This window comes from Photobacterium sp. DNB22_13_2, assembly GCF_052873915.1.
Window position 1 is genome coordinate 230,193 of sequence record NZ_JBNNXU010000007.1, and the last position, 57,671, is coordinate 287,863.

Here is a 57,671-nt window from a genome sequence, read left to right on the forward strand (position 1 = left end):
TGAGTGGGTAGAAACCCGTATGGATGAAGTGGTGCTGGAAGAGCAGGGCACTGAAGCGAGTCAATTTGGCGAGCTGCGTCCTTGTCAGGCCAAGACGTTCCGTGTTCGCTTCTAAATAAAGTGCAACTAGCTGGCAGGGGGTGATGAGCCCTGCTTGCTCCTAAGACGTTAGTTCTTTTTCTACGTGAAATACTTCCAATTTGTCTGCCGGGCTTGCCCGGCAGCTTTTTATCCGGGTAACGATGATATGTATAAGCTAGGTAATGTAATTCAAAATTATGCGTGGGGCAGTAAAACGGCGATGACGGGGCTGTTTGGGATCATCAACCCAGATGACCAACCGCAAGCTGAACTCTGGATGGGTGCTCATCCAAATGGGTGTTCTCGAATTGTTTGCGATGGTGAAAGCCAACTACTTTCAGATGTGATTGAACAATCCCCTGAAACAGTTTTGGGTCGTTATACCCATGATAAATTTGGTGAATTGCCATACTTGGTTAAAGTATTATCCGCGGCCAAGCCGTTGTCGATTCAGGTTCACCCTAAAAAGTCGGCAGCAGAAGCAGGTTTCCACCGTGAAAACCTAGCTGGGATCCCATTAAATGCAGCTGAGCGAAACTACAAAGATCCTAACCACAAGCCAGAGATGGTTTACGCCCTGACCAACTACAAGGCGATGAACGGTTTCCGTATCATTAACGAAACGGTAGAACTGTTCGAGCAAGCTTGTTGTCAAACACTGGCAGAAGATGTGCAGGCGCTTAAAGCGAACCCTACACCACTCCAGCTGGCAGTATTCTTCCGTGAAGTGATTTCACTAACAGGTGAGAAGAAGAAAACAGCTATTGCCGAGCTGATGGAAAATATTGAATCAAAGGGACTTTCAACTGATGCCCAAATGGTGTTCGAACTGATCGCGGCTTTTGCCAAAGAGTACCCAAGCGATGTCGGTTTGTTTGCGCCATTAATGCTAAATGTCATTGAGTTAGAAGCTGGCGAAGCCATGTATCTTGATGCTGAAACGCCGCATGCTTACCTGGAAGGTACAGGTATTGAGGTAATGGCAAGTTCAGATAACGTGCTGCGGGCAGGTTTAACACCAAAGTTCATAGATGTTGAAGAGTTGCTGAAAAATACGCGCTTTGAGCCTATTCCAGCCCAGCATTTAAGGCTGAAGGGGCAGGTTAAAGGCCACAAAATTGGCTACAACGTACCGGTCGATGACTTTAAGGTTGAAGTGATTTCCTTGACCGAAAGCTCGCAGACTGAATTTGTCCGCAGTGCCGAAATCATTATGTGCCTGCAAGGTAAGCTAACGCTAGAAAGCGAAGGGCTGGTGATTAACTTGATTGCCGGTGAGTCAGCATTTATTCCTTACAGCAGCCGTCAATACAGTTACAAAGGGATGGGAAAAGCGGTTAGGACGTTTAATTGATTGACCACATCAGTGGAATAACAATGATAAGGGCCACCAATAAGGGTGGCTTTTATATATCGTTGATTAGCAGCCTTGATAGTGTTTAATCACAACGGGCTGAAATAGTTGGGAGGTAGCAGGGTCTATGGCTCGTTGGATATGAACGTAGCAGTGTTCTTTCTGTATTTGTTCTGGATATTTCGCTATTTCACCAAGGTAGAAATAGGCTTCCTTACCGTCACTGTAAAAAGTAAAGCTAACTCCGCTGATGTTCATTGCCTCATCAATACTCTCTTGTTTTAACAGCATATAGCCATTATTAACACTAATGTTAGTCCCCGGAAGTTTTACCGTTTCTTTACTATCCTCTAAACCGTTCATTATCGCTTTACTATGAACCAGCTCACTTGCAACCTCAAATGAAGCGCTAAAACCATCTAATGTGGCTATTCTCGCATCCGTTGTAAGCCCTAAAAAGCGTGGGGCGGCAGTGATAGCGAGTATACCTAGAAGAACAATTACGGCGACCATTTCAATTAAGGTAAAGCCTTTGTTATTCATCGTTTATGCTCTTGGTGTCAAATTATTGTCGTCACTATACAAGTAGAATGCTTGTTGTAAAACAATGTTTTTTATTCGCAAGTGAAAAAGTCAGAGGCTGCTGCTTAATTACGCTCTGTGGCATAAAGTTGTTCGATATATACCATATGCTTGGCTATTATTTGATTAAGTATTGGTCGTACATGCTGAAACATTGTTTTCTATGGGGGGGATAGCAACGCGTTAACTATTTAGCAGAACAATGCGTACATGTGTGGTCTCTGCTTTCATTGCCACCCACTGTTGGTGTCTTTAAACAACAAGAAAAATACTATGAAAGACATGATGCTAAGCCCTGAACAAGTCATCCAAGTGAGACAAGAGTTTCAAGCCAACGTCAAGGTGGAGGTAAATGAGCCGTTTCTGACTATTACACCCGATCAACTCGACTACCTCGCCGGTGTGGGCTTTTCGTTGGTGATAGGTATGCTGATTCTAGCGTTGTCTTTTGAGAGTATTCGAGCACTCACTCACAAGTCTTAATTTCAGATGGCAATACGATTACGTTGTCGAAATCTAATAAAACCAGCACACGGAAGTATGCTGGTTTTTGGTCTGTTGAGTACCTAATACACTATCGAAGGTGAGCGACAGTTACTGCGTTATCACGCTCGCTATGGCTTCGCCATTGGCTGGAACATCAACAATCGCATAGCTCAATTTAACGCCGTTGACCTTCTTCTTCTTGGCCTTCACAGCGGTACCATTAACCGTAATACTGTCATGTTTGCCGTAGAAGCGGGCTTCCCATTCTAGATCCTCTTCGGAGGTATTAGTCAGGTTTGTTTCAGTCAAGCCGTTGTGACGAATAGCCAGTTCATGGTCGCCCATAGGTAAGTACTCAACTTCCAACCACTCAACATCTTGTGGCAGGTGAGAGGCGGTCACAATACGGTTTTCAGGCGCATTCGGCTCTATACCCATCAGGCCTTCAATGGTATTCGAAACAAAGGTGAAGGAGATTTCAGGGTAATCACCATTGGTTCCTTGGGTTGGTCGCTCATGAGGAAGATCTTTCTTGTTGATGATGTAGTTCATCCATTTCCAGGCTTCTTCATTACGGTTGTAAGGGAAGTAGGTTTCCGGAATATAGGTATAAGCCTCAATGTTGTTCGGCGATTCAGGGGTTGAGCCAATGCCATCACCTAAGTTGGCTGAAATGAAATCGAGGTATTTATTGTTGCGTTTGCCAGGCTCGGTAATAAGCTTCATTGGCATGAACCAGCTGTTTTCTTTACCAAAGTCATTTAGGCGTAAACCATCTTTCTGAATGGCTATGTTCCCTTTAACTGTTGCTGAAGACTTAACATTATGTTTTCGTTAAGTTCTTCAGTAACGTCCATATACCTATGCCAACCAAGATAATGCGCTAGATACTTTGTTGCTACTCCATGGAAGCGTTTCATCCATTCCTTAGTTCGGCTGTGGTAAGCATTCACGTTTTGAACGTGAAACACTTGGTCAATAACTCTAATCCCAGCAGATATATTCAGTTGCTTATGAACTAAGTCGTTGTTTTTGCATAAGCTGATATAAGATTTATGACCATCGGTGCAGAGCACACTATCTTTTTCAAGCTTCCCTTTGAGTTCATTTACAAGCGTTTCTTCTTTCACGTCGGGTAATACCGATTCGAAAGTATGTTTCCCTCTATCTCTTACGGTTAACACAGGAACCCAATCTTCTTTAGAGCGGCCACGTTTAAGCGCTCGCATCCCTCGCTTTCTCGGTTTGCGCTTTAGCTTTTTTGAGCCTTTCTCTGAATATGGAAACAGTGTTTCATCTGCCTCAATTATCCCTTCAAGCTTTGATGCATTTAGTGTTGCTGGTAATTGAAGAAAGCGGTGCCGCCATCGAAATGACGTTTTCAAGTTGATATTGCACTCTCTAGCACAGACTCGAAGAACTTTACTGTCGAGCATACATTTCATGTAGTGAGCCCATTGTTCCTTGTACCTCAAACGAGCAAGTGGTGTTCCAGTTGTCGCTACAAACGTTTTTGAACAGTTCTTGCAACGGTAGCGCTGCATATCATTTACTTTCCCATGACGATTAATGAGTGAGCTATGGCAGTGAGGGCACTCAGGCGACTCAACAATACGCTGCTCAAGTTCATGGATTATTTGAGATGTTGGCTCAGTTCCTTTTAGGAGCTGTTCCAATAATGCTGACTGATTGTCAGTCAGTTGGGGAAGCAGTTTTACCAGCTTGCGGAAATCTGTTTGAAGCATAGGAGTTCCCTCCGTGATTGCCTACTAAAAGTATAGCAACACTTAAAGGGAACATAGCCTTCTGAATAATATTGACGTAGTTGTCATTCGGCTTGGCTGGATCTTTTATACTCCATTCTTCATTGAAGAAACGCTTGAGTTCAGTGGCTTTTTCTTCCCATTCAGCCGCAAGTGCGTCTTCACCTCGGGCGCTAAGCATTTCAGCGTATGCGACTGTCGCTTGGTATTGTGAACCGATACCATCACCGGCTTCAATTGGGAATTCACCACGTTCATTGTAAGTCGCCGATCCCTCGAAGATCCCACCATAGCCCTCGGCAATACCATTTGGCTCTTGGTCATCATGCAGAGCGATGTAGTCGGTCAATACTTTTGTGTAGAACTGCCATAAGTCTGGATCATTAATATAGCGCTCATCACCCGTCCAGCGATACTGCTCAAAGGCCTTTTCGATAAATTCAAATTGCGCCGGTACTTCGCGAACAAAGTAGTCATCGTGGTGGTAATCGATAGTGTGTGGCGTACCGTCGAAGTTGATTGCCCACAAGGTATACCACTTACGCGGCTCGGTAGAGTGGCGGGCAAAGGTTTGGAACATCGATAGGTTTTCCGCTCCTAAGCCAGCTAACCACCCACCACTGGCTTGGTGAAGGAAGTCTCGGGAATAGAAAGCGGTACGGTCAAAATAGCCAGCCCAATACGATGGGATATAATCAGCAGTGCCGCTGCCGTCATTGTTGTTTTCGTCACGGTTGAGCAGGCCTGCTTGCCCCGTCATGACGAACTGTTTGGTTTTATCAATCGCCCAGTTAAAGGCGTCTTCTAACTCCTCGTTAGACGATGCAATAGTAACCTCTTTGTTGCTCTCGATAGCGGTCACTTTCCACTTCTCCGCTTTGCCTTTTTCATTGACCACATATACTGAAACGGGTTTTGTGAAATCAACAATATCGCCCTGTCGTAAACTGGTTTGGCTTTGTGCGGATGCGAGAAGATTGCTGATGCTCAGTTGGGTAATATCTGTCGCAAAGGGGACTGAAAATTCGATGCGTTGCTTGTTCCGGTTAATGGTTGTGGTACCGGTTTGCTCCGCGACATTGAACTGAATAATTTGATTGAACGTCGGCTGTTTGTCTTTTTTCGATTTTGTTAAAGACACATTATCTATGCTGACTGCACTCTGGTCGGAGCCTGAGAAATAAACTGATAAGATTTCTCCCTCCTCAAGCGCAATATTTTTAATCTTATTGAGTGAGTATTCTTTGTTCTTACCAAATTTATCGAATACTAACACTTCACCTGCGAGATTCTTCAGACCAAACTTCCCGCCTTTCTTGTCGCTCTGTATGAAAGCTGACAAGTCATAATATGCCGTTTCAGGAACGGTGATAACTTGGCTGATATGGTGTTCGGCACCAATTGCGATACGGCCACGGTACGTCCCTTCATAGGCACCGTCGCTGCGAATATTGGAGAACCAGTAACTCCAGCCTAACCCTTTGTCTTCAAAACCAGGGTTATGGATAACGTTATTTTCATTGGCGTTAGCAAAGCTGCCAAATAGGATACCTGAGAGTATTACTGCCACTGCTGTAGGTTTCATGTAGACCTCATGCTTGTTGTTGTCGTTTTGTTCACGTTGGCAGGTATATTGGCATGCGGACTTGGGTTAAAGCGTCACGAATAATCACACAGGTATCCTGTTTTCTAAGATTGTGTGAGCAGGGTAACCTTGTTGAATAGCCAGAGGGAGGGGCGATTATTTGCTTTTGTTCGTGACTAGCCCCTCAGATTTGATGCTTGCTTGCCACCTTACTGACTATTCAATCGCTAAGTGTGACCCTCATCGATGTTTTTTACTAATACGTATGGAAGTATCTTTACTAAATATTACTAATATTATTAGCTTTATCTATCATCTGGGGGTTTTATGGCGATAAATCATAATCGGCGAGTCACACAATATGCTTTGATTAGTGCGTTTGGTGGCTTTGTTTTCGGTTTGGATGCAGCAAATATATCAGGTGTGGTGCGTTATGTGACTGCACAGTTTGGCTTAAGCAGCATGCAAATGGGGAGTGTGGTTGGTGTCGCAGGCATTGGAGCAATTGTTGCTTTAATGATCACAGGCAGTTTGTGTGATAAATATGGCCGGAAAAACATCTTGCTTGGTCTAGCGTGTCTTTACACTTTGTCTTCGACTATATCTTCGTTAGCGAGTAGTTATGAAGTTTTATTAGTAGGTCGCTTCATAGGAGGAATGGCATTTTGTTCATTGTCGATATCGTCTATGTATATCGGCGAAATTGCGCCTGCAGATAAACGAGGTAAGTTCGTTTCTATTAACCAACTTTTGATAACGATTGGTAGTTTGGTTGCCTTTATTGTCAACTATTTATTAGTAAAAAGTATCGGTGCGATTGATGTTGTCACCACCGAAACTGTTTGGCGATTTATGCTTGGTTTCGAGCTAATTCCGAATATTATTTGGATTGTCTTGTTGGTTAAAGTGCCGAAATCACCTCGCTGGTTGATTTCCAAAGGGCGCATTACCGAGGCACGTGAAGTATTTAAAAAAATTGTACCAGCCAATGAGATCGAGCCTCTGATCATGAACGTGAGACAGACTGTCTCGGGTGACAACACCAATCTGCTTGGCCAAGTCAAAGACTTATTTAGCCGCAGGATGCGGTTGGTGCTATTTATTGCCGTGGCTTTTGCTATCACACAGCAGGTCATTGGTATCAATGCAGTGTTGTTCTATGCACCAGTCGTGTTCGAGCAGATTGGGATGAGTGTCGAAAGCAGTTTCATGCAGACAATTTACGTCGGAATTGTCAATGTCAGCTTTACTATTGTCGCGATCTTGTTTGTCGAGAAACTGGGGCGCCGAAAGTTAACCTTGGCAGGATTAGCACTGATTGTCATCGCCCATGGCTCTTCATGGTACGGGTTTCACAGTGCGACCTATCAATTGGATGAACAAGCGGTGGCAAGCCTGCAGCAACAGAAAATACCAACAGAACCGTTAGCTGCTTTAGTTGGTACGCACTATTCCTCTGATGTTGAATTCAAGGCTGACTTGGCCGAATTATACAGCCCGAATGAATTGCCTTTGGTGACTGGACCTATAATTGAGTCAGCCATCAATATTAATGCTTCGTACGTTCTATTCGGTATTTTTGTCTTCTTAGGGGCATTCCATTTCTCGATAGGGCCAATAATGTGGGTGATTTTTTCTGAAATTTTTCCCAATAAAATACGCAGTATAGCCATTCCTTTTGCCGCACTTATCACTAGCTTGACCAGTTACTTTGTTCAACAGTTCTTCCCGTGGCAGTTGGAACATTTTGGTGCCGGCAATACGTTCTTGAGCTACGGTGCTGTGGGATTGGTCAGTCTCATCATCATGCTGAAGGTATTGCCTGAAACGAAAAGTAAATCGATTGAAGACATCGAAGCTGAGTTGGTCGCGAATTGATGGCGTTTGATTGTGAGAATACGATTATCAGCCCCCAAAGTGTGATGCAGTTCAATGTAAGCTAATAATATTAGTGTATCATTTGGCTAATATTATTAGTAAATTAACTAATTTAAAATTCAGGTTAACCTGGGTACATGTAAATCGAGGAACAATAATGGCTAAAAAACTGAGTCTTGCTAGTCAGCGTGCAATCGAGCGGGGTTACGATCAACGCGGACCAGAGTGGTTGATTGAGTTTGATGTTGAGCCACTGAAAGGCGATTTCGCTTTCGAAGAAGGTATTATTCGCCGTGACCCGTCTGCCGTCATTAAAGTCGAAGAGCTTTATCATTGCTGGTATACCAAGGGAGAGGGCGAAACAGTCGGTTTTGGTTCGGATAACAAAGAAGACAAAGTTTTTCCGTGGGATCTTACCGAAGTATGGCATGCAACTTCCGAAGACGGTGAATACTGGCAAGAGCAAGGGGTTGCTATTGAACGAGGGTCGGAAGGGGCTTATGACGATCGTTCATGCTTTACGCCTGAAATCTTAGTGCATGAGGGGCGTTATTACTTAGTGTACCAAACGGTTAAATACCCCTACGTTAACCGACAGTTCGAGCATATTGCCATTGCAGAAGCAAGCTCACCGTTTGGTCCATGGAAGAAGTCTGATGCGCCAATCTTGTCACCGACAATGGATGGTGAGTGGGAAGGTGAAGAAGACAATCGTTTCATTGTTAAAAAGAAAGGAAGCTTTGACAGCCATAAAGTTCATGATCCATGCCTCTTGTTTTTCAACGGTAAATTCTTCCTGTATTACAAAGGGGAGACAATGGGGGAGAGCATGAATATGGGCGGACGTGAAATTAAGCACGGTGTTGCTATTGCTGACAACATTTGGGGGCCTTATGAGCGGTCGGATCTGAATCCAATTAGCAACAGTGGCCACGAAGTCGCTGTGTGGCACCATAATGGCGGCATCGCTTCGTTAATTACTACCGATGGGCCAGAGAAAAATACCATTCAATTTGCAGAGGATGGGCTGAATTTTCAAATTATGTCCCATATTAAAGGGGCTCCAGAGGCTGTTGGTCTTTACCGTGACTCAAACCCAGATAATCTGGTTCAATCTCCGGGGATGGGTGTTTGGGGCCTTTGCCACAAATACGATCCAAGCTGGAATTGGAACTTCATCTGCAAATACAAAGTAAAACGTCAAATCCTAAGTGCTGGCACTTTCCAAAACTCTAATTAATGAGGCAAATATGATTAATTTTGACTTCTCTAACCCAACTCGAATTTTGTTTGGTGAAGGGGCAGCTAAAAGCATGGCAAACTATATCCCAGAAGATGCAAAAGTGCTGGTGGTATATGACTCAATCATTGAGAAAATCGGAACGCTGGATAAAGTTCTGTCCACTATTTCAAATGAAGTGATTAAATTTGATAAGATTCAATCTAATCCAAAGTTTGAAATTCTAATGGAAGCGGTAGAAATTGTCCGTCAAGAAAAAGTGAACTTTATCCTTGCTGTGGGTGGAGGTTCAACAATGGATGGTGCAAAGTTCATCTCACTTGCAGCACACAATAAAGCATTTATCGATAATGAAGCCGACATCCTACATATCACCCCAATGACGGATGAACGCATTACACAGTCGATTCCTGTGGGAACAGTTGTAACCTTGCCTGCAACGGGGTCTGAAATGAACCCGCATGCGGTTATTAGTCACGGTGAAGACAAGCTCGGTATTTCATCACCGTTCGCCTATCCTGCGTTTTCAGTTCTTGACCCAACCTATACATTTACCTTGCCAAAGTCGCAAATTGCTAACGGTATTGCTGATAGCTTTATCCATACAGCTGAACAATATGTGACTTATCCTGCGGAGGGGCGTTTTCAGGACCGTACAGCGGAAGGCATCATGCGAACTATCGTGGAAGTGGCGCAAGATAACCTGGAACAGCCTGAAAACTATGATGCCCGTGCCAACTTAATGTGGTGTTCAACCATGGCATTGAACGGTCTTATTGGCTCTGGTGTGCCTGTAGATTTTGCTACCCACATGATTGGCCATGAAGTAACGTCACTGTTTGGTATTGCCCATGCACCGAGCCTTGTGATTATCATGCCTGCATTGTGGCGTGTACGGAAAGAACAGAAAGCGGCGAAGCTTCTGCAGTATGCTGAGCGCGTATGGGACATTACTGAAGGTACTGATGACGAAAAGATCGATGCTGCAATTGATAAGACAGAAGAATTCTTCCGCGCCCTTGGCCTTAAGACCCGTTTCTCTGACTATGGCTACACCTTCAAGGATGTTGAGCCAGTTCTTGGCCTGTTAGAAAAACATAACATGACCGCATTGTCTGAAACCGGTGATCTTGACTTGACCTGGTCTAAGCGTATTTTGGAAGCGGCAATGTAAGGAGAAGGTTGATGATCAGCATTGGTTTAATTGCTGCCTTTTTCACGACCGTATCGTTTATTCCACAAGCGTTGAAAACCTTAAAGACAAGGGATACATCGGGAATTTCATTACCTATGTATATTATGTTTTTTCTAGGTGTTTCACTTTGGATTGTATATGGATTGGAAATAAATGATTCATCAATAGTAATAGGCAATAGTTGCGTGTTGATGTTTATTGTTCCAATTTTATATATCAAGATAAAAGCGGTCAGTGCTGAGAAAGTGCCAACCTGATTCATGAACTCATGGGTTATGAGTTGTATTAGTGTGTAATCGTTTTGCCCGGCTTCTGTGCCGGGCTTTTCGGTTTAATTTGGAATATGAAGTAAAGATGGCAAAAAAAGTTACAATGATAGATATCGCAAGGGAGGCGAGTGTTTCTCAAACGACGGTGTCGTTAGTATTGAATGGCTCAAATGCTGTACAAATCTCTGATGAAACCAGAGACAAGGTGTTATTAGTGGCTAATGAGTTGGGGTACTCTAAAAGAGCGACGACTCATAAGTATGATGAACCTAAAAAAATAGCACTCATTCTGGATTCTGTTTCTGATCATGACCCTTTTATCGATGCGATTAATACAATATGGGATGCAGGCTGGGAGAATGATTACTTTATCTCGACCTTTTATTCAGGGAATAATCCCAATTTAGAAAAGCAGATTCAGGCTGAAATTAATTGTAATAATTCCTATGTTGGAATTATTTATGCTTCATCTGTGACACGCAAAGAGATTGAAGTAAAAATTAAGGCGGACTTGCCCGTTGTACTGTTAAACTGCACCAGTGTCGACGAGTCGTTGGCATCTATAATGCCTGCCGATTTGCATGGTGGTTATAAAGCGGTGGAGCACCTTATCAATCAGGGGTACAGTAAAATTGCTGCTATTCTTGGTGAAACATGGATGGAAGCGACCCAGCAGCGACTTGCAGGATTCAATCAAGCGCTTATCGATAACCAAATGATCCCTAAAAAGGAATATCAAGTTGAAGGTGACTGGTCGTTAAAAAGTGCTTATCAGAAAACATTGCAGTTGCTAGCGTTGCCCAATCGTCCTGATGCGATTTTCTGCTTTAGTGATTATATGGCAATGGGGTGTTATCAGGCTATCAAGGAGCAGGGCTTTAAGGTCGGGCAGGATATTGCCGTTGTTGGATATGACAATGCACCTTTAGGTTTGGAGTTGGAGCCTAAGTTATCTTCGGTGGAGTTACCCTATTCAAAAATGGGGGAAGAGGCGATCCTTCGAATCGATGCTTTAATTAAGCAACAGCCACTACTTCAGCGTTCTATTAATTTACCGAGTGAGCTTTATGCCCGTGAATCGACGACTGCTGGTTGTTCATAAGTATCTTAAGATGAAAAAAGAGGCCAGTATTTTGGCCCCTTTTGTTGCCTTTTCAGTTGTTACCCTTTAAACCTTTTATCGTAAAGCTCGGCATTAAACTGTTTCGCTGCCTTAATTATTTCAACATAAGGTTCATCAGCCACAGTAACAAAGCCTATGTTGTAGTTCTCACCGTCCCAAGCTCGCCCTGTTGCAGGGGAATCAAGGTATTGAAACCAATGGGCTCCGACAAAGTATGGATTATTCACGACACTATCCATGTAATGAGTGTACATCTTTGCCCGTTCAGATTGATCGGCGACGGTTATGATTCCGCCATGGAACAACCCGGTGTCGGTGGCTCCAAAGTGGAATTCACCAATCATGCTTGGTTTGTCCAACTCGGGTAGCAAGTCTTTCCAATGTGCTTTTTTACTGTCGTCTAGGTCATTGGCATACAAGTTGTAACTCATCACATCAACATACTTTGCAGCGCCACGGGCTATTTCGGGAGTGACGCCCCAATCGGCGAAACGAGCACCAAGGTAGAGGTGATTCGGTAGTACTCTTTTCACTTCAGCCTGAACGATAGAGAAGTATTGTTCAGATAACATTTGCAACAAATCGGAGTAATCTTCCCGCATTCCATCGGTGAGCGCAGAGCGGTGGTTAAATGAAAGATCGAAGCTGTCCCATGATTTGATACCAGTTTGCCAAGCTTGGTTCAGCGCCTTAATAGTCGAATACTTTGTTTTAAGACTTTGGCTAAAGGCGGCTTTGGCAGGACTTTCCTGGCTACTATAGCTAAGTGTATTGACGATAAGACCGAAATGGTTGGCTTCATTCATTACATTGCCCCAACTGATTTCGTTATCGACAAACACACCCACGAGCCATGGATCATTGACTGAGACTTTTGAGGCGACTTCTTGAGCCATGGCCTTAGCGCTATTGATGAACTCCGGATCAAATGGATCATGGATAGGGCCCCAATAGTCATTGCCAGTGCTGATCCGTTTATGGTTGCCATTGATCCATCCATGGACCTGATAGGCGATTCGCTCACTGCCGTAGAACATTGGGTCGATCCAGTTACCTAGTGTGGTGAATCCCCAGTCGTTCATGCGATCAAGAGTAACATCTTTCCAAACCTGCATTGCTTGGTGTTTATCGGTATCAAATTTGCGCATTAGGTTGGCACGGTAGAAACTAAATACCTCCCCTTGCTTTAGCGCTCCTGAATGGACAAAGGGTGCGTAGTCATAATTAACCGCAAGCGGATCGCTCTGCTCTGGTAGCCACTCGAACATGGAATGACGAAGCTCTGAAGCAACCACTGGAGCTTTAGAGTTAGCATCATCGTAATCTATACCTGTTATAGTGACCGTATCGTCCATGCGGACGTTATCAAGACCGGTCATGAAAAAGAGGCAACCCTCTGGGTCAACCAATGTCCATTTTCCGTCGATTTTTGTCGTTCTAAAAAAACCGGTTCCATCTAGCTTGGGTCCTTGCTTCCATCCACCATACTTGCAACGATCTGCCATAGGGGAAGCGTTACCCAACGTTTTCAGTGCTTTTTGTCCAGCACGTATTAATTGCTCATCAGAGTGAATCTTCTCAGGCCATTCATCGCCTGTAAATTGTCCATATTGATCAACGATGTTCTTGTATCGGGTTATCTCAGAATCAAGATCAGGAATGAGCCGGATAGATCTAACTGCTATTTCTGCATCTTTAATTGGGTTTTGTAGGTATAGCTGAATACTGTGAATTTGACTGGTGTCAAGTTTGGTTTCTCCCCAACCAAAGCTGATGGCGTGAGCGTCATAGGATAGTTTAGGTGGCTCGCTTCGTAAACCTGATGTCATCGCTCCCGATGACTGGCCCGGTGCTAAGTAATAAGTACCGTCACTATTTGGTTTTAAAGTGACATAGCCAGACATACTATCGGTCACGCCATCTGCGGTTCCGCCTGATTCCGTATTTTTGGCTTGATCTACTCGAACAAAAAGTTGAATGACTTCGTTGGTTGGGTTTTCAATATCAAGTGCAAGGTTGAAATTGCCGTGCTCAGACCAATTCCACGGTTCATCGGGTTGAAACGTGATATTAGGGTAATCTTCTGTTGCAGGAAAGGTGACAGTGAGGCGTTTTTGCCCTGGTTGAGTCTGCGGCTTAATCGTTGCCGTGCTCAGGGATGGCTTTATCAGGTCGGAAGTTTTATCGCCACTGAAGTCATCGATTAATGCCAAAGTTGGTACAGGACCTGCGTCGATGATTCGCTCATCAGCTGTAATGAAGTCGCCTGATGCATCTATTAGCTCCATATTATTGATTATGACTGTCTGCTTATCGGCTGGTCCTTGAATATAGAACTGGAACTCTACAAGTTGCCTGAGGTCGATCTGTTCACCTCCCCAATAGTTATCGAGTTGCCGTTTACTGCCGTTGAATAGCATTTCAGCAGTTTTTGTTTTCCCTGACTCAATCATCACGGCATAATTGAGTTGGTTGTTTGTTGCCCCCATCTGACCTGTACTATCGACAAGCTTCAGAATGATATTTGCAGGTTGATCTGTTGGGTTGGTGATATCTAATTTTAAACTTCCTTTGTCATTCCAGTTCCATGCTCCTACGTTAGGTGCGAATTTCACACTTGGCCAAAGTGTATTTTTATCTTCATTGGTAACAGCATCGAATGACATTTCGAAATAAGGTTGATGAGGAGAATGAAGACTCTTATCTCTACTTACTTTTGCGTGATGTGCATTCGTAGGTTGTAGTTCAATAAAATTATTCGGCTTTTTTGAACTTTCAGTTATTTCATCATTTAATATATGTGTGCCTTTTATATCGGCAACAGCGGAATTCCCCATGCCTGTTATTACAATAGATGAAAGTAAAATTGCTATTTGTTTTTTTTGAGCTTGCATTGCTACTCCTTTTATAGATTTAAAAGGCAACCTTTCAGGCTACCTTATAGATGATTACCACCAAGCCTCAAATTGTGCACCGACGGTTAGTGCGTCTGTTTTCCCAGTTTTAACGCCACCATCAAGATCTATATCCCAGCGGTCATAAGCTAAAGTTTCAACATCTTGCTCGGCATAGGTAACAAAGAAGCGAATGACAGGACGTTCCCAGAAGTCGCTAGCAATGTGAAGGTTTTGCGATAGGGTCACTTTGTATCCTGAATTTGTGCCGTCTTGCGATGAATCGACAGCAGTAATGTCGATAAACTCGTAGCCTAATTCCAATTCAGTTGATGTGCGCTCGTTCCAGGTGTAACTGTTGCGGGCAACAAAGGCATTCCAATGGGAGTCTTTGACACGAGTGTCAGCTCGCTGGCGTGCCCCTTCGTCAAAACTTGCTGTTTCATGTTGCCAGATATAAGAGAGAGTATAGTTGTCTGTAACTGAGTGTACGCCCTGCCAAAAGCCACCTATTTGATAGTCTGGTAAAGCTTCCCAGCTTCGGGTCATCGAACCTGACGCATTCTTCGAATAGCGGATGAAGAGCTCGTCATAACCTGTATTACTTAACAGCAATAACTTTGATGCTAGCTGATAAGCATCAGGCTTATCGTCGGTTTTGTTTTCTGAGTCTGGTCCCATAGGAGTGCCATAATTGGCATAAAGGTTAAGTGTGAGGTTGTCTGTCAGCTCGATAAAGGAAAGCGAACTGGTGAAAGCGACCAGTTCACCAGCACCATCCTCAGGTGCTTCTTCATAGATATTCCGGCTGACGCCCAGATGCAGCTTACCAAAGCCAAGATCGTAGTTTTCAAGGCCAAAACCTAATCCATCATTGGACATAGACTGCGAATCGGTAAGGAAGGTTTCTACACGGTTATAATAACGTTTACCAGCCCAGATTACGGCTTCAGGGTTAGACTGAATAATGCCGTTGCTTTGTATAGCAAGTTCATCCAGAGCCAACCCGCCATCGCCATGAACAATGTTCGACTTTATGGCCCAATTCATGTCATTTTTCTGTTCCCAATCATAACCCAAATGTAACTCAAGCCAATTAGCTTCGTTACCTAATCGGCCGCCAGAGGAGTTGGTATAGGTATTGCCGGCTAAACGGAAAATATTCATTCCATTGTTAGCCCAATTATAGCCGCCAGGACTTAGGATATCGTCGTTGGTAATTCCAATGCCGCCTTTCGCATAGCCGTTAAATGTAAATCCTCCTTCATTTGCATTGGCCGAAATGGCAAATGATATACAACTTGAAATGATGGCGAACTTTAATAATTTTGTTTCCATTATCAATCCTTGTTAAATAACATTCTAAAATTAAAATGGTGAAAATATAAAAGCAGATACAGGTGTCCCTGACCTATTAAAAGGCCAGGGTATTAATGTCTAATATTTACTTAGCTTTTGGGTTGAATCGTTTCTGATATAATGCGCTGTTAATTGTCTTGGCAGAATTAACCATTCCGTTATAAGGCACATCAGTTACCGAAACAAAGCCGATGTTGTAGTTCTCACCATCAAAAGAACGACCGGTGATCGGTGAATCGATATATTGGAAGTAGTGACAGCCGACAAAATACGGGTTATCAATCACACTTTGGACATAGCGCTCATACATTTCACCACGCTCATCTTGGCTTTCTGCTGAAACTAACCCTGGGTGGAAGAAACCCGTATCACGGGCGCCAAAATGGAACTCACCAATGATGCTTGGCTTATCGATTTCTTCCAGGAATTTCCAAGGTTCTGGGTGTAAGCCTTCTTTGTAGTAGTTATAACTCACTACATCGGCATGTTTGGCGCAAGCTCGAACCACTTGCGGTGTCATTCCCCAATCGGCAAAGCGGGCACCTAGGTAGAGGTGGTTAGGCAGTTCTGACTTGACGGCTTTAGCTACAATGCGGAAATACTCTGAAGCATATGTTTCAAGTAAGAGGCCGTAATCATCAAGCTGAGCTTGGTTATGATCTAATCCTTTAATGCCTTGTTCTATTGTTTCCCAACAGTCAAAGTTGGTTGACCAACTCTGGTTCAATGCTTCAATGGTATGGTACTTACCTTTTAATACAGTCATAAAGACCGCTTTGGTCGGTGACTCTGCAGCATTACGACTTAGAGTATGGATCGGAATACCATATTGGCCTTCAATCGTCCCCATACGGCCCCAGCTTTTTTCGTTGTCGATGAAGACACCGACACACCAAGGAGAGTCCATGATCTCGGCTTTGACCTGCTTGACGGTCGCGATGGCACGTTGCTCGAACTCAGGATCAAAGGGATCGGGTAATGCGGTCCAGAAATCATCGCCACTGCTGACGGTCTTGAAGTCGCCGATAATCCAGCCATTGGCAAAGAAAGGGATTTTTTCGTTGCGGTAAAATTCGGGGGCGGCCCAGTTACCTAAACAAGTGAAACCCCAGTTAAGCATCCTGTCGATGGTAACTTCACTCCAAGTTTGACGGTAATTCTCACCATATTTACGCTGAAGGTTAGCAGCATAAAAACTGAAGGTTTCACCTTGTGCTGTCGGTCCTTCCCACAGTTCGCGCATGTAACCGTAGTGTTCAGCCAGTGGTTCGTCGTAACTTGGAAGCCAGTTAAAGCAGTTTCTGCGTACGTCACTGGCTGTAAAGGCAGTTTCCTTTGCTGCAGTGGAAACAGTTACCTTTTCAATTGAGTCTTCAGGGGTAAGGTCATCGGCTTGGCGTTGCTCAATTTTTGAATGATCGTAATCAACTCCTGTCATGGTGTAGGCATTGGCAAGGCGGATTATGTCGATGCCAGTTGCGAAATACGGGTAGCCTTCAGGATCAATCAATGACCATTTGCCCGCAATTTTCTGGGTTCGGAAATACCCAGTGGCTTCATAACGCTGATCACCGGTATAACCACTGAATGTTGAACGTTGAGGCATTTTGCCTTCTTTTAACGCTTCTAGTTCATTATCACGAAGGGTTAATAATTCAGATTCAGAGTGAATTTTTTGTACATAATCCACATTGGCATTTTGACCGAATTCATCAATGATACCAGTGAGATAATCAGGGTTAACTGATGGTGACATGATCAGGCGAAAATTACCTAGGATAAGCTCATGATCAAGTAATGAACCGTGAATACTGAGTTCAATCTTACAGATGCTGCTCAGGCTCATATTGATAGATCCCCACATCCAAGTGGCGTATTCATAGGGGGTATCAAAAGGTGCGGGATTGGAGCGTAAACCTGAGTAATGGTTGGTTTTACCTTTTAAGCAATCGCCCTTCAACTCTGTGATGTAGGTTTTAGCCTTACGACAGGCTGGAATGGTGATGGAGCGGCTGTGCATTTCACCCTGAGTATTGAAGATATTGATGAATACTTGAGTTGAGTGACTCGTTAGGTTTGATGCATCGAAAGCGAAGCTGAAGTTAGGGAGTTGGCTCCAATCCCATGGTGCTGCCGGTTCGATATTGGTTGCGGTATAAAAATTATCTTTGGCATGACTGATGATCTTCACCGCGTATTTTTCGTCACCTGTTGGGGTAATGAACGCATCAGTATGTAGAAAGGTGAGCTCACTTGGCAATGATTCACAATTAAAATTGAATAGACGCTTTTCTTTGAGGGAAGACACACGTTGTGTAGGTTCAATAATTGAAGTAGACACAGTAAAACCTCATATGATGCAAGTTGTGTTTGTTTTATAAATTAATGTACAAAAGGGGCAGCTAACTGCCCCTTTTGTATTTGATGCTTAAGCTGCCACTAGATCTTTATCTTTAGTTAACGTGACTGATTTTTTATTGCTAAGTGTGAAGAAGGCCATGATGGTTGCAGCACCGGCAAATAGACCGAAGTAAATGTAACTCCAGGCAAAACCATGGGTATCGTACATTACTCCCATGACTGGGGCGGCAATGGCCGTAAAGATGTTATTGATGACCTGGAAACCGAACATGTAGGTAAATGAGTTCACCTTCTTGTCAAACTGTTCAGCAATATAGGCGAACACAGAAACGATAAGTAGTGGGTTTACGACGCCGAACAACAGTTTGGCAAAGACTGCCATGTAGAGGTTCTTCTCACCTAAACCGGCATAACCAATGATTAGCAGAAACGAGGTGATACCAAATGCGGTTAGGATAAGGCTGCCTTTAGCACCAATCTTCTTGATAACAAATGGCACGCTTGCACTGACAAAGAACAGGAAGAAAGCGGAGATACCATCCATGTTGGAGCTGAAGGTGATGCCTTGCTCTTGGGTCTCGAAAAAGCTGACAAAGTAACGGGTAAACTGAGACATAGATGTCCAGAATACGACGGATATAGTGCCGGCGTAAGTCATGAACGCCCACATTTTAGGGTTCTTCAGTAGTTTGATAACATCTTTCTTTTCAATTTTTTCTGCTGAAATAACATGGTTATCTGCATTATCCAGATGTTTTACTTTAAGAGTTGCAATGAATATGAGCATCAATGCAGCAGCAACACTACAAGCAACGAAAATCAGATTAGGGTTAATGTTGTAAAGGAAGCCTGCAAGGATGGCTGATAAGCCCCATGCTGCAATACCGAAACCATTAACAAGGCCGAAATCGTAGTCGTGGCAACGAGCAAAACGCTCACTATAGGATGCGATAACACCGCTACCGGCTTGGAAAAGTAAGCCAAGATAGATGGCGCCGAAAAGAACACCAAACTTAAATGTTGATGGGTCCGACAATAGTGGCCCGTAAACATAGATATAGAAAGGTCCGATTAACAAGCTAAGTGCTGCAATGAAATACATCAGGTGCTTTTTCAGCCCTAGCTTGTCTAGCATGTAGCCAAATGCCGGCTTGAACAGTACTGCAAGACCAGTCTGTAGACCAAATAAAACACCGATTTGTGAACCGTCGATACCAATTCGGTCGTTAAGCCATACCGCAAACAGTGAGCCGGAACTCAGTGACCAGAAAAAATTATAGAAAAAGTAGGCTAGGCATATTTTTGCCATGGCTATTTTGTTCGAGTCAGTATTCATTGTAACTCCATTAATGATTGACACAGTGAAGGGAGACTTCTGCCTGCGATGTTCTTGTTTTACTAAGTTGATATCGAGATACTAATAATATTAGTCATATCAAGCAAAATATTAGTTGTGCATTTATGACTTTTGTCACGAGATTGACACGGAAAATTAGTAATGATGAGACCGAAAGCACATTGTATTCAATGTTTGATCGGTTTTTTATGGAGTTTTTGTGATTGTATGGCTAAATCTTCTTTACTAATATTATTAGTCGTGCCGTTCGGATATTCGAATACTTTGCTTGGTAATGCATGCGGCAAGGCTAACGTGTATTTATCGCTGACGATATATTGCTTTGACTGAGAGGGGGAGGCTAGAGCATGCTAAGGCTAGGAGTTTATGGTAAAGTTTCCCTATATTTGCGGGCATAATGAAGTAAAACATGGCAAAGAAAGTAACAATGATGGATATCGCCCGAGCCGCCAATGTCTCTCAAACAACGGTATCCTTGGTACTCAACCAATCTCAATCGATTCAGATTTCTGATGAAACTCGAAATAAGGTGTTGTCAGCTGCCGATGAACTCGGTTATGCCAAAAAGACATCACTTGCACGAAGCCAGGAACCGAAGAAGATAGCCCTTATACTGGATTCTATTTCCGATCATGACCCTTTCATGGATGCAATCAGTGTTATCTGGAACTCTGCTTGGGAATATAACTATCTTATTTCGACTTTTTATTTTGGTAATAACCCCAACCTTGAGCGACAGATTCAGGCAGAGATTAGCTGTAACCAAACATACGTCGGGGTAATCTACGCCTCGTCAGTAACTCGACGCGATCTAACACTAAAGATTAAAACTGATTTACCTATGGTACTGTTGAACTGCAGTGCGAAAAATAACCCATCACTTCCCTCAATTTTGCCCGCAGATTTGCATGGTGGTTACGTAGCAACAGAGCATTTGGTCAACCAAGGCTATAAGAATATCGCCATTATTACGGGTGAATCTTGGATGGAATGCTCTACTCAGCGATCTGAAGGCTATAAGCAAGCGCTCATTGATCACAATTTAGTGCCAAAGTCGGCTTATATTGTTGAGGGAGATTGGTCGTTGAATAAAGCTTATAAGCAAACACTCGAGCTTTTGGCGTTACCCAATCGACCTGAGGCTATCTTCTGTTGCAGTGATTATATGGCGATGGGATGTTATCAGGCGATAAAAGAGTCAGGCTTAAAGGTAGGTAAAGACATTGCAGTGATGGGGTATGATAACGCCAGCCATGGTCGTGAGCTTGAACCACAACTATCATCCGTTGAATTACCTTATTCACGTATGGGGGAAGAGGCGTTAATTCGGATTGATACTTTGGTTAAGCAGCAACCCTTAATGCAACTTGCAATGAATATTCCTAGTGAACTATTTGTCAGGGAGTCAACACCGGGAATCGAGGACTAAATAGGGCCTTCTATTATTTCAAAAGCTTCAAAAAGAGCCTCACAAGGAGGCTCTTTGACGTTCATGAATAACGAATTATTTCAGAGTTGAGATGTAGTGCAATACAACGTTTTTCACGAATTTCTGGTTGTCCGTCGCTGTTGATGGGTCGTACTTGCCACCGTTGGTCAGGTTGTTAGATAGAATGCGAACACCTAGGAAGGGTACTTTGTAGGCTTCAGCCATCATTGCTGCAGAAGCGGTTTCCATTTCTTCAACGCTAGTGCCGTAGTTTTCGTGTAGCCAATTCATACGGTCGATTTCATTATTCCAGAAGTTTGCTGAAGCGATAGTCCCTTCAACGACTTTACCGCGCTTGTGCGTTTCCTTGACCGCATGAGCAGAAGCCAGTAGATCTTCGTTACCTGCATAGTAGCGGACTTTTTCTGCGTCGACTGCGGCATCACCTTCACCTGCGCTGCTTTCAGATGCCATCACATCCATAGGAATCCAATCCATTGGGTGCGAGCCTTCACCTTCAGCAAGACGAGGTGTTTTGAAGTTACCGGCGTTAAAGGAGCGCTTACCTAGAACAATGTCACCAACATTGAGTGACTTGTCGTGGCCGCCAGAAGTACCTTGGTTAATGATGGCACGAGGGTTGTAGCGCTCAATCGCAATCGCAGTGGCCGCTGCCGTGTTCTCTACACCTTTGCTGGTTTTGGTCACTACGATTGGGTAGTCGTTAAGCATCCCAATATAGAAAGTGAAGTTACCGCTGTGTTCGATGCGAACATTCTTAAGCAAGTCAGCGAAGTACTCTGCCTCGATAGGCATTGGACCTTGAATAAGAATTGGCTGCTTTGGTGCCTCGTGTGATGGGACGGTTACGCTCTTCACGGTTGAAGCCGTTGCGACAGTTGAAAGTAGTAGTGCACCAATGGTGAATAACACTTTTTTAGATTGCGATAGCATGGGGTGATCCTTGTATTTAGCTTAAGCGCTTAATGTTCTGCGGCAGGGAATATACAACGCAATCGTTTGCGTCGCTAGTGGTGTTTATAAATAATTATATCAATTTGGAGTAAAGTACTAATAAATAAGAGGTAAAAGTAAGGTTGTCTCTGTGGGGAAACAAAATGCAATGAGTCACATATTCACTGTATTTCGTTCACAATCCAGCAAAAGTTCCACTATATGGGAACCGTGTTCCGCGAAATGGAACGTTGAGCATCGTCACATTTTCTAGCATTCCTGCACGCTATTATTTATCCCATCAGAAGTTGGGGGTGAGTATGAGTTCAAAACAAGGCAATCAAGCATTAAATAAAGCTATCGCGGTTATCGATGCTATTGCTGATGGCCACCGTCAATTGAAAGACATTTGCGAGTTGCTGGATTTGCCGAAATCGACAGTACACCGCATATTGCAGGGTTTGATTGAAGCCCGTTATATCCGAGAAGTGAAAGGGATCGGCCTAGTTTTGGGCACCAAGATGATCCAGCTTGGGATCCGTGCCCAGCAGGACATGCCACTAAAAGAAATCGCTAAACCTTTTCTACGGGCCTTGGCCGAAGAAACACAAGATACCGTGCACCTTGGGATTAAAGATGAGGATGAGATCTTCTATCTGGATAAGATTCCAGGTGAAAGGGCAATTCAATTGCGCTCTCAAGTGGGTGACCGATTGTCGATGGCGGCGACCGGCATTGGCAAAGCGCTGATGGTTGATATGCCGAAAATGGAGTGGCAACGTCTTATCAAAAAACAAACAGATGTTGACCTAGAAGCCATGCTGTCTCGGATGGAAGAGTACTCTAAAAATGATTACAGCTTTGATCTTGAAGATAATGAAGATCTCGTACGATGTGTAGCAGTCCCAATCCGTAATAAATATAACAATGTTATTGCTGCTATTTCCGTTACCAGTATTAAAGAATATATGTCTGATGAAAGAATGCAGGCACTTATTCCCTTAATAAAATCATATAGTCAGAAGATATCTGAACAACTGAATTAACCTCTACAAATAACGAACTATCGTTATATAAGAAGACCTATTAGGAAGATGCTATGTCTAGATCGGGTAAAATTCTAGCCATTGGTGGGCTTTTTATCGCCTCCATTATTGGCTCAGCTATTGTAACGAATGGCAATAATTCAACAACTACCGCAAATTTAGCCTGTGAGTCCCAAATTAAAACATTACGTTTTAGTATGAGCTCTAATACACAGCACCCTATTTATGATGGGGCAAGCAAATTTAAGGAGCTTGTTGAAAAAACAACAGATTTAACTGTTGATATTTATCCTTCTGCGCAATTAGGTGATGACCGAGCGGCGATTGAAATGCTGCAATTGGGGACACTGGATGTATCCATTCCCTCTACTGCGCCGCTAGCAAACTTTTATCCGGAATATAATGTTTTTGACCTTCCTTTTATGATTCCGAATGAAGCGGTAGCCGATAAAGTATTACGCAGTGATTTCGCTGATGGCATGCTTGATATGCTGCAATCACGCCGTTTGATTGGTCTGGATTTCTGGGAAAATGGTTTTCGCCATCTAACCAACTCTCGCCGTACAGTGACAAACGTTGATGATGTAAAAGGCTTGAAAGTGCGTACCATGGAAAGCCCACTTCATCTCGATGCCTGGAAGGCGCTAGGTGCAACGCCAACGCCAATGGCATTCAATGAACTGTTTACCGCACTTCAGCAAGGGACCGTGGATGGGCAGGAAAACCCTTACCCGAATATTGCACTGAACAACTTGTATGAAGTACAGAAGCAAATGACCGATACAGGCCACGTATACACACCGTTGGTACTGATATTTAGTGAAGCTAGCTGGAACAAACTAAGCGCTCATGATCAAGCGGCAGTACGTCAGGCTGCTGTTGAGGCTGGGGATTACCAACGTGAAGTTAACCGCCGTGTAAATAACGATAGCCTAGATACCATTAAGGCCAATATGCAGGTCACTGAACTGACACCGGAAGCACGAAGTGAGTTCCGCAAGGCGACTGAATCTGTGGTTGATAAATACCGTGATGTAATCGGTGGCGATATCATTGATTCATTCACTAAAGAGATTGCCAAAGCTGAAAAAGAATCAGCAGTTCAGTAACTGAAATAAGCCACTCTATCGGTATTTCCGCTTGGCGAATATAACCGCTAGGCGGAATAAGGAAAACCTTATGATTAAATGGTTAGACAAATATTTAGAAAATACACTGGCCTGTATTTTACTCGCGGTCATGGTTATTGCGATATTTACTCAGGTTGTTACGCGAACATTAGATATTTCTGTGTCTTGGACGGAAGAACTTGCTCGCTATTGCTTTATTTGGTTGGTTTATATTGGTGTGAGTTTCGCAGCTTCGCGTAAAAGCCATATTAAAATTGATGCAATTGCAATGTTGTTGGATGATAAAGAAAAGAAATACTTGTCTTTACTGTCTGACTTAGTGTTCTTTGCATTCTCATGCTTTATTCTTTTCCATTCAACTCAAATGGTGTTGGAGCTTTTTCACCTTGGCCAAACGTCTCCAGCACTTGGATTGCCAATGTGGATTGTATATTTGGCAGGGCCTGTTGGATTTGGATTGACGTCATTTCGTTTGATTCAGCAGATGATTATCACCTTTGATGAACTTGATGCAATCAAGTTAGATCAAATCAAAATCAGCGAATAAGGTAGGGAAGCATGTCTATATTTATTCTATTTTCAACCTTTGCCTTCTTGGTGATCTATACCGTGCCGATTGCTATCGCATTGGGGATCGCTACCTTGGTAACGATTCTTTCAACAGGAAACCTGAGTGTTGATTTCCTGGTAAGCACACTTATTACCTCTGTTGATTCTTTCCCAATCATGGCAGTGCCGTTTTTCATCTTGGCCGGTGACATCATGGGAAGTGGTGGTATTTCACAACGTTTGGTGAACTTTGCCAACTCGTTAGTGAAAAACATCACTGGTGGTTTTGCCATCGCGTCGATCATCACTTGCATGTTCTTCGCCGCAATTTCAGGCTCAGGACCTGCAACGGTAGCAGCGGTTGGCGGCATCATGATCCCTGCGATGATCAAATACGGTTATGACCGAGGTTTCGCGACAGCCGTTGTAACCGCTGCGGGTGCGATTGGTGTCATGATCCCGCCAAGTATCCCTATGGTGATGTACGGTGTGTCAGCAAGCACTTCAATTGGCGATCTGTTTATTGCCGGTGTTGTACCTGGCCTATTAGTCACATTCTGTTTGATTGTCTGGGCTTACATTTACTCGAAGAAGAAAGGCTATAAAGGCTCTGACGAACCTTTCTCGCTGAAAGAAGTCTTTGAGCAACTTAAGCATGCCCAGTTGGCGCTGCTTATCCCGGTTATCATTCTTGGTGGTATCTACGGCGGTATCTTCACGCCGACCGAAGCTAGTGTGGTCGCTGTGGTCTATGGCTTGGTTGTTAGTCTGTTTGTTTATAAGGAAATTACGTTTAAGGATTTGCCTCAGATTTTCACTAAATCTGTTCTGACCTCGGTGATCGTTCTACTTATTGTGGGCACGGCGACCGCGTTCGGTAAGTACCTTGCGCTTGAGCAAATTCCAACTCAAATTGCCAATGCGATGCTGGCGTTCTCTGACAGCAAGATTGTCTTTATTCTGCTGATGGTTGCACTCCTGCTTGTTGTGGGCTGTTTCATGGAAACCGTTGCCGCCATCATCATCTTGACACCAATACTGGTGCCGGTTGCCATGCTGTTCGGATTCAATCCGGTTCACATTGGTATCATCATGGTCGTGACATTGGCTATCGGATTTATCACCCCGCCGCTTGGCTTGAATTTGTTTGTCGGTTCGAGTGTCTCGGGGATCTCCGTGGAGCGCTTGTCGAAAGCTATTTTACCGTTCTTCGTCGCGATGTTGATTGCCCTGATGTTTGTCATCTTCATTCCACAACTGTCTCTGGCACTGATTTAAAAAGGTAGCACTATGAAAATTATTGACGTTATTCCTCACGCGATATCTGTACCGCTGGAGCAACCGTTTTATTTCTCACAAGGTTGGGTACATAACCGTAGCTCACTGATTGTGGAAATAGTGACAGATGAAGGGATCACTGGGTTTGGTGAAGCGTTGTGTCATGGCTTACAGCCTCCGCATATTGCTGCAGCTTTCATCGAGCATGCTTTCAAACCTTTGCTGCTTAACCGTGACCCGTTTGATGTCGAAGTACTTTGGGAAGAGATGTACAACTTGACCCGTCCGTATGGCCAAGGCGGCTCGGCGGTCAATGCCATCAGCGGTGTTGATATCGCATTGTGGGACATTATGGGTAAGGCGCTTAACCAACCGATCCACAAACTGATTGGTGGTGCTTTCCGTAAGGAAGTGACGCCATACGCGACTGGCTTCTATCGTGTTGAAGGGGCTACTTACCCGCAAGACTCGATTGAAGAAGCACACCGCCATGTTGAATCAGGCTTTGGCGCATTCAAGCTGAAGATCGGTTTTGGTATCGAAGAAGACGTTGCCCTGATCCGTGCCATTCGCGAAGCGGTAGGTGAGGATGTGAAGATTATGGCGGATGCCAATGGTGCCTATAGTGTCGGGGCTGCGCGTCGCATTATCAAAGAAACGGAAGAATACAATCCGTATTTTCTCGAAGAGCTGCTGGCGCCGGAAGATCTTGAAGGCTATCAGCAGATCAAAAATCTATCGAAAACCTATATTGCTGCCGGTGAGCAAGTATTCGGCAAAACGGGTTACCGCCCGTGGCTTGAAAGCAATGCGTTGGACATTATCCAACCGGATCTGTGTTCTTCTGGCGGTATCACTGAGTGCAAGAAAATCGCAGCAATGGCACAGGCGAACAATACGCGCATGATCCCACATGTTTGGGGGTCCGGTATCGGTATCGCGGCTTCATTGCAGTTTATTGCCTCACTACCAGCAGCACCACTGTCGCTTAACCCTATCGAACCAATGCTGGAATATGATCAATCATCGCATCCGTTCCGCAAGGATCTCATTTGTGATGGCATCAAAATGGTTGAAGGCAAGGTACAGATTTCGACTAAACCGGGTATCGGTGTCGATGTGAATCGCGAAATCATCGATCGCTATAAGATCAATTAACTCTCTTAATTTTAATTTTATGCCCCGCTCTTGCGGGGCTGTGGTAGGGATCTTATCGAATGACAAAAAAACAAATACCGGCACATTGGCTTGTTATTGATTGGGGAACGACGAACTTTCGTGCCTTTGCGATGGGTGAGCAAGGTGACGTACTTGATAAGGTTGAGTTGTCGCTGGGCCTGTTGCAGGTAAAGGAAGGCGAGTTCGCTATTGAGCTGGAAAATGTGTTGTCAGGCTGGCTAGCCGAATATAAAGACCTGCCGATTTTTATGGCGGGCATGGTGGGATCCCAGCAAGGCTGGGCCAATGTCGATTATGTACCGACTTCAGTCAGTGCCCAGCAACTTGGTGATAAAACCTATCGTTTTGGGTTGCCATGGGGGGCAACAGCAACAATTGTACCGGGCGTCAGTCATCAAACGGATCAGGGTCTGTTCGATGTAATGCGAGGTGAAGAGGTACAGTTGTTTGGTCTGGCGAAACTGACAGGTATGAGTGACTTGGTCGCCGTGATGCCAGGCACCCATAGTAAGCATGCGGTGTTCAATAAAGGTGAGTTGACAGCTTTTTCGTCATACATGACTGGCGAGCTGTTTTCCGTGATTTCAAAGCATACGATTCTTGGACGAGGTCTACCTGAGTCTGGTGCGTTAAGCGACAAGTCGGCTTTCCTTAAAGGGGTTAGCGAAGGGCAAGCTGAACAGCTAACTAATACTTTGTTTATGGCACGTACTCATCGCTTGTTTAACAACATCGCTGGTGAAGAAGTGTTGGATTATCTATCCGGTGTATTAATTGGTAATGAGCTTCAAGCCCTATCTTTACATGGCACTAAGCAGGTGTATCTAGTTGGGGGAAGCAAGCTGTGCGACCGCTACCAACTTGCCTGTCAGGCTCTTGATATCGAATCAACATATATAAATGGCGATGAATGTTTCATTGCCGGAATGGCTGCAATCCAAGGGGTAATGAACAATGACAACTAAACCATTTAATCTAGCTGATAACTTGCCTCTTGTGGCGATCATTCGTGGTGTTACTCCTGAAGAAGTGATCAGTGTTACACAGGTGCTGATTGAAGAGGGCTTCACCATGATTGAAGTCCCGTTAAATAGCCCTGATGCACTAGTGAGTATTAAGAAGTTGGTGGATCATTTTGGCAGCAATTACTATATCGGTGCAGGTACCGTCACAACGCCAGAACTTGCCCAACAGGTGATCGACACTGGCGCTAACCTTGTGGTAACGCCGAATTTCCAGGAAGACGTCGTCAAAATGTCGGTCGAAGCAGGCTGTGCGACATTCCCGGGTGTTGTTACACCAACTGAAGCGTTTGCAGCTTTAGCTGCAGGAGCGACGGGCCTTAAGCTGTTTCCGGTTACCATGCTTGGCACTTCAGGCTTTAAAGCGCTGAAGTCTGTATTACCACCAGAGACGATTTGCTTACCGGTGGGGGGGGTTAGCCCAAGTGTTGATAGCATGAAGCCATATACTGAACTGGGTGCTCAAGGTTTTGGGTTGGGCGCTGCACTGTACAAGCCGGGTATGACGGCTGATGAAATTCGAAACAATGCCAAAGCGTATGTGGAAGCATTTAACGCCTGCTGGTAACTCCTATTGGTTATTTAGGCACAGTTGCAAGAAAGCCATTTTAGTAAAGCTATCTGACTATAGTTTGATAGGTGAAGGGATCTTATTTTAGGTCCCTTTTTTATTGGTAATTGTTATGGGGTATACCCTATGGTGTACCTCTATGGAATACTGTTGGTCGGCTGATAAGGTTATGGCGGTTATCAGGCATCATTAAAAGTACCTGTTTACGATGTATTCGGCATATTCACAGGTGAAGCCCACGCAGCTAAAGTTGAGAAGCTCGCCGGCGTAGTAGGTGTGCTGGCTACCTTGTATTTTATCGAGCTTGTCATAAAAGCCATTGTTCATCTCATCGGTTTCGACATGGGGGAAGTATTTCCAATGAATGAATTGATGAACAGATTTTATCTCTCCACCCATCTGGTGGACAAACCTTCCAAGATTCTCGGTGACTTCGTTTTCGCTGATGTTTTTATCGGTTAGCACATAAAAAGAATAGATGGGGTGTCCGGCTTGCCTGTAGTACCAGAAAACGGGGTGCCCTTCTCGCTCTCTAATAAAGTTCTCTGGTACGTAGCCAGTCTTTTCAACGAAGTTGTTAACTGTGCAAAGAATGGTCTGATAATCCAGATACATGATTTTTTCAAATAGCGCCTGCTCTTGAAGACTTAAGTCCATAAATAACGCCGTCTCATCCAGTGGCGTTGTCACAATAAGCTTATCAAATTCTTCTGCTCCAGCTTTTGTCGTAATTGTTATGGTTTCGGCTCGGTTAATGTGGGTGATATCAGCCTTAAATCGAACATCATGCTCCCTCGCGACACGCGTCCATAATCCCTGAATACCTTGTGGAAAGACATAAACTTGGTTTTTCAAGTAAGCCACAATGGTTTTCCAATTGACGTATTTCAGAACATAAGCCGTTGGCACATGATCAGAGTAACAATAGCCAAAACCGGAGAGAAACAAACTGAAGATATTGGCTAAGTCGGTAATTTTTTTATCTTTGGCAAATTGGTCGAATGGCAACGTAATCGCTGGGGAAAGATGGTGAAACCCGGGGGATTCTAGCTCTTTGTATTGCCCTAGAATGCGCCGGTAGCGGAAAAACAGCTGCCATAACACTTTGAGTTTGAGCGCCAGTGACTGCGTGGGGATTTGCTGACCGTTTTTGTTGACGAAAATACTTTGGCCAAAATGAGCCTGTTCGATTGGGATGCCATATTGCTTAGCCAGCCGGAGAGGGACGGTGTTATTCTCCGTGACAATGCCCGCCCCAAGTTCGTAGGTTTTTGAGGCGATCTTGACACTCAGACATTTTCCGCCTGCATGATCCGTGCGCTCGAAGAGCTTGACGTGCTTGTAGCCTTTTTGCTTCAGGGCTTCTGCGGCACTGAGCCCTGCTGAGCCAGCCCCTAGGATGGCAATACGCTGATTGAGGTCTATCTGATTGTTTTGTTGACTGTCCATAGTAGGTTTTTCTTTAAAATTGTCGACGCGCAAAGCAGCCCTGCCATAGTCCCCCCCGCGATACTCGCCGTCATGACATCCTGTCCCGATAGAAATAGGTTGGATACCGGCGTATGAATGCGCAGAAATTTTTGCCGGAAACGTTGCGGCGAATGGGCAATGCCATAGATCTCACCTTGTTCATGGTGGGAAAAATGACGCGTACTGAGCGGGGTAGAGACCTCATAATAATCGACTTTGCCTTCCAGTTGAGGCGCCACACGGTACAGCTGCTCTAACATTTGTTGCGCCAAGTGTTCCTTGAGCGCTTTATATTCTTCGCCGCGTTTCTGCCATGTGGTGTTTTCCCATAGAGCAAACCACTTATAGGGCACCAAAATCACCACTTCGGCGGTGCTTCGTCCGGGGTGTGTCTGCTCGGCGGCGGGATCTTTTGCCCAAGGGAATGAGACAAATGAGACTGGAAGCATGGAGGAAAAATCCTTGTACTCTGCTCGCCCTCGGTCATGATCGTACTGCTGGGGAAAAATCCAGTAATTGCATTTGGGTAAATTAAGCGTTACGGGTGACTCTTTGATGCCTATATATAATCCGGCATGAGCCGTGGCAGGTTCCAGCTTGTTAATCAGTTTGTTTAGCTGATATTTCTGGCGAACGTCATCAGGCAGCAAGCAGCAGTAGGTGCTCACAATACCTGTTGCGCTGACAATCGCATTGGCGTAGAACGCTTCACCGTCATTCATGCGAACGCCAACAGCTCTGTTTTGCTCGACGATAATTTTACTCACATCGGCCTGGGTTAAAGCCACCCCTCCCGACTGCTCAATTATCGGAACAATACATTCGGCGATTTTCGATGCCCCGCCAACCGGGTAAGCGGCCCCATCGATATAGTGATTGGCAAGCAGTGCATGCATGTAAAAACTGCTCTTAGAAGGCTCTAAACCGTAATCGCCATATTGGCAGGTCAGTACGCCAATCAGTTTGGGGTTGTCAGTAATGCCCCTTAATACTTCTAATGTGGTTTTGTCGGAGAATTTGAGTGTGCTGCGGCGAAGAAAGCCGCCGAAGAGTGCTGATAGTAATGGGGGAAGGGTTTTTTCAATATAATAACCGCTACCGAGCTTTTGGGCTTCATCGAGTAGCGCGAAGTATTTATCGATTGAGGCCATATCCTGTTTTGTAGGGAAATATTGCTTTAGCTTGGCCTTGAGGTTTTCCCGTCCTCTGGGGAACATGTATTCGTCATTGCCAAAGACCGCCCGGTCATAAATGTCATCAAGGGGAGCCCACTTGAGCTGATCTTTCGATATATAGCGAAAGACTTTGTTTAACACGGTTCCCTCGATATGAGCTTGGCCCACGTAGTGCAAACCGACATCCCAGGTATATCCCTTGCGGCCAAACGTATGGGTATATCCCCCAAGTACGTTGTGTTGTTCCAGCAGCAGTACGCGCTTTCCTGCTTGGGCTAAAAAGGATGCTGCACTGAGTCCTCCGGTACCCGAGCCGATTATTATGATATCAAAGGTCCGTGCATCTCTTGTTTGAGCCGATGTAATGTATTCCTTATATCCTTTGCCAATCATATCGTGCACCTTCAGGTTAAGGTTGCATTATTATCAAAGTGCCCGCGCGTTAGACAAATCCATTAATCGATACTACCCGCTAAGTAAAATTCCATTCTAATAGTAGCAGCCAAATTAGCACAATAGCGCAAATTTTGCGGACGCTAACGCCGGAGTCTTATAAGAAAGCATAGTGCGCCATTGCCGTTAATAGAGCGAGTAGACCTGCGAATAAATAACGATTTGTGAACATTCGTTCAAAGTCCTTGCATTCCTTTTTTACCTTAGCTAACTTTAATTTTGAACGGTTGTTCATGGCCTTGCCAAAGTGACTGAGTTTGGGTAGCGCCCAGTAATGATAGATGCGAGGAATAACGAATGGGAACACAGTATAACCCACCTAAAGTCTGGACATATGACAGTGAAAACGGTGGAGAATGGGCGAGTATTAATCGTCCTGATTCAGGTGCGAGGCATGAGCAGGTATTGCCTGTCGGCTCCCATCCGCTGCAGCTTTACTCTATGGGTACACCTAACGGCCAGAAAGTAACGATCATGCTGGAAGAGTTACTGGCTGCTGGTGTTTCAGAAGCAGAGTATGACGCCCATTTGATTCGAATAGGCGAGGGCGATCAGTTTTCATCAGGGTTTGTTGGCGTTAACCCAAACTCCAAAATCCCGGCCCTGGTTGATTATTCGCTTGAAAAACCGATCAACGTCTTCGAATCTGGCGGTATCCTGCTGTATCTTGCAGAAAAATTCGGTCATTTTCTGCCAAGCGATCTTGAAGCAAAAACCAAAGTCATGAACTGGTTGTTCTGGCTTCAAGGCTCTGCTCCTTATCTTGGAGGTGGCTTTGGCCATTTTTATGCTTATGCACCTGAGAAGTTTGAATACCCGATTGATCGTTTCACCATGGAAGCCAAGCGTCAGCTTGATGTGCTCGATAAGCAGTTAGCCAATAATGCGTTTATTGGCGGTGATGAATACACTATTGCAGACATGGCTATTTGGCCGTGGTATGGCAACTTGGTGCTTGGCAAGTTGTATGATGCTGCTGAATTCCTGCAGGTCGAGCAGTACACCCATTTGGTGCGCTGGGCCAAAGAGATTGATGCCCGCTCTGCAGTACAGCGCGGAAAAATGGTCAACCGTACTTGGGGGGAAGAGTGGGAGCAAGTACCTGAGCGTCACAGTGGCAGCGACATTGATGATGTGTTGAAGCTTAAACCGTAGTTGACTCCCATTTCACTGTACAACCACCTCGTTGGCGAGGTGGTTGTTGATTAAGCTCGAACCTATTTCATTTTTGGTGTTCATTTAGGGCATTAAATTGCACTCTAACCTTTCTGCCGGACTCAAGTTCAATAGAGTCATATTGCCAGCCATATTGTTTTATCAGCCGTTCTGTTAATTCCAGACCCAAACCAAAACCAAGATCATCCGCGGTATGCTGCGCGGAGTGATTTTTATTGATGATCGTAAGCTGGTGGCCGGACTGAAGGATCTCGACTTTGCCATCATTGGTATGCTGGAAAGCATTACGGATCAGGTTTGAAATGATAATCCGGCAGAGTGACTCTGGCTGTTGGTTATACGTGTTGTCAGTACGCATCTCAACATCAACCGATTTACCGCCAAGCAGGTAATTCAGCTCCTGAGTAATTTGTTGGGTTAACTCTCCGATAATTATGTTCTGGGTTGGCAGCGCCTTTTCTTCCTGGCGATTTAGCCATAGCAGGGTCTCAGTGAGGTTGGTCATGGTGAATCCGGCACGTTCGATGCGATCCAGCACATCAATTTGTTTTTTGTTATCGACGCCTTTTATTATCATCTTGCGCAACAACTCGGCGTTGGTGCGTGTAACCGCTATGGGGGTCCGTAATTCATGGCTGGCATAACCAAGGAAGCGCTGTTCTCTGTCTAGACTTTCTTGTACCGATGATAAGCTGCTTTGAATGATGTTTGCCAAGGTGTTGAGTTCACCAAAATGGAAGTCAGGAACAGGCAGAGATAACTTTTCTTTATTAAGGCTTTTTGCCCAGTCCTTGAGGGCTTCAACCGGAGTGGCTACTCCACGCAGGGTGAAGACTAATATCGACGCAAAAATAATAATCGCTAAGCAAGCGGTGAGAATGAGGTAAACAAACTGGCGAGAAGCGCGGGGCGGAAGGTGCTCGGGGGGCTTTTCCGGGAAGGTCATTGAAATATAGCGCGTTTCACCCTCTTCGGTAGCTTTCATCGCAAAGTAGCCAGCTTTTGGGTGTTCAATTAACGGTATTCCTTCGATTTTCTTGAGTAACTCACCTTCGACAAGATCTTTTTGATCAAGGTTTTGCCGAATGGATATAGGGAGATCTTCCCAGCGGCTCGCGACATTGATATTGCGTATTTGTTGTGGCTGACCATCACGGATATCTTGTTGGAAGGCCTGTGAATGCATCATGCCACTCATCGCCAAATCCATGCCGGAAAAAAAGTAGCTAAGACTGACTGCTGACATTGCAATAATGGTTATGGTGCCGGTCAACAGCATAGCAAGGAGAAAATGAAGCCGCAGGCTAGGTCTTATTTTCATGCCGGCTTCTCGCTCTTTAACACAAAACCCTTACCTACCAGGGTATGGATAAGCTTGATCTCTGACTGGCCATCAACCATCTTTCTGAGATTAAACATATGGACTTTCAAGCTGTTGCTGTCGGGTTGCTCCTCTCCCCAAACGCTTTGGATGAGCTTTTCTCTCGATACCGGGTTGGGACTGGCACGCATTAGCGTATCGAGGATCTTGAAGCCGATTGGCGACAGCTTTAATGGTAGCGAGTTGCGTTTGGCGGTTTGTTGTTGAGTATTGAGTTCCAGATCGGCAATGATCAGTTTACTGACTTGGCCACTGCGGCGACGTGACAGTACTTGAGCTCGAATAATCAACTCTTCCATGGCGAAGGGCTTAACGAGGTAGTCATCGGCCCCTTTGGAAAAACCTGCGAGCTTATCATCCAAGGTATCACGAGCGGTGAGCATCAATACGGGGACATCAATGCCTTGTTGTCGTAGCTGCTCACAGACCTCCAGCCCGTTCATTTTCGGAAGGTTCAAATCGAGAATGACGACATCATAATCATGATTTTTGATCAGATTTAGGCCTGATAGACCATTAGCCGCGTGGTCACACTGAATATCTTCGAGTTCGAGGTAATCAACAATCGCGGCGGCGAGATCTATATCATCTTCGACCAACATTAATTGTAGTGTGTCCGTTTTCATTGTTACCTCTTACTCTCTGAATAATAAAGTTAACTTAGCTTATCTTTAGGCTGTTTGCTCGGTTGATGTGCCGTTGAATATTCGTGTTTTGAGTTTCATCAATCCAGCTTTGACTTCACATTGGATCAACAGGAGAGATGGAGTCAGTAACAGCGTGATGACAGTAGCGAATAATATCCCGTAACCCAACGCTGCAGCGGCCGATATCAGAAATTGTGCTTACATGATTATCTTCACTGTTTTAGCCATTAAGCCGGCAAAAATCAAAGGTAATATAGCGTATCGGGTTGTCATGGTTCTTGTCTCCGTGATGATAGCGGCAAGATAGCAAGTAGGTGGGTTAAGGAGGGGTTAAGAAGAGAATGATCGTTTTTTATATCACAGGTTACACCATCAATACTTGCATAAATGCGCAAGTGATCATATGTTTGAGTTGAGATTGCTCTTATATAATAGCGAAATGGAAGTAAGTGAATGAAAAGTATAGTATCCGGTCTGAGTAAGTGGTGTGCTTATAGCCACATTATCAAAGCGTTTTCTGTGTTGATTAAAGGTGGCCAAATATCTGAGCAAACCAAAGCGGGTAGAAACATTGCTTTGCTTGGTTTTTTTTGTCCGATCTTTTGGATTGCACTGTTTAGCGGTGCAGATGCTCAATCGCTTGCTTTTCATGCTACCCATTCAGGAATCGTATTCTTGATTGGAATCGCTATAATGGTTGCTAGTCTTAAGAAACAACAACATAAATAATGGAAGAACAATACATTGATGCCTTGAAGGCATTAGCGGAACCCCATCGGCTTCGTTTGTTTTGGTTACTGGTTCATGTTGATCAAAGAATTACTGTTGCTGAAGCCATGGATGTGACTGGTGACAGTCAATACAACGCCTCACGTAATCTTAAAATGCTTTACAAGGCAGGGCTATTGACGCAGGAAAAACAAGGTAAATGGGTTTACTACACCTTGGCTGTTCAAGAGCAACCGCATTGGAAAGCTTTGATTGAATCAGTTCGCACGTTGCCAAAAAAAGGGTTTACGGATGTTTCCTCTCGGTGTCAGCAACGGCTTGCCATGCGCGTCAACAATGAATGTGTTATCGGGGCAAACAGTGAGGAATGGTTAGGTAAAACATTCTAGCCTCCCGCTTATACTGCCTCCTCCCATAGATAAACGAGCAGGCACTTAATTATTTAGTTCGCTTATAAGCTCAGTAAGTACTTGCTTATAGGTGTCTACTTCCTGAGCTCCGGTTAGCGCGCTGGTGCGATTGAACACTACGGTAGGAACCGCTGACACGCCTAGTTGTTGCCAGTATGCCTCCTGTGAGCGGATTTCTTCGCGATGAACAGCATTCTCCAGCCTTGCTTGGGCAGCTTGTTTGTCCAAACCTAGGTTAGCGACTGCTTCGAGCAAGACTTGTCGGTCGGAGACATCTTTCTGCTCACTGAAAAAAGCACCGAATAAACGCATCTTTAAAGCCGTTTGCTTACCGCATTCCTTGGCAAATTCCAGCAAGACATGGGCATCCAGCGTGTTGACCATTTTCATGTCATCAAAATAGTTGAAAATGAAGCCGTACTCAGCACCAAGCTGGGCAATTCTTGCTCGGGCCTGCTGGCTTTCTTCTGGCGTCGAACCATATTTCTTTGTGATATGTACGCGCAGATTTTCGCCTTCTGCAGGCATATCAGGGTTGAGCTCAAACGGCTGCCATTCAATCTCGATGCTATCTTGAATGCCGAGCTCGGTGATTGCTGCTTCTAGGTGCTTGTAGCCGACAAGGCACCACGGGCAAACTACGTCGGAAATAATATCGAGTTTAATTTTCTTAGTCATTTTCGGGCTCCTTGTTTCAGATTCTCTATTTTTGCCAAGCAAATTTCTTAAATACATCGTCAACAGGGGTTTTGGCAACGTGATTAACATAATTGCTGATCACTTTTTGTGATAGGCCCAAAATAATTTCTAGTACTTGTTGGTGGCCGTAACCGGCAGCATAGAATGTCTCAAGCTCTGCATCAGAAATATTACCGCGGTTGCGAACGATACTTAGTGTCGTATCACGCAGTACTTGGAGCTTTTCGGTCGGCATCGCTTCTTCATTTCGAAGGGCGTCGGTTAATTTTGGATCTACTTTCATAGAGTGGGCGATACCTGTGTGGGCAGGAACACAGTAAGTACATTCATGTTCGACGTTGATGCTTTGCCACACCACTGTCAGCTCTTCTGCATCAAATGAGCTGTTGACGAAGAGTTGATGCAACGTTTGATAGGCTTCGAATGTATTCGGAGACTCTGCTAATACACCATACAAATTTGGGATCATACCGTTTTGTTTTTGCGCTGCCTCTAAACGAGCTTTGCTGGCTTCAGGAGCTGTGTCAATGTTGTGGATAGTAAATGCTGTCATGGTTTTCTCTCGTATTAAGTAATAAATACCACTGTGTTGAAAACAATATAGAACCAATTGAACGACTGTTCAAGGTTAATTTTGAACAATCGTTCATGGTTTATTTGAGGTTTAGGGAGACAGCTTTCCTAACAATATGAAATTAATGTTTTTTTTCGATGAGGCAGGGCTGGGTTTTTAGACGTTAGCAACAGGTACATGATAGAACGAAGGCATTGGAACTAATACCAACCTACATTAATACTTGAGCTGCTACTTATCTCGATTGGTATAAGTTGTGCGCCGTTTTTTACACTCAGGCTGTTTTTGAAGCTCGTCTAGCCACTTTCTGTGATAGGAATGAATATTTCGGCTGGTGAAGTATTTAGTTAGCCAAGTCATCCCACCACGTTGGGTGGACTCTGTTTTGATAATACAACCATCATCGGTGGGCTCGATCAGCCAGGCATGGTACATATCGACATCACCACACTTGCCTTTCCAGGCGATCCGCTCATGAGGAATATATTCAACCACCGTACAATCAAAATGCAGGGCTCGTGTTCTCCAATTAAAGATAGTGCCTTTGTGCAGCTCTATACCGTCGCCATTGATAATTTGTACTGATGTTTTGGCGCGCCCCCACTGGGGCCAGCAAGGTGCGTGCACGAGACATGACCAGACAGTATTGGCTTGAGCGGGTATCAGTGTTTCGTTTCTCACATGCAACTGCGCATTTTTTGGGTGGTAATATTCAGGCCAGTGGATTTCCTTGCTGGTCGTCATCGTGTCTGCCTTTTACTGTGAAGTATTTAAAGACTAATACGGATAATGCGATTTCACTAGTTGGGATATTCCCAGGACGCTGAGTAAATCGCATTACTCCTTGCGTAGGTATTTACCTGGTGTGACGCCAAATTGTTTTTTGAATATGGAGACAAAAGCAGAGACGGAGTCGTAACCACATTCGATAGAGGCTCGAGTGACTGGCGCACCTGATTCTAATCGGTTCAAGGCTTCAAGTAATCTAGCCCGTTGGCGCCATTGTTGGAACGTCAACCCCGTCTGTTGCTTAAAAAGCCTACTTACACTCCGTCCTGATAGGCCAACGAGCTTTCCGAGCTGTTCAATGTCTCTTGGCTCTTCGGGGTGCGCCTGCAAAAGCTCAGCGAGTGTGGCAAGGCGTTTATCATTGGGTATTGTTAACTGAGTTGCGGCTGGTGGAAGGCAAGCTATTTGATCGACAAGTACCTGCGCCAACCGGCCATCGGCGTTAGCGATGCTGTAGTCAGTAGGAAGCTCACAAAACTGAAGGGTGAGCTCTCGTACCAAGGGGGTAATACTACACACTCTTGGTTCTTGCCATTCTTTCTCGGGGAGTGATGTGGTTTCGATATACAGGCTTCGCATTTGTGCTGCGCCATTGGAAATGACTTTGTGCTCAATCCCTTCGGGAATCCAAATCGCAAACTGAGGAGGGGCGACATAATGGCCTTTGCGGGTATGGACGATGAGCATCCCTTCTGATGCATAGGACCACTGGCCCCAGCCATGGGTATGCCAATGGGTTTGGCTACCGGACTGTTGCCAGCTTTCTACCCGGGCATAAACGGGTCGGGGAAGCTCTTTAAGTAGGGGGACATGCCTATGTTGTCTTTGACTATTGTTGTGCGCCTGTTTCACCGTGACAGTCTCCCTTTGTTTTTGGGCTAAGAAAGGCTTAGTTGAATACCCTGCTGGGAATATAATGGGCCACTTTGTCTTGTAATCGACAAAAGTTATCTCCTTTGCGATAGCAGGAAGTTTTCACCAGCGTATCCTATTACCTAAACGTTGCCAATGGATGGCAAGTTGTTTGGTGTGCTTCTCCAAATGGCATGCAAGTATGAAAGGTGAAAATGTGATTAAAAGAGTTATCAGTTACTTTAAAAAAGAATGGTTCCTAACTGGAATGCTAGTCGCGGTTGCGCTGGCTGCCCTTATGCCCTCTGTGGGTCAATCGGGTGGTTTACTACATTTGGACCAAGTCACCGCTGTGGGGATTGCGATTATTTTCTTCCTGCATGGCATTGGATTATCGCCCCAGGCCATTAAAGCCGGTATCACCAACTGGAAGTTACACCTCTTTGTTCAGAGCGCGACCTTTATTGCCTACCCTTTTCTCTGGCTTTTATTCGGTGATGTTTTCCATGCCATGATGCCTGCCGCATTGGCTTTTGGTTTCTGTTATTTGTTCGTGTTGCCAAGCACAATCTCTTCATCGGTCGCGATGACCAGCGCAGCAAAGGGGAATGTGCCAGGAGCAATCTTTAATGCATCACTGTCCAGTGTCTTGGGTGTGTTGATTACTCCATTGCTGATCCAGTGGTTTATGGGGATGGAAGGTGTCGAGATGGACATCATTGATACCGTAATATCCATTTCTTCAATGCTGCTTTTGCCAATGATCGTTGGACAACTGTTACGTCCTGTGTTGCTTAAGTTTTTGGAAAAACGTAAAGCAATTATCAATAAAATCGACAAATGGGTGATTTTGCTTATCGTGTTCAACGCCTTTAGTGACTCGGTGAAAGATGGGATTTGGTCAGACTTTGCTATCAGCACTCTGGCGTTGACCTTGCTTTTCACCACCCTGATATTGTTGGTGGTAGTGCACAGTATGCAGTGGGTCGCTCGCAAGGCAGGGTTTAATCGTGAAGATGAAATAGCGGCTGTTTTTTGCGGAACCAAGAAAACGTTGGCGGCCGGTGTACCGATGGCCAAAGTGATTTTCGGAGCTAACCCTATGTTGGGTATGATGCTGCTACCAATTATGTTCTACCACCAAATCCAGATCTTCTACTGTGCGATCTTGGCTAATCGCTATGCGAAAGAGAGTGAGCAAGCAGCTGAACAAGCTTCAGCAGAGCCAGTAAAAGCTAGCTAGTCCCTTTAAATTGAGATAACTGAATAAAAAACAGTCACCGGATGTTCGATAACATTGGGTGACTGTTTTTTTTATGCCCGCTTAGTCAGAAAGGTCGCGTTAGCCTCTGAGCAAATCCGTCAATGCCGGAATACTTGCTTGGATGGCATAGCCGCCTTTCACTTTTTCGACCAGAACGTCTGCGCCCGCTTCTCGAAGTATCACAATACCGGCCATGATATCCCAGGCGTTTATGAAATCTTCACGGAAGCCATCAAACTGCCCCGATGCGACATGGGCAAGCCCAAGAGCAGCAGAGCCGTGACGGCGGTGTTCTATGCCATTATCCAGCAAGCGCTGCATAGTACTCAGGTAATTTTCCAACGGCATTTTGGCTGAGTAGCCGAGGTCGACCAAACCGACAACATCTTGATTATCGCGGTCGATAGCTAGGCGCTTATCGTTTAGCCATGCTCCTTCGCCTTTGATAGCTGAAAATAACTCATCATGGCATGGGTCATAGATTGCACCAATTACCGGCTCGTCATTGATGACATACGCTATAGACACACACCACATTGGCTGCTTGCGAAGGAAATTGGTTGTGCCATCAATGGGGTCGACAACCCAAGTTCCGGAGTCAGCTTTTGTATCTGTGTGGGTTGTTTCCCCACTTTCTTCTCCCAGAAAGTTATCTTCAGGAAAGTTAGCTGCAAGTTGCTGTCGGATGAAATTTTCCGTTTCTCGATCGGCAATGCTGACGAAATCCTGCTTGCCTTTGACATCTACGGCAAGACCTTCTTCCTTGAGCTGGTTTTGATAGTTCAAGGCCAGTGAACCTGCTTCTCGTGCCAATTGGCAGGCAAAGCTATAGCGATGTAATAATTCGTTTTTCATGTAATACCTAACTCTTAATTTGCAGCTCTTGCTCTTGTTCCCACTGGCGGTAAGCTTTACTAAAAGCAAAAGGGTGGTCGATATTGACCATATCAGGTTGTAGCTTGATTAGCGCTACCCATTTATCAATATTGGCATCGGGATATCGTAACAATGTTTTAATGCCCAAATCGCGACATAGGCTGAATTCATTTAAGTTATCAATCAAATAGTCATACTCGACGATAGCGGGTGTGCCAGCCTCAATGATGTGTTGCAAAGACTCAAAGTCCTGCCTGCGTTTCATTAGCTTTACTTCTGGATAATGCGTGCTTAGTTGGGCTAAGTAGTCATTGTTGAAGCTCCAAAAGAAGCAGCGTTCAAGGGCGTTATGTTGGCATGCTGCCGCAATTACCTGGTGCACATCTGCATCTTTGAGTTCGACATAGAGTTGACCGTCATGTTGGTTGGCAAGTTCTAGAAACTCAGCAAATAGGCTGACATATTGATCGTCAAAACTCGGATTATACCAACTGCCAGCATCACAATTGAGCAACTGCTGGCTACTGAGATCCCGAATATGACCAGACAGGCTGGTGGTACGGTCTGCAGTAGGATCATGGATCACCATTAATTGACCGTCAGCACTGGTGTTGAGATCTAACTCGATGACTTTTGCACCCATTCGGTAACCCATGGTCGCACTGGCTTTGGTATTTTCTGGTGTGACATCATTCGCCCCGCGGTGAAGAACCAGTTCGATAGGGTTGGTTTGGTGGGGGCGGTAGCCGGTGATAAGTTCAGGCAAATCAGAGCAAATCCCAATCACTGGCATCTGGATGAGCTTTGCTATTTCGCTAGGACGTTCTTCATGCCAGATCACCACAGGAAGGTTGCGTGCTTCGGCTTTGACGAAGAACTCTGGGGTCAGATATTCATGCGGGGTTTCTGATGCTTGCTCCCAACATAAATGGATCATGTCGGCTTTTGCTTTTGTTGCTTGCTCGAATGGGCATTCATCAATCCGAACAAGAACTGAAAGCGGATAGTTTGCTCCGCACTCATCCAGTTCCGCTATCCATTGTGCAACAAAACTGCCGATTGTAACCTGGTCATAAGGTGTTTCTTCTAAAATGCGAAGGACTTCGAGGCCTGCACCTTCGCCTTTGAGTTCGATGTACAGGCCACTATCGGTGGCCACGGCGAGCGTAAGGACTTGATGGAATGTCGGGACGCATTCTCCATTATAAAGTGAATACTGCTGGAGTTGTTCGTAGGTGAGTTCCGATATGTTCGCGTCGATACCTGCCGTGTGTTCCAGGCTATCATCATGGCTGACGACACAAACCCCGTCTGCTGTTAAGCGGACATCTATTTCCCACATTTCAGCGTTTAGTTTGGCCGCGTAATCAAAGGCCTCAAGGGTGTTTTCCAGCTTGTGGCCACTGGCGCCACGATGGGCAATACACAAAGGGAACGATTGGGCGCGTTGGATGAGTCTTTCTAAGCGTTGCTGCCGTAACATTCAAGCAGTCTCCATAATGATTAATGCATAGCGTGTTTTTTGCCCAAATTAACAGAGGTAAGTGTCTACTTAGGCGGTCGGTCATTATTGGAAGTGCAGATGACAGTGAGATGACTCAAGATTGAAAGCTCGATGACAGAGTTGTCCGAAATGTGATTGAAAAAAGAAAAATTCAATCGCATTTTTGTGTAAATAACTGAATTATAAGTTTAATCAAGCTGTCGCGACTATTCGCGTTAATGGGGCGTATGACAAGATCGCCGCAAAATACTTCAGTTTTGATATTTATGGTGACTAGTATCAAGACTTAAATTGAATATGGAAATCCCCTGTACAGGGGATTTTTTGTTTTAGTGGGTAACCGCTCGGTGCTGCTGTACCCATCTAGGGCCGAAGGTATTGATGATGGTTGCCAGAACAATGAGGCTGATCCCCGCGACCTTGTTGGTTTCGAGTGTTTCATTGAAAAAACTCATTTGCCAAATAATCGCAAAGAGTAAATTGGTGAAAATCAGCGGTGCAAGCTGTGAGCCGGTGGAGACCAACTTATATGCTTTAGCACGGAACATTTGAGTGCTGACAATACTGATAGCTAAGACTGTCAGCATAACCATTAAAAGGTGAGCATTAAAAGGGTTAGACGGAATAACGAAGCTGTCTGATGACACAATCCGCACTGCGGCAACAGGCAGCAATATAAAAGCGGCGAGCATAAAGCACCAACCGTTAAGCGCTGCTGGCGGCAGATCAGACTTCGCCCCTTTGAACAAGGTTACTTGCGATAGGGCATTGAATCCACCGGCCGCCAAACCGATGAATAGCTCTGGTCGTAACTCGATACCGGATGGGTCCCCAGCTTGAAGCAGAACCCCTGTAAAGGTCATTGTTAGGCAAAATAGTGTTAAACCTTGGATAGGGGTGCGATACATCACTTTTTCTAACACAGGTATAAACAGTGGCCCGGTACTAAATAGCACCACACTCTCGACCAGAGTTAATTCGTTTAACGCAGCTAAAAAGCAGAGTTGACTGCCGACGACACATAGGGCACGGATGATGATTGGTCGGCTATTGTGCTTATCGGGGACGACCCAGCCGGAAGCTTTTAACATCATAAGCATAATAGTGGCAGGCAGGAAAAATCTCAAAAATCCTAACACCTCGGTGCTAAAACTGTCGGTTAACAGTTTTCCCAATAGGCCATTGAACGACAGGCTGAAAGTAGAGATAAGCATAAAAAGGACGGGCCTGAGGTCTGTGGGCATATAATTGGACTCCATTATTATGAAAATGCGTAACATTTCAGTGATTTTTACTGGATATTTGCTGGTGATGGCTAATAACGATTAATAAATGTCTTTGCTAAAGAGCTATGTATGGTTTGATTTTAGAGTGGTTGTCTCAAGGAAAAAAGCGAGTAATACTGACTGAAACTGTTAGGAAAACTTACATATGAGAAAGTTGGTTCCCCTTAAGTCAATTTATGCGTTTGTGGCCGTTGCCGAAACGGGCAGTATGACGGATGCTGCCGAGGTACTCAGTGTCAGCCATTCAGCGGTTAGTCAATCAATCAAAGCCTTAGAGACCCAGCTTGATGTTAGTTTGTTCCGCAGGGTAGGGCGTCGGGTTGAACTGAATCAGGTCGGCCGCAAGTACTACCGGAAAGTCGCTCCAGCCCTTTCTCAAATCGTTGAGGCCAGTGAAGCAATAGCCCGCAAGAAACCAAGCAATCGTATAACCTTGAACATGGTCAACTCGCTGGCACTACACTGGTGGATCCCTCGCGTACCTGACTTTAACGAATACGCCCCCCAAATCGATATCCGCATTTCTAACATCATCCATGCGTTTGATCTGGAGAGAGAAGGCGTCGATGTGGCTTTACTTCACGGTAAAACCGATGAGTGGCAGGATTATTATTGTGAAAAGCTCGGCGATGATGAGCTCATCATGGTATGTAGCCCTCATTTACTGGAAGCAAACCGGCAGGCAACGCCGATACAGCTGTTGTCTCAGCATCCGGCTATATTTGCGACAAACCCCCGGCGTCAGAACGACTGGCAAGTGTGGTGTGAGCATCATCAAATCAAGGTGCCGAGCCAACAGAAAAATTTAACCTTTACAGCTTCAGTGCAGGCCGTACAGGCAACAATAAGAAGGTTGGGTGTATTGATCACCCACAAACAGTTCGTGCGGGATGATATTAAACACAATATGTTAGTGCAGGTTGGGGAGCCGGTATTAAACCCTCATCAGGAGTTCTATTTTGTTTGTTTGCCGGAGAAGCTCAAGGAGGAGAGTGTGCTTACATTGAGAAACTGGTTTCGGGCACAGTTTGGAGAAAAATATTCCACTATTTGAGATTTTTGCGGAAAACTTAGGAAATAATTTCTCTTAGTTGCAGTGTATATTTCTATTCAAGATAAAGGGCTTAGTACGGTGAAAGATGGTTTTCCTTCTAAGCTCAGAACTGAAATAAAGGGAAATACAATGACAAATACAATCAATACCGTGAATGCACCTGCAGCAGTTGGCCCATACGTACAAGGTAAACACTTCGGCAATATGCTGATCACCTCTGGCCAACTACCTCTGAACCCAGAAACAAATACTATGCCGGAAAATGTGGCAGAGCAGGCTAAGCAATCACTGGCAAATGTCGAAGCGATTGTGAATGAAGCCGGCATGACCAAAGCGGATATCGTAAAGGCGACTGTATTTGTTAAAGATTTAAATGACTTTGCGACCGTTAATGAAGTCTATGCTGCGTTCTTTGGTGAAAACTGTCCAGCCCGCAGCTGTGTCGAGGTGGCTCGTCTGCCGCTTGATGCCAAAGTAGAAATTGAAGTGATTGCTGTTAAGGGCTAGTGAATTAGTTACGCTGACTTGCAAATAGACGCCCACCATACGGTGGGCGTTTTTATTGCCGATTAATCATTATGACTAAATATGTTTCCAAGGATCGCCTTTACTTGGCTCATTGCCCTGTGACCACCATTTTGCTTCATAGTTGACACCTTTGTAGCTAACTTTATCTCCGGTTAAATAGACTTTAGTCACATCCCAAGCAGGGTGATCGCCACCAACAGGCGGCTCGGTGGGAGGATCGATGGGTCCCAAGTCATTAACCACTTTTACTTTTGGCCAGCCAACGTGTGATTCATAGAGGTTCGCCACACACTTTTCATAATCCCCTTCGACCAATGCAGAGTAGGCGGTTTGATAACCGACGAGCTTGCATTCGAACGATACCCCGCCTGGTCGATCTGAATGATAAGACCAATCACCATCCCAGTTGGTGTATAGGACATCTGCCGCCCCTTGTAGATTCAGGCTGCCATAAGGGGTTTGCTGCCAGCAGGTGTTTTTCTCATCCGCAGGAACGTCGATCTGATAGTGGTTCGATAACCCTTCCCAGTACCGGATACGGTTCACTGGTTGCCCTTTGTCCTTGTTATGCTCGCCACACTCAATACCACCATTGATGATATTGATAGTGGTACCAAAGCCGTAACCGATACCGGCATCGGTTTCCAATTGTGATGGAGTCCAGGTTCGGTCAATAACATGGAGCATGGCAGGTTTAGGTGCTTGCGGAGTTAGGAAAAACCAAATAGCAGACGCTAAGTTAAGCCAAGAATCGGCAACTAGCCCCGGATTGTTCAGCAACACCGTAGCATCACCATCAAACATGACCTCAGAAAAGGCACCGTAGTTAAAATGGTATGAAAGCTGTTTTGCACCACGGCCAAAGTAACCTTGCCCCGCTGAACATGGCCACTTCTTATTTTGCCAATCGTTCTGGCCACACCCAGTGGTATATCCGGGTTGACCTTCCGACCATCCCATCTCTCGAACATGCACCAACGCTTGCTGCCACTCTTCTAAGCCGTGAGGGTTATCCCAGGTGTTATCTACTGCAATATGACCACCGGTTTCCTGAGCAAAGTGGGCAAACGCGGTGACGATGGATTTCTTACAGATGGCATCGGCATCTCGGCCGTCGGTATAGTCGCCACAAAAAGCCGGGAATTTACCAATAGCCCTTAGAAAGCGGGTATAAGTATATTCTGGTGCAGCCATTTGGGTGAGATAGTACCACTCTGTCTCAGGGAAGACTTTTTCTGCTCGAACAACATTAACTGGGTTGCTTGCCAAACCAGGTTGTATAGCTTCAACTTTGTCATTGGACAGGGTTCTGAGGGCGTCGGCCCATAAGGCGTACATCGGGTTGGCTGTTTTTGTCTGTTCGGCAGCCAATATATCAGCGCGCAGAACGAGATAGCCACCAGGAGTATCAGGGTCTGGTTTGACCGTCATAGCAAGGCTACTGGCCGCCATCGTGCAGCCTATCAAGGCGACGAGAGTGTGCTTTTTCGACATGTCATTATTCCTTTATTTTTAGTTTCACGTTTCATGTGTACTAAGCCATGCTGGTCCTGTTCTACTCCCGATGCTGACAATAAACATCAATACTGCGCAGGTTGAGCATGAGTACTAAAGGTTTAAAGGAACCTTTAGCTCTAAATGCTTAGAGATATATCAACCGAAGTGACTTCCGTAACTATAAAGCGATTGGTAATTTGGCGGGGCGACATAAATTAGTAAGGGGTGCTGAGAATTGTCGTAATTTGGCGTTTAAATGTTGATTTTCGCTTGCTAATTAGAGGCTATGACTATAAGCGGCCAAGTTTGTTTATATTGAATAGATATATTATCTTTTCGTACGAAAAATAAACAACTTTAGTGTTGTGCGAGTGACTTCAGTATGTTGTTGTTTGTTGGCAAAAGTATGCTTGTCTTTTTGGAAGCTTTGTCGCTTTTGAGTGGCGAGTTAGAAGCCCACGAACGTAGATAGCCGTGGGCTTTTTTCTATCCGCCGATTAGATGAAGGCCAGAATTGGTGAGATACATAACAAGATACCCGTTGCGATGATCATATAGGTCGCAGTACCTTTGTATTTATGTAGGGATGGAACCTTGTAGACAAGATAAGCTGGGATCAAGCAACCAACCAAACCAAACACTGGGCTACAAATTGATGTGAATGACAAGATTGGCGCATTGAGGGCAATTGCCGACCACGCCAGTAAGATAATAAATACGATAACGCCTTTACTTACCCATTCTTTGTTGATCTCTTCTTCTTTATATTTACGAAGCAAGATATTCATCGCCAATCCTTTACAGGCTTCACGGAAGGCAAGAAACACACCGAAGAACGAAGTGACAACCGCAAAGATGTTAATGACTATCCCTGCAACCGTTGCCCAACTGCCCGAGTAGTAGTGGGCAATAATTGCCAATGCGGAAACATTCTTGTTCATCGCATCCATTGCCTGCTCTTGGCTGATGGCAAAGGTAAACGAGATGGCGAAGAAGAAAACGATAACAAATAGAATACTGAAGGCGACTGTCATAGCACGGGTTGCTTTGTATCGTGCCACTTCAATTGACTTTTCATGGGAGCGGTATGAAATCACCATTGGACTGAGTGACTGGATAAATAAGATAGAGGTTAGAGTAAATGGCAATGTGATGATGGCATCTTTGAACATTGGTAGGAATTCACCGACTGCAGGGACATTATTGAAGTCCCAACGCGCAACCAGCAACAGCCCCATTACCGCAACTAGCGACAGTACGGTAACCGCCATAAAGCCGGACAGTTTGAACAGTAGCTTTTCGCCTTTACTGCCAATGAAAGACAAGACACAGATCAGGCCTAGTCCATAGAAGATATTCTCATTAAGGTGTCCATCAGTGACACCAAAAGAGTGCAGGTAAGAGGCACTGTCGTTGGTAACGGCAAGTGAATAGACCAGCACCCAAATCACGAGCATGATGAAGTAGAGCACACCCAGAGCGATCCCCCAGTTTTTACCAAGGTAGCCCGATATGATTGCAGGGTAATCGTTACATTCTTTGGATTCAGCAAGGGTATTGATAAAAAGTTTTTGGAACAGATACATGGCTGGATAGCCAATGATGGAAGAGAGAAGGAATACCCAAATACCCATGATACCAACTTGAACAGGTAAGAAGACAATGCCAGCCCCAATTGCCATACCAATACTCATGACAATCCAGCCAAGATCGACATTATCGAATTTAGTGGCTTTCTTCCATTCAGTTTCAGTCATGCCTGCTTTGACGTGCGGAGGGGTGTGGTTGGGGGTGCCGGTGAGGACTTCTGATTGTACGCTCATAACTACTCCGTGTAGGGTTTATTATTATTGCTAGCCTTTATAAGCTGCTGATTTTAATTTAAAGAAAATTGAATTTAGATTCAGCAACCCAGCATTGGCCGATTTTTGTAAGAAATCTTGTGCAGGCATAATAGTGCTACCGGTGGGAGAAAAACATTCTCACTTTTCGTTATAAATTAGAAAAACGAGCATCTTTTTATCTTATCGTGGAGAATGCAGAAATGATTTTCCTTACCTTGATTTTTGTCATGTCAAATGTCAATAAAACTAGGCACGCTTCAAACAATCAATAAAAAAGTAAGTACTTTCAGCTTATTTGGCAGCGATAGGAAATGTGTTTAAGTTCACGTTATTGATTATTTTATAGTGCTCTATCAATAAAGGGGGTGGGTTAAATCCCTTAAATAGCAATAAATGCGAAAGAAAGGGCGTTAGCCCTCTCCTTGGTTGGCGATCCCTAGCACTTTCGCTTGCTCTAAGGTAATACTTTGGCTAATCAAGGCATTCAATGCCGTTTCACTTAGCATTAGAGTGCTGTCTTGCGAGGAGGCTGGCTCTGAGTGAATGATAATTGGCTTGCTTGGGCTATATCTAGCCCAAAGCTGGCTGTCGACCAAATAGATGTGCGTTTCTGGATAGGTGGATGATGTCATTTGTTTATCCAGCAGGCTCAACCACCAACTTGCCCGTCTAAGCCCCGGCTTGCCACTGAGCTTTTCCGGCCGTTGAAGTTCACCACCTTCAATAGCTTTTTGAGTCGCGATAGCAATATCGAGTGCGCCTGGATAACTTTCGCTAAAGGGGTTATTGAATTGTCCATCGTAAGAGCAAGCCAGCAATGGCTGACTTACTCCAGACAGAAGGATCGCCCCTAACAAACAGGTTATTTTATTCATGCGATTCCTATTAGTGTCATGAGTATCCTTATGGGGTCACTATGTTAAACCAGAAGTTAAAGTTATCTAGCATATCGACAAACTTCTTGAAGACTTCCTGATCACCGCTGATCTTGATATCACCGTCGGCAATGGCTTTCTCTAGAGTGACATTGCCAAGCTGTACATCATCCAATACTGCTTTGGTTAAAATCAGGCTGACATCGGCTTTGTCTGCTTGCTTGGCTGTGTAGTTGAGTACCGAGTTTTCCATGCTAAGGGTGTATTTTTCATCTAAATCGGTGAAATCGAGATTGATGGTAAACTGCTGTCCAGCGGCTTTTTCAGGGTTAATTCGAACAGATAGGTAATCAAATAACATAGCGGGTGGCATGTTTTTGATTATGTCGGGTGAAGCCGTTGTTGTGCCGCCGGCAGACGGTACACCGTTACGCAATTCATAGGCACCTTGCAAATACACCGAGCGCCAAGGGCCGGACTCAGCTTGATAACCAAGTTGTTCATAGGTATCGGCTAATAAGGCTTTGCCTTTTTCACTATTGGGGTTGGCAAAGACAACATGTTTCAGCGCTTCGGCGACCCAGCGATATTCGCCTTTGTCGAAATCAGCTTTGGCTTTTTCTATCAGCGTCTCTTCTCCCCCCATATACTCAACATACTTAACGGCGACATCTGCGGGTGGGAGGTTGTTTAGATCTGATGGGTTACCGGTATACCATCCCATATAGCGTTGGTAGACGGCACGGCTATTATGGCGCAAGGTGCCGTAGTAGCCACGAGTATTCCAGTTCTTATCCAATGATTCTGGGAATTGGATGATCTCTGAAATTTCTGAACCGACATAGCCCATATTCATTAAACGAACACTTTGGTCATGGGTGTACTTATACATGTCACGCTGTTTTTTGAAATAATCGACGATGTCTGCCTGTCCCCACATTGGCCAGTGGTGACTCTGGAATTTCACTTTTACCTCATCGCCCCACATTTCGATGGTTTCGTTTAAATATCCTGACCACTTCAGCGCATCACGTACTTGAGCGCCGCGCAAGGTCAGAATGTTGTGCATGGTGTTGGTCGTATTTTCTGCCATCCATAATGCTTTTTTATCTGGAAACCATGTGTTCATCTCGGTAGGAGCTTCACTGCCAGGGGTATACTGGAATACCATTTTGATGCCATCAATGGTTCTAGCTTCTCCCGTTTTTGCAATGATGTCTGTAGGCTCAATGAGGGTAGGTAAGCCGGTCGATGTAGTTTGCCCTAAACCACCGTTGACCCCACCGAACTCGTTTCGTGGAAGTAAGGCTCCGTACATGTAAATGGCTCTGCGGCCCATGGCATTACCGGCAATGACATTTTCTGATACCGCATGCTCGGTGAAATCGTGAGAAGCCAGAACTTGAACGTTACCTGCTTTGACATCTTTCTCATCAATGATGCCTCGTACCCCACCAAAGTGGTCAATATGGCTATGACTGTAGATAACTGCAACTACGGGGCGTTCACCTAGTTCACTGTTTATAAAGTCGAGTGCGGCTTTGGCTGTTTCAGGCGAAATGAGTGGGTCGAACACAATCCAGCCAGTATCACCTTTGACAAAGGTGATGTTCGTTAAGTCATAACCGCGGACTTGATAAATCCCGTCAGTGACTTCAAATAGCCCATTGATCATGTTGAGTTGGGCATTACGCCAAAGGCTAGGGTTTACGCTATCAGGAGAAGGGTTTTCTAAGGTGATGTACTTTTTATACTCCTCAAGATCCCATACGACATCGCCGTTTTCATTTTTAATGGTGACGACATCTTGTTTGGCTATAAACCCTTTTTGTGCATTTTCGAAATCGTGTTTGTCATTAAAGGGCAGGTAGTCTTTTACTGCCTGATTTGCTTGCTTGGTCGCCTCGGTGGCGGGTTTTGGGTCGGCAGCAAATACAGCGGATGATATTGCAAGAACAAGTACGGTAGATAATATGTGTTTCATCAATAAACACTCCCTTGTTAAAGAACGATTTAATTATCGTTATCCTAAAAATAGTCAACGTATTGCAGTATGCAAAAAGTAGTTATTTGTTATGCCTATTTATCGACAAAATGATTAGCGACTAGGGGACTTTTGTGGCGTTCGTTTGGTTTTGGGAACTTTCCCATCATGGCTGCGCCGAATGTGATCCCGGCTTGTTTTTAACACCATAAAATAGCGTAAAAGCAGCAATTGTGGATGTGCTAAGGAATAATCATGGCTTCCATTTTTTAGCCCGGCCTTGCCGGATTATTTAGGTGCAAATCCAAACATGGCATTAACAGAAAAACAGAAGATGATCTCGGGCGAGATGTATCAAGCATGGGATGAAGAGCTTGTTGCAGAGCGTCAAAAAGCAAAGAAACTGTGCTTTGCATTGAACCAAACGTGCCCAACAGAGGAAGCTACTCGTAAAGCTTTGATTCATGAGCTACTGGGCAAAGAGACTGACGCATGGCTCGAGTCTCCTTTCAATTGTGATTATGGTTATAACCTAAAGGTTGGTAAGAGGTTCTATGCCAACCACGGATGCACCATCTTGGATTGCGCGCCAATCAATATTGGTGATAATTGCTTGCTCGCTCCGGGGGTGGTGATTGCAACGGCAGGGCACCCGCTTGATCCGGTTGAGCGTGCATCGGGTGAAGAGTTTGCCAAGGAAATTACGATTGGTAGTGATGTTTGGCTTGGTGCCAATGTGACGGTATGCCCTGGGGTGACAATTGGCGATAATGTCGTTGTTGGCGCGGGTAGTGTGGTGACGAAAGATTTACCTGCCAACACCGTATGTGTAGGCTCGCCAGCGAAGCCTGTGCGTACTCTGGCTCTCAACGATGATAAGTCAGCGTTGGTCTAACCCCTAACCAGCGAATGTGTTCTGCTGTTCAGTCTGATTAGCCAAATTAGTACATGAGCTCAATGATTGGGCAGTGGAGCCATTCGGATACACCAACGGCAAGCGTTGGAAATGTAATAAGCATCCCAGCAACGGACAAGACAAGCTTCTGAGTGTTCATACTCATTCCCTAAAGATTTATTTCATTAACTTATTAATTGTAATTAATCGACGCAAAAAGTCCTGCACTTTGACATTGATTTACTTTCGCGATCACTTAGCTATGTGGAGATTACGCTATGTTTGAGACATTAAGCGGTCATTCGCTTGCTCATGACAGCGCAGTACCACTTTTGTCAGCGGACAAAAAAATTAAAGGTATTCTGTATAGAAGATCCAGAAAAACACAAAGGAGCTGAAAAGCTCCTTTGTGTTTGGCATCAGTAAGGCGTTATTTTTTGCTGGTTAGGATAAACTGCGCATCACTGCTAACCACTATATTGTTTTTCAAGAAATTTTTTCCCAGAATTATGCTGTATTCAAAACGGCTGCGGTCGCGTAAGTTGACGTTAATTTCTTTTTCGGTATCCCCCAGTTTCACTGTCATGTTAACCACATAGCGGGAGCTTGCTTTCTCTCCAGCACGTGCTTTAATCCGCATGGTTTTCACGACTTCTCGGGTATAGTTTTTCTCATCACCCTGATGGTTGCTATAGGTAAACGAAACCATCTCTTTGCCATTATCGGTAAAGGTTTTGATGTCGGTGGCATGCATTGAACTCACATCGGCGCCGGTATCGAGCTTAACCGGGAACTGCATGTTGTCCATTTTAGCTTGCTCGATGTAACCCGCCTTCGTTGGCGCGTGTTTATCGAGTAGTTGGGTGGTTCGGGTATTGACTAATAGAGCACCAGGGATCAAATCAGGGCTGATTTCGAGTTGACTGAATGAGCTATCGTCTTGCTCGCGGGTTTCGAGGGCAATGTCACGCAGTAATAATGACGATGGTAGTGAAATTTCAGTTCCGATAACAGGGCGGACTTGATCACCGACCCGGATCTTTCTTTTTAGTGGCTTATCTATTTTGTGGGTTTTACCATTGGCATCTTTGATGGTGTACTGAATCATGCGGCCGAATTCAGTCCGCTGCTCTTCAATCTGTGAAACTTTTAGTAATGGCGTTTTGATGATGCCTGAAGGACCAGCATTGATGTTGATTTCGTCAATTTTGATGGTTTCTTCGCCACTAATCATCAAAATTGAGTCGTCTTTCGCCATTGATGAAATCGGAGCCAAGTCAGATTTGCCGAGGTAGCTAGCGCCTAAATTGACCACAAAATATTGATTAAGCGCTTCAGTACCTAAACGCAACTGGCTTTGGCTCTTGGTGCGATCTTTTAGGTATACCTGAATATACTGTTCAGAGTCACCCAGCTTAATCGGCAAATAAACCATAGGTCTTTCTGTATTGCTAAAGCGTAGCATTCGGCTAAGCGGTGCGGTCATTGTTTTACGGGTTTTATCTCGGCCTTCTAGCGTAAATCTCACGGTCTTTTTCTTTTCGTCGACCTTGATATCAAGAGCGTGCAGAATACTGTACCGGCTGTCGAAAGAGGTGCTGACTTCTAGCGGCAAAGTACCGATAGAAGCACGCTCTTTGCGACCGATGATTTTCGCATCAGGCTGTTCTTGTAAGTAATCAAACCCTGCATCGACCCAAGCGGTATTACGAAGAAACGTTTTACCAATCAGAATTGGGGTCGAGAATCGTTCGCGGTTGGCGAGGTTGACTTCGGTAGGGACCGTTTGCCCTGCAATGGTGAGATCCATCTTAACCACGGGGCGGGCTAAGTGCCCATCGCCTCGGCTTTTGATCATCGCCAAGCGGAACAGTGGTTTTTCAAGTCGGATCAACTTGCCATTATATGGGTGCTTGATATCAAACCCAACCATGATATTGGTTTTGTCTTCCCGGTCACGAAGTTGGGTGCTACCCAGTGCGTCATATTCGACTGCGATAGCGTCGAGCAACTCTTTGCCCTCAAGTCCCTTAAATATCGGCTCATCCGTTGTAATCGTGATGTTTTCTGCATGGATAGAGGTTGAATCAGCACCGGTATCAATTTTGGCGGGAAGACCTATGTTATCGAGCGAATCAATAGCAGGAAAATAGACAAGTTCGGTGCGGCCTAACACCACTTTATTGTCGATTTCAGCACGGCTTTCAATAATGCTTTCATACTGGGTGTTTTTCGCCATGGCGGGAGAGGCGGCGAAGGCTGCCAAGCACAAGGTGGTCAACAGTCGTAGGGAAGTCATAGGTTTCCTGTATCAATTAGCGAAGGGGAATTCAATTGGTTAAGTTTACTGTTTAAAGGTAGCGCTAAAGCGGCTTATTGACACCAATTCAGCAAAGATTCAGTAATACTAACAGAATTTTTGCAAAACTTTGGTGGAAAAAGGTTTTTTAATCAGTTAGATGCATGTCAATGCACCTAGCGACACAAAGCCACTAGGTGATCAGATATCAAAGTACTATGGCAAATTCGCCACACCATCGGCCATATGGATTAGCTTATCTAGAATGCGCTCACCGTCGGCGCGAAGGCCATTGTGCTCATATTCATTAGTGATCCAAGCTTTGCTGTTGGGAATACCCTTCAAGGTTTCCTGCGAGTATTGCATTTCTACATACATATCTTCGGCATAGACAGCGCAAGCCACCGGTACGGTATTCTTTGCCAGTGCTTCAACGTCGTATAAATTAGCCCAATGAGTGCGATCTGCCAGTAGGTTAGCTGCTTCTTTCAGTGGTTTTAAGCACTCGAACTGATCGAACATCCACGGGTAAACCATTTCGCCAGTGAAGTTGAAAGCATCACCTTTCTGGTAGTTAAATTGTGGGAAGCTATTGCGTACCCGGTGCGCAGACCAATTTGATGCTGAATGTTGGCAGTAAATGGATTCGTGCAAAATCGCATAGATAGGGTTGGTTTGGTAACTTTGCTCAGCCAGCATAGCGTTAAGGAAAGCATAGCTAAGGGTTTCTTTACCGTTGGCTTCAACAAAGGCTTCTTCTAGCAGGTAGTACATCGGCACATTGGCACCACTGCGGCCAAGGTTGATACCTATCATCTGGAACTGCTCGACAGTAAAGCGTTGGCCGTTTGGCAAACGCACATCGTTATCCAGTAAGTGATCGGCAATCTTTTGGCACTGGCTCTGAGCTGACGGGAACTGGGCAAAAAACGCTTCGTTCTTGTCCTGTACCTGCTGGTAAGTGGCTTGATAAACTTCATCTGCGTGGCGAGTTAGTGATGGTACACCACCGGTGATATAAGAACGTGACAGGCTTTGCGGGTAGAACGAGAGGTAAGTCAGGGTACAAAACCCCCCAAAGCTCTGGCCAAGAGTTGCCCATCGCTGGACACCGAGTTTTTCCCTTATTGTTTCGGCATCACGGACAATATTGTCGGCACGGAAATGACCAAGGTAATCGGCTTGTTCTTGAGCTGACATGTGGGCCAATGTCTGGTGAGTGATCACTGTGCTGTTGCCAGTGCCACGCTGATCCAACAGCAGTACGCGATATTGCTGCAGCGCACGCTTCAACCAACCTGAGCGGCTGTCTGGGCGCGGCGATGGAAAGCCTGGGCCGCCTTGGAAGTAGATTAGCCAAGGCAGATCTTCGTTTTGGCGGGCTAGGTCAACAACTTCGCGGGCAAAGACCGAAATGGACTGTGCATTTGGCATGGTGTAATCAAGTGGGACTTCAAAGATATGCTGGCGGTAAATCAAATCACCGTCGATGAAAGAGGTTTGCACAGGTAGCTCCTTTACTAGCGAATTCAAGCTGATATACCTAAGTAACGACACACTAGGGTATTTCCGTTCATCCTAACATCTTTTCATTCTCATCTCGCGACAAACCCATCAGGGCTTCACTGGTCGTATGATTTGCTCGAACAGTTTTGGTTGATCGAAATGGCGGATCCCGACAAAAGCAATGGCATGATGGCCAAGCTGACGCATCGCACCCGCTGACGGAATGCCGAAGGGCCATAGATAAGTACTTTCCAAGCGTTCACTGCTAGGGAGTAACCCACGTTGATCAAAGAGGCTAATCGTGTGGTGGCGATCAGTTGGGAGTTGGCGCAATAAGTCGTAGTCGAGGCGAGTTAGATTGTGGACTTTACTCTCGGCCTTTTTGCCGGTGCTCACATTATCATGCTGACTCCAGGTTACCTGCTTAATCATATGCTCACCATGTGACAGGGTGACTGACCAAGATGATGTACCCGAAGGGACTGCTTGCTTAAACAGCAAGGGGGTTTCGATGTCAGGTTTTGCATTCTCGAAATCAAAGCGATCAGTGAGGTTGAAAACCATGTGGTAGCACCCGCAGTGATGGATTGAATCGAGCAGTAGCGGGCGGCCTTGATGATCAAGAGTCAGCCTCAGTAAAACCCCGTCAAACTCTCCAGCGTAGGGGTCGAAAGATGACGTTGGCGTGCGGTTGGCAAACCAAAGACTGTAGTTGAGCTGCAAATATGTCTTGCCGTATAACTGGGTATAGCTGTGGTGCAGGTAGATAGTGGGCTTTGACGCATCAACGGACGGTTTCTGCTGGCTATCCACATAGTGAACCGTGCCCGGGATATCATCATCAGAGCCTTGTTCTACCTCTATTAACGGGGAATAAAAGTGAAAAAGCCGTGATATCTGGTCGTCGGTTAGTATGGGCCAACTTGAGGTTGAATGCTGCAGGGCATCATTGAACCATGCTTCTATATCTACCACGGGAAGTGATGTTTTTGCTAAGCGATAGCTGGCTGTGTGCCGGGGAGGTTCACTAAATCCCAGTAAGATCCTTTTTTTCTCTTTATCAATGGAGGATGTAGCGACTTGGCTGCTGAGTGGATAAAGACCAAACACACGAAGCCAGGGCTCGTAGCTATTAGGGATAGAGATTTTTTGCTCAATGATTTCATCCCACACACGATCATTATGCTTTGCTTCTGTCACGAGTTTATCCGCACAATGA

47 protein-coding genes and 4 pseudogenes (2 of these 51 cut by a window edge) are annotated in these 57,671 nt (G+C 45.0%); 24 read left to right on the plus strand and 27 right to left on the minus strand.

Annotated features, from left to right (window positions below; all coding sequences use genetic code 11):
* On the plus strand, nt 1-115 hold the final stretch of the coding sequence (mngB, locus tag ACVA58_RS13110) for a mannosylglycerate hydrolase (protein WP_446510882.1). 2,528 nt of this gene lie to the left of the window's left edge; only the last 115 of its 2,643 coding nucleotides appear in the window; its start codon lies off the left edge, out of view; it ends in the stop codon at nt 113-115.
* 132 nt (nt 116-247) lie between these two features.
* Nucleotides 248-1,435 (plus strand): mannose-6-phosphate isomerase, class I, encoded by a 1,188-nt coding sequence (manA, locus tag ACVA58_RS13115; protein WP_446510883.1) that lies wholly within the window; start codon nt 248-250, stop codon nt 1,433-1,435.
* 66 nt (nt 1,436-1,501) lie between these two features.
* Here manA and ACVA58_RS13120 read toward each other — a convergent pair whose 3' ends face one another.
* A complete protein-coding gene (locus tag ACVA58_RS13120) occupies nt 1,502-1,978 on the minus strand; it encodes a pilus assembly FimT family protein (protein WP_446510884.1) in 477 nt (158 codons plus the stop codon).
* Between the two features lie 312 nt (nt 1,979-2,290).
* On the opposite strand from ACVA58_RS13120, the gene ACVA58_RS13125 reads away from it, so the two are divergent.
* Nucleotides 2,291-2,500 (plus strand): hypothetical protein, encoded by a 210-nt coding sequence (locus ACVA58_RS13125; RefSeq protein WP_446510885.1) that lies wholly within the window; start codon nt 2,291-2,293, stop codon nt 2,498-2,500.
* Between the two features lie 111 nt (nt 2,501-2,611).
* Here ACVA58_RS13125 and ACVA58_RS13130 read toward each other — a convergent pair.
* From ACVA58_RS13130 to ACVA58_RS13140, 3 genes and pseudogenes are all read right to left on the minus strand, one after another.
* Nucleotides 2,612-3,289 (minus strand): annotated as a pseudogene (locus ACVA58_RS13130) (hypothetical protein); the annotation flags it as partial.
* A gap of 2 nt (nt 3,290-3,291) precedes the next feature.
* On the minus strand, nt 3,292-4,248 hold the full coding sequence (locus ACVA58_RS13135) for an IS1595 family transposase (protein ID WP_446510886.1): 957 nt from the start codon (nt 4,246-4,248) through the stop codon (nt 3,292-3,294).
* Nucleotides 4,249-4,306: 58 nt separating this feature from the next.
* Nucleotides 4,307-5,851, minus strand: a pseudogene (locus tag ACVA58_RS13140) (hypothetical protein); the annotation flags it as partial.
* A 327-nt stretch (nt 5,852-6,178) separates the two neighbouring features.
* Between ACVA58_RS13140 and ACVA58_RS13145 the strand changes: the two are divergent.
* The 5 genes from ACVA58_RS13145 (at nt 6,179) to ACVA58_RS13165 (ending at nt 11,535) form a co-directional block, all read left to right on the plus strand.
* Nucleotides 6,179-7,729, plus strand: coding sequence for an MFS transporter (locus tag ACVA58_RS13145; protein WP_446510887.1), 1,551 nt, complete (start codon nt 6,179-6,181; stop codon nt 7,727-7,729).
* Nucleotides 7,730-7,886: 157 nt separating this feature from the next.
* A complete protein-coding gene (locus tag ACVA58_RS13150) occupies nt 7,887-8,969 on the plus strand; it encodes a glycoside hydrolase family 117 protein (protein ID WP_446510888.1) in 1,083 nt (360 codons plus the stop codon).
* A 10-nt stretch (nt 8,970-8,979) separates the two neighbouring features.
* On the plus strand, nt 8,980-10,143 hold the full coding sequence (locus ACVA58_RS13155) for an iron-containing alcohol dehydrogenase (RefSeq protein ID WP_446510889.1): 1,164 nt from the start codon (nt 8,980-8,982) through the stop codon (nt 10,141-10,143).
* Between the two features lie 11 nt (nt 10,144-10,154).
* Nucleotides 10,155-10,421 carry a SemiSWEET transporter gene (locus tag ACVA58_RS13160; protein WP_446510890.1) on the plus strand — a complete coding sequence of 89 codons (267 nt, stop codon included), beginning with the start codon at nt 10,155-10,157 and terminating at the stop codon, nt 10,419-10,421.
* A 97-nt stretch (nt 10,422-10,518) separates the two neighbouring features.
* Complete coding sequence (locus ACVA58_RS13165) at nt 10,519-11,535, plus strand: LacI family DNA-binding transcriptional regulator (protein ID WP_446510891.1); 1,017 nt, start codon at nt 10,519-10,521, stop codon at nt 11,533-11,535.
* A gap of 59 nt (nt 11,536-11,594) precedes the next feature.
* Here ACVA58_RS13165 and ACVA58_RS13170 read toward each other — a convergent pair whose 3' ends face one another.
* The 4 genes from ACVA58_RS13170 to ACVA58_RS13185 form a co-directional block, all read right to left on the minus strand.
* On the minus strand, nt 11,595-14,450 hold the full coding sequence (locus ACVA58_RS13170) for a beta-galactosidase (RefSeq protein WP_446510892.1): 2,856 nt from the start codon (nt 14,448-14,450) through the stop codon (nt 11,595-11,597).
* Nucleotides 14,451-14,504: 54 nt separating this feature from the next.
* Nucleotides 14,505-15,788 carry a carbohydrate porin gene (locus tag ACVA58_RS13175; RefSeq protein ID WP_446510893.1) on the minus strand — a complete coding sequence of 428 codons (1,284 nt, stop codon included), beginning with the start codon at nt 15,786-15,788 and terminating at the stop codon, nt 14,505-14,507.
* A gap of 106 nt (nt 15,789-15,894) precedes the next feature.
* A complete protein-coding gene (locus tag ACVA58_RS13180; RefSeq protein WP_446510894.1) occupies nt 15,895-18,150 on the minus strand; it encodes a beta-galactosidase in 2,256 nt (751 codons plus the stop codon).
* Between the two features lie 87 nt (nt 18,151-18,237).
* Nucleotides 18,238-19,506 (minus strand): oligosaccharide MFS transporter, encoded by a 1,269-nt coding sequence (locus ACVA58_RS13185; protein WP_446510895.1) that lies wholly within the window; start codon nt 19,504-19,506, stop codon nt 18,238-18,240.
* 430 nt (nt 19,507-19,936) lie between these two features.
* On the opposite strand from ACVA58_RS13185, the gene ACVA58_RS13190 reads away from it, so the two are divergent.
* On the plus strand, nt 19,937-20,956 hold the full coding sequence (locus tag ACVA58_RS13190; protein WP_446510896.1) for a LacI family DNA-binding transcriptional regulator: 1,020 nt from the start codon (nt 19,937-19,939) through the stop codon (nt 20,954-20,956).
* Between the two features lie 75 nt (nt 20,957-21,031).
* Here the strand turns inward: ACVA58_RS13190 and ACVA58_RS13195 are convergent, their stop codons facing one another.
* Nucleotides 21,032-21,910, minus strand: coding sequence for a 5'-methylthioadenosine/S-adenosylhomocysteine nucleosidase (locus ACVA58_RS13195; RefSeq protein ID WP_446510897.1), 879 nt, complete (start codon nt 21,908-21,910; stop codon nt 21,032-21,034).
* Between the two features lie 320 nt (nt 21,911-22,230).
* On the opposite strand from ACVA58_RS13195, the gene ACVA58_RS13200 reads away from it, so the two are divergent.
* The 7 genes from ACVA58_RS13200 to ACVA58_RS13230 all read left to right on the plus strand — a co-directional run bounded on the left by ACVA58_RS13200 (nt 22,231) and on the right by ACVA58_RS13230 (nt 28,682).
* Complete coding sequence (locus tag ACVA58_RS13200; protein ID WP_446510898.1) at nt 22,231-22,956, plus strand: IclR family transcriptional regulator; 726 nt, start codon at nt 22,231-22,233, stop codon at nt 22,954-22,956.
* A 53-nt stretch (nt 22,957-23,009) separates the two neighbouring features.
* Nucleotides 23,010-24,065, plus strand: coding sequence for a TRAP transporter substrate-binding protein (locus tag ACVA58_RS13205; RefSeq protein ID WP_446510899.1), 1,056 nt, complete (start codon nt 23,010-23,012; stop codon nt 24,063-24,065).
* Nucleotides 24,066-24,135: 70 nt separating this feature from the next.
* Nucleotides 24,136-24,633 (plus strand): TRAP transporter small permease, encoded by a 498-nt coding sequence (locus ACVA58_RS13210; protein ID WP_446510900.1) that lies wholly within the window; start codon nt 24,136-24,138, stop codon nt 24,631-24,633.
* A gap of 11 nt (nt 24,634-24,644) precedes the next feature.
* A complete protein-coding gene (locus tag ACVA58_RS13215) occupies nt 24,645-25,913 on the plus strand; it encodes a TRAP transporter large permease (protein WP_446510901.1) in 1,269 nt (422 codons plus the stop codon).
* Between the two features lie 12 nt (nt 25,914-25,925).
* The gene (locus ACVA58_RS13220) at nt 25,926-27,071 is read left to right on the plus strand and encodes a mandelate racemase/muconate lactonizing enzyme family protein (RefSeq protein ID WP_446510902.1); all 1,146 of its coding nucleotides are present in this window, start codon (nt 25,926-25,928) and stop codon (nt 27,069-27,071) included.
* 59 nt (nt 27,072-27,130) lie between these two features.
* The gene (locus ACVA58_RS13225) at nt 27,131-28,057 is read left to right on the plus strand and encodes a 2-dehydro-3-deoxygalactonokinase (RefSeq protein ID WP_446510903.1); all 927 of its coding nucleotides are present in this window, start codon (nt 27,131-27,133) and stop codon (nt 28,055-28,057) included.
* Entirely contained in the window at nt 28,047-28,682 is a 636-nt protein-coding gene (locus ACVA58_RS13230) for a 2-dehydro-3-deoxy-6-phosphogalactonate aldolase (RefSeq protein WP_446510904.1), read from the plus strand. The genes ACVA58_RS13225 and ACVA58_RS13230 overlap by 11 nt, the downstream gene beginning before the upstream one ends.
* 192 nt (nt 28,683-28,874) lie before the next feature.
* Here ACVA58_RS13230 and ACVA58_RS13235 read toward each other — a convergent pair whose 3' ends face one another.
* Both ACVA58_RS13235 and ACVA58_RS13240 read right to left on the minus strand, forming a co-directional pair.
* Complete coding sequence (locus ACVA58_RS13235; RefSeq protein WP_446510905.1) at nt 28,875-30,134, minus strand: FAD-dependent oxidoreductase; 1,260 nt, start codon at nt 30,132-30,134, stop codon at nt 28,875-28,877.
* A complete protein-coding gene (locus ACVA58_RS13240; protein ID WP_446510906.1) occupies nt 30,107-31,723 on the minus strand; it encodes a phytoene desaturase family protein in 1,617 nt (538 codons plus the stop codon). The genes ACVA58_RS13235 and ACVA58_RS13240 overlap by 28 nt, the downstream gene beginning before the upstream one ends.
* Before the next feature lie 357 nt (nt 31,724-32,080).
* Here ACVA58_RS13240 and yghU point away from each other — a divergent pair, with 357 nt between their 5' ends.
* Nucleotides 32,081-32,938: a glutathione-dependent disulfide-bond oxidoreductase gene (gene yghU / locus ACVA58_RS13245; RefSeq protein WP_446510907.1), complete on the plus strand. Its 858-nt coding sequence runs from the start codon at nt 32,081-32,083 to the stop codon at nt 32,936-32,938.
* Between the two features lie 67 nt (nt 32,939-33,005).
* Here the strand turns inward: yghU and ACVA58_RS13250 are convergent, their stop codons facing one another.
* Complete coding sequence (locus ACVA58_RS13250; RefSeq protein ID WP_446510908.1) at nt 33,006-34,280, minus strand: sensor histidine kinase; 1,275 nt, start codon at nt 34,278-34,280, stop codon at nt 33,006-33,008.
* Nucleotides 34,277-34,966, minus strand: a complete 690-nt coding sequence (locus ACVA58_RS13255; protein ID WP_446510909.1) for a response regulator transcription factor — start codon at nt 34,964-34,966, stop codon at nt 34,277-34,279. Before ACVA58_RS13255 ends, ACVA58_RS13250 begins: the two co-directional genes overlap by 4 nt.
* A gap of 474 nt (nt 34,967-35,440) precedes the next feature.
* Here ACVA58_RS13255 and ACVA58_RS13260 point away from each other — a divergent pair, with 474 nt between their 5' ends.
* Together ACVA58_RS13260 and ACVA58_RS13265 are read left to right on the plus strand one after the other, a co-directional pair.
* Nucleotides 35,441-35,716 carry a hypothetical protein gene (locus tag ACVA58_RS13260; protein ID WP_446510910.1) on the plus strand — a complete coding sequence of 92 codons (276 nt, stop codon included), beginning with the start codon at nt 35,441-35,443 and terminating at the stop codon, nt 35,714-35,716.
* Complete coding sequence (locus tag ACVA58_RS13265; protein WP_446510911.1) at nt 35,716-36,105, plus strand: ArsR/SmtB family transcription factor; 390 nt, start codon at nt 35,716-35,718, stop codon at nt 36,103-36,105. Before ACVA58_RS13260 ends, ACVA58_RS13265 begins: the two co-directional genes overlap by 1 nt.
* A gap of 45 nt (nt 36,106-36,150) precedes the next feature.
* Here ACVA58_RS13265 and ACVA58_RS13270 read toward each other — a convergent pair whose 3' ends face one another.
* The 4 genes from ACVA58_RS13270 to ACVA58_RS13285 all read right to left on the minus strand — a co-directional run bounded on the left by ACVA58_RS13270 (nt 36,151) and on the right by ACVA58_RS13285 (nt 39,040).
* The gene (locus ACVA58_RS13270; RefSeq protein WP_446510912.1) at nt 36,151-36,804 is read right to left on the minus strand and encodes a DsbA family oxidoreductase; all 654 of its coding nucleotides are present in this window, start codon (nt 36,802-36,804) and stop codon (nt 36,151-36,153) included.
* Nucleotides 36,805-36,829: 25 nt separating this feature from the next.
* Complete coding sequence (locus ACVA58_RS13275; RefSeq protein WP_446510913.1) at nt 36,830-37,378, minus strand: carboxymuconolactone decarboxylase family protein; 549 nt, start codon at nt 37,376-37,378, stop codon at nt 36,830-36,832.
* Nucleotides 37,379-37,630: 252 nt separating this feature from the next.
* Nucleotides 37,631-38,143, minus strand: coding sequence for an SRPBCC domain-containing protein (locus ACVA58_RS13280; RefSeq protein ID WP_446510914.1), 513 nt, complete (start codon nt 38,141-38,143; stop codon nt 37,631-37,633).
* Nucleotides 38,144-38,236: 93 nt separating this feature from the next.
* Nucleotides 38,237-39,040, minus strand: a complete 804-nt coding sequence (locus ACVA58_RS13285) for a helix-turn-helix domain-containing protein (RefSeq protein WP_446510915.1) — start codon at nt 39,038-39,040, stop codon at nt 38,237-38,239.
* A 202-nt stretch (nt 39,041-39,242) separates the two neighbouring features.
* Between ACVA58_RS13285 and ACVA58_RS13290 the strand changes: the two genes are divergently transcribed.
* The gene (locus ACVA58_RS13290) at nt 39,243-40,283 is read left to right on the plus strand and encodes a bile acid:sodium symporter family protein (protein ID WP_446510916.1); all 1,041 of its coding nucleotides are present in this window, start codon (nt 39,243-39,245) and stop codon (nt 40,281-40,283) included.
* Between the two features lie 99 nt (nt 40,284-40,382).
* Here the strand turns inward: ACVA58_RS13290 and ACVA58_RS13295 are convergent, their stop codons facing one another.
* Both ACVA58_RS13295 and ACVA58_RS13300 read right to left on the minus strand, forming a co-directional pair.
* Entirely contained in the window at nt 40,383-41,159 is a 777-nt protein-coding gene (locus ACVA58_RS13295; RefSeq protein ID WP_446510917.1) for an inositol monophosphatase family protein, read from the minus strand.
* A 7-nt stretch (nt 41,160-41,166) separates the two neighbouring features.
* Nucleotides 41,167-42,663 (minus strand): glycerophosphodiester phosphodiesterase family protein, encoded by a 1,497-nt coding sequence (locus tag ACVA58_RS13300; protein WP_446510918.1) that lies wholly within the window; start codon nt 42,661-42,663, stop codon nt 41,167-41,169.
* Nucleotides 42,664-42,868: 205 nt separating this feature from the next.
* Between ACVA58_RS13300 and ACVA58_RS13305 the strand changes: the two are divergent.
* Nucleotides 42,869-42,961 (plus strand): annotated as a pseudogene (locus tag ACVA58_RS13305) (ABC transporter substrate-binding protein); the annotation flags it as partial.
* A 52-nt stretch (nt 42,962-43,013) separates the two neighbouring features.
* Here ACVA58_RS13305 and ACVA58_RS13310 read toward each other — a convergent pair.
* Nucleotides 43,014-43,928, minus strand: a complete 915-nt coding sequence (locus tag ACVA58_RS13310; RefSeq protein ID WP_446510919.1) for a DMT family transporter — start codon at nt 43,926-43,928, stop codon at nt 43,014-43,016.
* Nucleotides 43,929-44,115: 187 nt separating this feature from the next.
* Between ACVA58_RS13310 and ACVA58_RS13315 the strand changes: the two genes are divergently transcribed.
* Together ACVA58_RS13315 and ACVA58_RS13320 are read left to right on the plus strand one after the other, a co-directional pair.
* Complete coding sequence (locus ACVA58_RS13315; protein WP_446510920.1) at nt 44,116-45,024, plus strand: LysR substrate-binding domain-containing protein; 909 nt, start codon at nt 44,116-44,118, stop codon at nt 45,022-45,024.
* 129 nt (nt 45,025-45,153) lie between these two features.
* On the plus strand, nt 45,154-45,531 hold the full coding sequence (locus ACVA58_RS13320; protein WP_446510921.1) for a RidA family protein: 378 nt from the start codon (nt 45,154-45,156) through the stop codon (nt 45,529-45,531).
* Nucleotides 45,532-45,615: 84 nt separating this feature from the next.
* Here ACVA58_RS13320 and ACVA58_RS13325 read toward each other — a convergent pair.
* The 4 genes and pseudogenes from ACVA58_RS13325 to ACVA58_RS13340 all read right to left on the minus strand — a co-directional run.
* Nucleotides 45,616-47,046, minus strand: a pseudogene (locus ACVA58_RS13325) (chitinase); the annotation flags it as partial.
* Between the two features lie 500 nt (nt 47,047-47,546).
* Nucleotides 47,547-48,872 (minus strand): hypothetical protein, encoded by a 1,326-nt coding sequence (locus ACVA58_RS13330; protein ID WP_446510922.1) that lies wholly within the window; start codon nt 48,870-48,872, stop codon nt 47,547-47,549.
* Nucleotides 48,873-49,303: 431 nt separating this feature from the next.
* Nucleotides 49,304-49,768, minus strand: a complete 465-nt coding sequence (locus ACVA58_RS13335; RefSeq protein WP_446510923.1) for a hypothetical protein — start codon at nt 49,766-49,768, stop codon at nt 49,304-49,306.
* Nucleotides 49,769-49,796: 28 nt separating this feature from the next.
* Nucleotides 49,797-51,752: an alkyl/aryl-sulfatase gene (locus ACVA58_RS13340; RefSeq protein WP_446510924.1), complete on the minus strand. Its 1,956-nt coding sequence runs from the start codon at nt 51,750-51,752 to the stop codon at nt 49,797-49,799.
* A gap of 310 nt (nt 51,753-52,062) precedes the next feature.
* On the opposite strand from ACVA58_RS13340, the gene ACVA58_RS13345 reads away from it, so the two are divergent.
* A complete protein-coding gene (locus ACVA58_RS13345; RefSeq protein WP_446510925.1) occupies nt 52,063-52,647 on the plus strand; it encodes a sugar O-acetyltransferase in 585 nt (194 codons plus the stop codon).
* Nucleotides 52,648-53,077: 430 nt separating this feature from the next.
* On the opposite strand, the gene ACVA58_RS13350 is transcribed toward ACVA58_RS13345, so the two are convergent.
* The 3 genes from ACVA58_RS13350 to ACVA58_RS13360 form a co-directional block, all read right to left on the minus strand.
* Nucleotides 53,078-54,946 (minus strand): putative ATP-dependent zinc protease, encoded by a 1,869-nt coding sequence (locus ACVA58_RS13350; RefSeq protein WP_446510926.1) that lies wholly within the window; start codon nt 54,944-54,946, stop codon nt 53,078-53,080.
* Nucleotides 54,947-55,162: 216 nt separating this feature from the next.
* The gene (locus ACVA58_RS13355; protein ID WP_446510927.1) at nt 55,163-56,452 is read right to left on the minus strand and encodes an alpha/beta fold hydrolase; all 1,290 of its coding nucleotides are present in this window, start codon (nt 56,450-56,452) and stop codon (nt 55,163-55,165) included.
* A 108-nt stretch (nt 56,453-56,560) separates the two neighbouring features.
* On the minus strand, nt 56,561-57,671 hold the 3' portion of the coding sequence (locus ACVA58_RS13360; RefSeq protein WP_446510928.1) for a hypothetical protein. The gene runs 215 nt beyond the window's last position; only the last 1,111 of its 1,326 coding nucleotides appear in the window; the start codon falls outside the window, past its right edge; the stop codon is at nt 56,561-56,563.

Bases quoted from the DNA above. Each gene is read 5' to 3' on its own strand.
- manA (WP_446510883.1), top strand. From the start codon at position 248: ATGTATAAGCTAGGTAATGTAATTCAAAATTATGCGTGGGGCAGTAAA.
- ACVA58_RS13120 (WP_446510884.1), bottom strand. From the start codon at position 1,978: ATGAATAACAAAGGCTTTACCTTAATTGAAATGGTCGCCGTAATTGTT.
- ACVA58_RS13125 (WP_446510885.1), top strand. From the start codon at position 2,291: ATGAAAGACATGATGCTAAGCCCTGAACAAGTCATCCAAGTGAGACAA.
- ACVA58_RS13135 (WP_446510886.1), bottom strand. From the start codon at position 4,248: ATGCTTCAAACAGATTTCCGCAAGCTGGTAAAACTGCTTCCCCAACTG.
- ACVA58_RS13145 (WP_446510887.1), top strand. From the start codon at position 6,179: ATGGCGATAAATCATAATCGGCGAGTCACACAATATGCTTTGATTAGT.
- ACVA58_RS13150 (WP_446510888.1), top strand. From the start codon at position 7,887: ATGGCTAAAAAACTGAGTCTTGCTAGTCAGCGTGCAATCGAGCGGGGT.
- ACVA58_RS13155 (WP_446510889.1), top strand. From the start codon at position 8,980: ATGATTAATTTTGACTTCTCTAACCCAACTCGAATTTTGTTTGGTGAA.
- ACVA58_RS13160 (WP_446510890.1), top strand. From the start codon at position 10,155: ATGATCAGCATTGGTTTAATTGCTGCCTTTTTCACGACCGTATCGTTT.
- ACVA58_RS13165 (WP_446510891.1), top strand. From the start codon at position 10,519: ATGGCAAAAAAAGTTACAATGATAGATATCGCAAGGGAGGCGAGTGTT.
- ACVA58_RS13170 (WP_446510892.1), bottom strand. From the start codon at position 14,450: ATGCAAGCTCAAAAAAAACAAATAGCAATTTTACTTTCATCTATTGTA.
- ACVA58_RS13175 (WP_446510893.1), bottom strand. From the start codon at position 15,788: ATGGAAACAAAATTATTAAAGTTCGCCATCATTTCAAGTTGTATATCA.
- ACVA58_RS13185 (WP_446510895.1), bottom strand. From the start codon at position 19,506: ATGAATACTGACTCGAACAAAATAGCCATGGCAAAAATATGCCTAGCC.
- ACVA58_RS13190 (WP_446510896.1), top strand. From the start codon at position 19,937: ATGGCAAAGAAAGTAACAATGATGGATATCGCCCGAGCCGCCAATGTC.
- ACVA58_RS13195 (WP_446510897.1), bottom strand. From the start codon at position 21,910: ATGCTATCGCAATCTAAAAAAGTGTTATTCACCATTGGTGCACTACTA.
- ACVA58_RS13200 (WP_446510898.1), top strand. From the start codon at position 22,231: ATGAGTTCAAAACAAGGCAATCAAGCATTAAATAAAGCTATCGCGGTT.
- ACVA58_RS13205 (WP_446510899.1), top strand. From the start codon at position 23,010: ATGTCTAGATCGGGTAAAATTCTAGCCATTGGTGGGCTTTTTATCGCC.
- ACVA58_RS13210 (WP_446510900.1), top strand. From the start codon at position 24,136: ATGATTAAATGGTTAGACAAATATTTAGAAAATACACTGGCCTGTATT.
- ACVA58_RS13215 (WP_446510901.1), top strand. From the start codon at position 24,645: ATGTCTATATTTATTCTATTTTCAACCTTTGCCTTCTTGGTGATCTAT.
- ACVA58_RS13220 (WP_446510902.1), top strand. From the start codon at position 25,926: ATGAAAATTATTGACGTTATTCCTCACGCGATATCTGTACCGCTGGAG.
- ACVA58_RS13225 (WP_446510903.1), top strand. From the start codon at position 27,131: ATGACAAAAAAACAAATACCGGCACATTGGCTTGTTATTGATTGGGGA.
- ACVA58_RS13230 (WP_446510904.1), top strand. From the start codon at position 28,047: ATGACAACTAAACCATTTAATCTAGCTGATAACTTGCCTCTTGTGGCG.
- ACVA58_RS13235 (WP_446510905.1), bottom strand. From the start codon at position 30,134: ATGGACAGTCAACAAAACAATCAGATAGACCTCAATCAGCGTATTGCC.
- ACVA58_RS13240 (WP_446510906.1), bottom strand. From the start codon at position 31,723: ATGATTGGCAAAGGATATAAGGAATACATTACATCGGCTCAAACAAGA.
- yghU (WP_446510907.1), top strand. From the start codon at position 32,081: ATGGGAACACAGTATAACCCACCTAAAGTCTGGACATATGACAGTGAA.
- ACVA58_RS13250 (WP_446510908.1), bottom strand. From the start codon at position 34,280: ATGAAAATAAGACCTAGCCTGCGGCTTCATTTTCTCCTTGCTATGCTG.
- ACVA58_RS13255 (WP_446510909.1), bottom strand. From the start codon at position 34,966: ATGAAAACGGACACACTACAATTAATGTTGGTCGAAGATGATATAGAT.
- ACVA58_RS13260 (WP_446510910.1), top strand. From the start codon at position 35,441: ATGAAAAGTATAGTATCCGGTCTGAGTAAGTGGTGTGCTTATAGCCAC.
- ACVA58_RS13265 (WP_446510911.1), top strand. From the start codon at position 35,716: ATGGAAGAACAATACATTGATGCCTTGAAGGCATTAGCGGAACCCCAT.
- ACVA58_RS13270 (WP_446510912.1), bottom strand. From the start codon at position 36,804: ATGACTAAGAAAATTAAACTCGATATTATTTCCGACGTAGTTTGCCCG.
- ACVA58_RS13275 (WP_446510913.1), bottom strand. From the start codon at position 37,378: ATGACAGCATTTACTATCCACAACATTGACACAGCTCCTGAAGCCAGC.
- ACVA58_RS13280 (WP_446510914.1), bottom strand. From the start codon at position 38,143: ATGACGACCAGCAAGGAAATCCACTGGCCTGAATATTACCACCCAAAA.
- ACVA58_RS13290 (WP_446510916.1), top strand. From the start codon at position 39,243: ATGAAAGGTGAAAATGTGATTAAAAGAGTTATCAGTTACTTTAAAAAA.
- ACVA58_RS13295 (WP_446510917.1), bottom strand. From the start codon at position 41,159: ATGAAAAACGAATTATTACATCGCTATAGCTTTGCCTGCCAATTGGCA.
- ACVA58_RS13300 (WP_446510918.1), bottom strand. From the start codon at position 42,663: ATGTTACGGCAGCAACGCTTAGAAAGACTCATCCAACGCGCCCAATCG.
- ACVA58_RS13310 (WP_446510919.1), bottom strand. From the start codon at position 43,928: ATGCCCACAGACCTCAGGCCCGTCCTTTTTATGCTTATCTCTACTTTC.
- ACVA58_RS13315 (WP_446510920.1), top strand. From the start codon at position 44,116: ATGAGAAAGTTGGTTCCCCTTAAGTCAATTTATGCGTTTGTGGCCGTT.
- ACVA58_RS13320 (WP_446510921.1), top strand. From the start codon at position 45,154: ATGACAAATACAATCAATACCGTGAATGCACCTGCAGCAGTTGGCCCA.
- ACVA58_RS13330 (WP_446510922.1), bottom strand. From the start codon at position 48,872: ATGAGCGTACAATCAGAAGTCCTCACCGGCACCCCCAACCACACCCCT.
- ACVA58_RS13335 (WP_446510923.1), bottom strand. From the start codon at position 49,768: ATGAATAAAATAACCTGTTTGTTAGGGGCGATCCTTCTGTCTGGAGTA.
- ACVA58_RS13340 (WP_446510924.1), bottom strand. From the start codon at position 51,752: ATGAAACACATATTATCTACCGTACTTGTTCTTGCAATATCATCCGCT.
- ACVA58_RS13345 (WP_446510925.1), top strand. From the start codon at position 52,063: ATGGCATTAACAGAAAAACAGAAGATGATCTCGGGCGAGATGTATCAA.
- ACVA58_RS13350 (WP_446510926.1), bottom strand. From the start codon at position 54,946: ATGACTTCCCTACGACTGTTGACCACCTTGTGCTTGGCAGCCTTCGCC.